Annotated in this window: 53 protein-coding genes; 29 read left to right on the forward strand and 24 right to left on the reverse strand. The window is 35.5% G+C overall.

All coding sequences use genetic code 11. The features are described from left to right. Positions 1–34: 34 nt before the first annotated feature. The 4 genes from Q0A18_RS01795 to Q0A18_RS01810 form a co-directional block, all read right to left on the reverse strand. Positions 35–1,219 carry a hypothetical protein gene (locus tag Q0A18_RS01795; protein ID WP_292008455.1) on the reverse strand — a complete coding sequence of 395 codons (1,185 nt, stop codon included), beginning with the start codon at positions 1,217–1,219 and terminating at the stop codon, positions 35–37. Between the two features lie 110 nt (positions 1,220–1,329). Continuing rightward, complete coding sequence (locus Q0A18_RS01800; RefSeq protein ID WP_292008456.1) at positions 1,330–1,599, reverse strand: hypothetical protein; 270 nt, start codon at positions 1,597–1,599, stop codon at positions 1,330–1,332. Between the two features lie 96 nt (positions 1,600–1,695). Continuing rightward, on the reverse strand, positions 1,696–2,757 hold the full coding sequence (locus Q0A18_RS01805; protein ID WP_292008457.1) for a nitronate monooxygenase: 1,062 nt from the start codon (positions 2,755–2,757) through the stop codon (positions 1,696–1,698). 47 nt (positions 2,758–2,804) lie between these two features. After that, a complete protein-coding gene (locus Q0A18_RS01810; RefSeq protein ID WP_292008458.1) occupies positions 2,805–3,680 on the reverse strand; it encodes an aldo/keto reductase in 876 nt (291 codons plus the stop codon). Positions 3,681–3,769: 89 nt separating this feature from the next. Between Q0A18_RS01810 and Q0A18_RS01815 the strand changes: the two genes are divergently transcribed. After that, positions 3,770–4,204, forward strand: coding sequence for a GNAT family N-acetyltransferase (locus tag Q0A18_RS01815; protein ID WP_292008459.1), 435 nt, complete (start codon positions 3,770–3,772; stop codon positions 4,202–4,204). Further along, positions 4,204–4,677, forward strand: a complete 474-nt coding sequence (locus Q0A18_RS01820; protein ID WP_292008460.1) for a GNAT family N-acetyltransferase — start codon at positions 4,204–4,206, stop codon at positions 4,675–4,677. Before Q0A18_RS01815 ends, Q0A18_RS01820 begins: the two co-directional genes overlap by 1 nt. On the opposite strand, the gene Q0A18_RS01825 is transcribed toward Q0A18_RS01820, so the two are convergent. Then, positions 4,654–5,550 (reverse strand): LysR family transcriptional regulator, encoded by an 897-nt coding sequence (locus tag Q0A18_RS01825; protein WP_292008461.1) that lies wholly within the window; start codon positions 5,548–5,550, stop codon positions 4,654–4,656. The two genes, Q0A18_RS01820 and Q0A18_RS01825, sit on opposite strands and share 24 nt — an antisense overlap. A 106-nt stretch (positions 5,551–5,656) precedes the next feature. Between Q0A18_RS01825 and Q0A18_RS01830 the strand changes: the two genes are divergently transcribed. From Q0A18_RS01830 to Q0A18_RS01845, 4 genes are all read left to right on the forward strand, one after another. After that, positions 5,657–6,271, forward strand: coding sequence for an NAD(P)H-dependent oxidoreductase (locus Q0A18_RS01830; RefSeq protein WP_292008462.1), 615 nt, complete (start codon positions 5,657–5,659; stop codon positions 6,269–6,271). After that, the gene (locus tag Q0A18_RS01835) at positions 6,271–7,155 is read left to right on the forward strand and encodes an NAD-dependent epimerase/dehydratase family protein (protein ID WP_292008463.1); all 885 of its coding nucleotides are present in this window, start codon (positions 6,271–6,273) and stop codon (positions 7,153–7,155) included. Before Q0A18_RS01830 ends, Q0A18_RS01835 begins: the two co-directional genes overlap by 1 nt. A 12-nt stretch (positions 7,156–7,167) precedes the next feature. Continuing rightward, entirely contained in the window at positions 7,168–7,458 is a 291-nt protein-coding gene (locus Q0A18_RS01840; RefSeq protein ID WP_292008464.1) for a putative quinol monooxygenase, read from the forward strand. A 77-nt stretch (positions 7,459–7,535) separates the two neighbouring features. Further along, positions 7,536–8,210, forward strand: coding sequence for a type 1 glutamine amidotransferase domain-containing protein (locus tag Q0A18_RS01845; protein WP_292008465.1), 675 nt, complete (start codon positions 7,536–7,538; stop codon positions 8,208–8,210). 76 nt (positions 8,211–8,286) lie between these two features. Here Q0A18_RS01845 and Q0A18_RS01850 read toward each other — a convergent pair whose 3' ends face one another. From Q0A18_RS01850 to Q0A18_RS01860, 3 genes are read right to left on the reverse strand one after another with little or no spacing between them, the layout of a single operon-like run. Then, a complete protein-coding gene (locus tag Q0A18_RS01850) occupies positions 8,287–8,727 on the reverse strand; it encodes a carboxymuconolactone decarboxylase family protein (protein ID WP_292008466.1) in 441 nt (146 codons plus the stop codon). A gap of 3 nt (positions 8,728–8,730) precedes the next feature. After that, positions 8,731–9,162, reverse strand: a complete 432-nt coding sequence (locus tag Q0A18_RS01855) for a DoxX family membrane protein (RefSeq protein ID WP_292008467.1) — start codon at positions 9,160–9,162, stop codon at positions 8,731–8,733. Positions 9,163–9,221: 59 nt separating this feature from the next. After that, positions 9,222–9,794, reverse strand: coding sequence for a Crp/Fnr family transcriptional regulator (locus Q0A18_RS01860; protein WP_292008468.1), 573 nt, complete (start codon positions 9,792–9,794; stop codon positions 9,222–9,224). A 65-nt stretch (positions 9,795–9,859) separates the two neighbouring features. Between Q0A18_RS01860 and Q0A18_RS01865 the strand changes: the two genes are divergently transcribed. Next, positions 9,860–10,225 carry a DUF1304 domain-containing protein gene (locus tag Q0A18_RS01865; protein WP_292008469.1) on the forward strand — a complete coding sequence of 122 codons (366 nt, stop codon included), beginning with the start codon at positions 9,860–9,862 and terminating at the stop codon, positions 10,223–10,225. 24 nt (positions 10,226–10,249) lie between these two features. On the opposite strand, the gene Q0A18_RS01870 is transcribed toward Q0A18_RS01865, so the two are convergent. Continuing rightward, positions 10,250–10,693 carry a thioredoxin fold domain-containing protein gene (locus tag Q0A18_RS01870; protein WP_292008470.1) on the reverse strand — a complete coding sequence of 148 codons (444 nt, stop codon included), beginning with the start codon at positions 10,691–10,693 and terminating at the stop codon, positions 10,250–10,252. A gap of 11 nt (positions 10,694–10,704) precedes the next feature. Next, on the reverse strand, positions 10,705–12,774 hold the full coding sequence (locus Q0A18_RS01875; RefSeq protein ID WP_292008471.1) for a TonB-dependent receptor: 2,070 nt from the start codon (positions 12,772–12,774) through the stop codon (positions 10,705–10,707). Positions 12,775–12,892: 118 nt separating this feature from the next. Between Q0A18_RS01875 and Q0A18_RS01880 the strand changes: the two genes are divergently transcribed. The 7 genes from Q0A18_RS01880 to Q0A18_RS01910 all read left to right on the forward strand — a co-directional run bounded on the left by Q0A18_RS01880 (position 12,893) and on the right by Q0A18_RS01910 (position 20,311). Further along, positions 12,893–14,044, forward strand: coding sequence for a homogentisate 1,2-dioxygenase (locus tag Q0A18_RS01880; RefSeq protein ID WP_292008472.1), 1,152 nt, complete (start codon positions 12,893–12,895; stop codon positions 14,042–14,044). A gap of 53 nt (positions 14,045–14,097) precedes the next feature. Beyond that, on the forward strand, positions 14,098–15,372 hold the full coding sequence (locus Q0A18_RS01885) for an acetyl-CoA hydrolase/transferase C-terminal domain-containing protein (RefSeq protein WP_292008473.1): 1,275 nt from the start codon (positions 14,098–14,100) through the stop codon (positions 15,370–15,372). 122 nt (positions 15,373–15,494) lie between these two features. Beyond that, on the forward strand, positions 15,495–16,292 hold the full coding sequence (locus Q0A18_RS01890) for a hypothetical protein (RefSeq protein ID WP_292008474.1): 798 nt from the start codon (positions 15,495–15,497) through the stop codon (positions 16,290–16,292). A gap of 242 nt (positions 16,293–16,534) precedes the next feature. Continuing rightward, positions 16,535–17,665 carry a 4-hydroxyphenylpyruvate dioxygenase gene (hppD, locus tag Q0A18_RS01895; RefSeq protein WP_292008475.1) on the forward strand — a complete coding sequence of 377 codons (1,131 nt, stop codon included), beginning with the start codon at positions 16,535–16,537 and terminating at the stop codon, positions 17,663–17,665. A gap of 63 nt (positions 17,666–17,728) precedes the next feature. Then, complete coding sequence (locus Q0A18_RS01900) at positions 17,729–18,187, forward strand: hypothetical protein (RefSeq protein ID WP_292008476.1); 459 nt, start codon at positions 17,729–17,731, stop codon at positions 18,185–18,187. 55 nt (positions 18,188–18,242) lie between these two features. Then, on the forward strand, positions 18,243–19,490 hold the full coding sequence (gene fahA / locus Q0A18_RS01905) for a fumarylacetoacetase (RefSeq protein ID WP_292008477.1): 1,248 nt from the start codon (positions 18,243–18,245) through the stop codon (positions 19,488–19,490). After that, positions 19,490–20,311, forward strand: a complete 822-nt coding sequence (locus Q0A18_RS01910) for a flavin reductase family protein (protein WP_292008478.1) — start codon at positions 19,490–19,492, stop codon at positions 20,309–20,311. Before fahA ends, Q0A18_RS01910 begins: the two co-directional genes overlap by 1 nt. A 33-nt stretch (positions 20,312–20,344) precedes the next feature. Here Q0A18_RS01910 and Q0A18_RS01915 read toward each other — a convergent pair whose 3' ends face one another. After that, positions 20,345–21,163 carry a TerC family protein gene (locus Q0A18_RS01915; protein ID WP_292008479.1) on the reverse strand — a complete coding sequence of 273 codons (819 nt, stop codon included), beginning with the start codon at positions 21,161–21,163 and terminating at the stop codon, positions 20,345–20,347. A 41-nt stretch (positions 21,164–21,204) separates the two neighbouring features. Continuing rightward, positions 21,205–22,053: a dienelactone hydrolase family protein gene (locus tag Q0A18_RS01920; protein WP_292008480.1), complete on the reverse strand. Its 849-nt coding sequence runs from the start codon at positions 22,051–22,053 to the stop codon at positions 21,205–21,207. 70 nt (positions 22,054–22,123) lie between these two features. On the opposite strand from Q0A18_RS01920, the gene Q0A18_RS01925 reads away from it, so the two are divergent. The 4 genes from Q0A18_RS01925 (at position 22,124) to Q0A18_RS01940 (ending at position 26,379) form a co-directional block, all read left to right on the forward strand. Continuing rightward, positions 22,124–22,897, forward strand: a complete 774-nt coding sequence (locus tag Q0A18_RS01925) for a HipA family kinase (protein WP_292008481.1) — start codon at positions 22,124–22,126, stop codon at positions 22,895–22,897. Continuing rightward, a complete protein-coding gene (locus tag Q0A18_RS01930) occupies positions 22,884–23,267 on the forward strand; it encodes a DUF3037 domain-containing protein (protein WP_292008482.1) in 384 nt (127 codons plus the stop codon). The genes Q0A18_RS01925 and Q0A18_RS01930 overlap by 14 nt, the downstream gene beginning before the upstream one ends. 12 nt (positions 23,268–23,279) lie before the next feature. Continuing rightward, positions 23,280–24,338: an alpha/beta hydrolase gene (locus Q0A18_RS01935; RefSeq protein ID WP_292008483.1), complete on the forward strand. Its 1,059-nt coding sequence runs from the start codon at positions 23,280–23,282 to the stop codon at positions 24,336–24,338. A 199-nt stretch (positions 24,339–24,537) separates the two neighbouring features. Continuing rightward, positions 24,538–26,379 (forward strand): carbon starvation protein A, encoded by a 1,842-nt coding sequence (locus Q0A18_RS01940; protein ID WP_292008484.1) that lies wholly within the window; start codon positions 24,538–24,540, stop codon positions 26,377–26,379. A 42-nt stretch (positions 26,380–26,421) separates the two neighbouring features. Here the strand turns inward: Q0A18_RS01940 and Q0A18_RS01945 are convergent, their stop codons facing one another. The 3 genes from Q0A18_RS01945 to Q0A18_RS01955 all read right to left on the reverse strand — a co-directional run bounded on the left by Q0A18_RS01945 (position 26,422) and on the right by Q0A18_RS01955 (position 32,534). Further along, positions 26,422–27,240, reverse strand: coding sequence for an alpha/beta hydrolase (locus Q0A18_RS01945; protein ID WP_292008485.1), 819 nt, complete (start codon positions 27,238–27,240; stop codon positions 26,422–26,424). A 120-nt stretch (positions 27,241–27,360) separates the two neighbouring features. Next, positions 27,361–30,081 carry a TonB-dependent receptor gene (locus Q0A18_RS01950; protein WP_292008486.1) on the reverse strand — a complete coding sequence of 907 codons (2,721 nt, stop codon included), beginning with the start codon at positions 30,079–30,081 and terminating at the stop codon, positions 27,361–27,363. Between the two features lie 116 nt (positions 30,082–30,197). Further along, a complete protein-coding gene (locus Q0A18_RS01955) occupies positions 30,198–32,534 on the reverse strand; it encodes a UvrD-helicase domain-containing protein (protein WP_292008487.1) in 2,337 nt (778 codons plus the stop codon). A 163-nt stretch (positions 32,535–32,697) separates the two neighbouring features. Here Q0A18_RS01955 and Q0A18_RS01960 point away from each other — a divergent pair, with 163 nt between their 5' ends. The 3 genes from Q0A18_RS01960 to secG all read left to right on the forward strand — a co-directional run bounded on the left by Q0A18_RS01960 (position 32,698) and on the right by secG (position 36,544). Next, the gene (locus Q0A18_RS01960; protein WP_292008488.1) at positions 32,698–34,011 is read left to right on the forward strand and encodes a pitrilysin family protein; all 1,314 of its coding nucleotides are present in this window, start codon (positions 32,698–32,700) and stop codon (positions 34,009–34,011) included. A gap of 43 nt (positions 34,012–34,054) precedes the next feature. Beyond that, positions 34,055–36,088 carry a pitrilysin family protein gene (locus Q0A18_RS01965; protein WP_292008489.1) on the forward strand — a complete coding sequence of 678 codons (2,034 nt, stop codon included), beginning with the start codon at positions 34,055–34,057 and terminating at the stop codon, positions 36,086–36,088. Positions 36,089–36,208: 120 nt separating this feature from the next. Next, complete coding sequence (gene secG / locus Q0A18_RS01970) at positions 36,209–36,544, forward strand: preprotein translocase subunit SecG (RefSeq protein WP_292008490.1); 336 nt, start codon at positions 36,209–36,211, stop codon at positions 36,542–36,544. A gap of 47 nt (positions 36,545–36,591) precedes the next feature. Here secG and Q0A18_RS01975 read toward each other — a convergent pair whose 3' ends face one another. The 4 genes from Q0A18_RS01975 to recR are packed head-to-tail and all read right to left on the reverse strand — an operon-like array spanning position 36,592 to position 40,207. Next, positions 36,592–37,623, reverse strand: coding sequence for a hypothetical protein (locus Q0A18_RS01975; protein ID WP_292008491.1), 1,032 nt, complete (start codon positions 37,621–37,623; stop codon positions 36,592–36,594). 2 nt (positions 37,624–37,625) lie between these two features. Continuing rightward, a complete protein-coding gene (locus Q0A18_RS01980; protein ID WP_292008492.1) occupies positions 37,626–38,756 on the reverse strand; it encodes an NAD-dependent epimerase/dehydratase family protein in 1,131 nt (376 codons plus the stop codon). A gap of 15 nt (positions 38,757–38,771) precedes the next feature. Then, entirely contained in the window at positions 38,772–39,581 is an 810-nt protein-coding gene (locus Q0A18_RS01985) for a glycosyltransferase family A protein (protein WP_292008493.1), read from the reverse strand. Between the two features lie 11 nt (positions 39,582–39,592). Then, positions 39,593–40,207 (reverse strand): recombination mediator RecR, encoded by a 615-nt coding sequence (recR, locus tag Q0A18_RS01990; RefSeq protein ID WP_292008494.1) that lies wholly within the window; start codon positions 40,205–40,207, stop codon positions 39,593–39,595. A gap of 201 nt (positions 40,208–40,408) precedes the next feature. Here recR and Q0A18_RS01995 point away from each other — a divergent pair, with 201 nt between their 5' ends. The 4 genes from Q0A18_RS01995 to Q0A18_RS02010 all read left to right on the forward strand — a co-directional run bounded on the left by Q0A18_RS01995 (position 40,409) and on the right by Q0A18_RS02010 (position 45,323). Continuing rightward, on the forward strand, positions 40,409–40,894 hold the full coding sequence (locus tag Q0A18_RS01995; RefSeq protein WP_292008495.1) for a hypothetical protein: 486 nt from the start codon (positions 40,409–40,411) through the stop codon (positions 40,892–40,894). Between the two features lie 83 nt (positions 40,895–40,977). Then, positions 40,978–42,420: an aminoacyl-histidine dipeptidase gene (locus Q0A18_RS02000; RefSeq protein ID WP_292008496.1), complete on the forward strand. Its 1,443-nt coding sequence runs from the start codon at positions 40,978–40,980 to the stop codon at positions 42,418–42,420. Between the two features lie 61 nt (positions 42,421–42,481). Then, entirely contained in the window at positions 42,482–43,066 is a 585-nt protein-coding gene (locus Q0A18_RS02005) for a TIGR00730 family Rossman fold protein (RefSeq protein WP_292008507.1), read from the forward strand. Between the two features lie 106 nt (positions 43,067–43,172). Then, a complete protein-coding gene (locus Q0A18_RS02010; RefSeq protein WP_292008497.1) occupies positions 43,173–45,323 on the forward strand; it encodes a prolyl oligopeptidase family serine peptidase in 2,151 nt (716 codons plus the stop codon). A 68-nt stretch (positions 45,324–45,391) separates the two neighbouring features. On the opposite strand, the gene Q0A18_RS02015 is transcribed toward Q0A18_RS02010, so the two are convergent. Then, on the reverse strand, positions 45,392–45,721 hold the full coding sequence (locus Q0A18_RS02015; RefSeq protein WP_292008498.1) for a 2Fe-2S iron-sulfur cluster-binding protein: 330 nt from the start codon (positions 45,719–45,721) through the stop codon (positions 45,392–45,394). A 12-nt stretch (positions 45,722–45,733) separates the two neighbouring features. After that, positions 45,734–46,789: an NAD(P)/FAD-dependent oxidoreductase gene (locus Q0A18_RS02020; RefSeq protein ID WP_292008499.1), complete on the reverse strand. Its 1,056-nt coding sequence runs from the start codon at positions 46,787–46,789 to the stop codon at positions 45,734–45,736. Between the two features lie 150 nt (positions 46,790–46,939). Between Q0A18_RS02020 and Q0A18_RS02025 the strand changes: the two genes are divergently transcribed. Continuing rightward, positions 46,940–47,710: a DUF3108 domain-containing protein gene (locus tag Q0A18_RS02025; protein WP_292008500.1), complete on the forward strand. Its 771-nt coding sequence runs from the start codon at positions 46,940–46,942 to the stop codon at positions 47,708–47,710. A 38-nt stretch (positions 47,711–47,748) separates the two neighbouring features. On the opposite strand, the gene pheS is transcribed toward Q0A18_RS02025, so the two are convergent. Both pheS and Q0A18_RS02035 read right to left on the reverse strand, forming a co-directional pair. Continuing rightward, on the reverse strand, positions 47,749–48,759 hold the full coding sequence (gene pheS / locus Q0A18_RS02030; RefSeq protein ID WP_292008501.1) for a phenylalanine--tRNA ligase subunit alpha: 1,011 nt from the start codon (positions 48,757–48,759) through the stop codon (positions 47,749–47,751). A 135-nt stretch (positions 48,760–48,894) separates the two neighbouring features. Further along, positions 48,895–49,554, reverse strand: coding sequence for a YceI family protein (locus Q0A18_RS02035; RefSeq protein ID WP_292008502.1), 660 nt, complete (start codon positions 49,552–49,554; stop codon positions 48,895–48,897). A gap of 68 nt (positions 49,555–49,622) precedes the next feature. On the opposite strand from Q0A18_RS02035, the gene Q0A18_RS02040 reads away from it, so the two are divergent. Beyond that, a complete protein-coding gene (locus tag Q0A18_RS02040; protein ID WP_292008503.1) occupies positions 49,623–50,555 on the forward strand; it encodes an ABC transporter ATP-binding protein in 933 nt (310 codons plus the stop codon). Positions 50,556–50,830: 275 nt separating this feature from the next. Here Q0A18_RS02040 and Q0A18_RS02045 read toward each other — a convergent pair whose 3' ends face one another. After that, positions 50,831–51,175, reverse strand: a complete 345-nt coding sequence (locus tag Q0A18_RS02045; protein ID WP_292008504.1) for a zinc ribbon domain-containing protein YjdM — start codon at positions 51,173–51,175, stop codon at positions 50,831–50,833. 128 nt (positions 51,176–51,303) lie between these two features. Here Q0A18_RS02045 and Q0A18_RS02050 point away from each other — a divergent pair, with 128 nt between their 5' ends. Continuing rightward, a complete protein-coding gene (locus Q0A18_RS02050) occupies positions 51,304–52,512 on the forward strand; it encodes an RsmB/NOP family class I SAM-dependent RNA methyltransferase (protein WP_292008505.1) in 1,209 nt (402 codons plus the stop codon). 156 nt (positions 52,513–52,668) lie between these two features. After that, positions 52,669–54,333 (forward strand): GLPGLI family protein, encoded by a 1,665-nt coding sequence (locus tag Q0A18_RS02055; protein WP_292008506.1) that lies wholly within the window; start codon positions 52,669–52,671, stop codon positions 54,331–54,333. Positions 54,334–54,482: the final 149 nt, after the last annotated feature.

The raw sequence follows: 54,482 nt of genomic DNA on the forward strand, positions 1-54,482 counted from the left end.
AAATAAAAAGACTTTCAAATATTTGAAAGTCTTTTTATTTAACCCTTTTTTTACGTATTACATATAATCCTGTATTTTTGATAAGAGGATCTACCTCACCGGTTTCATTATTCCTATAGCCGCCTAAATTCAGTCCATAATCCAAAAATCCAATATCAGAATTCTTTTTGAATTTTTTAGGTAGTTCATACAAAAACAGATTATTCTCACATTTCATATCATCAAAATACTTAACTGCTTTAGCTTTGAAATATATATTTTCCTGACGATAAGAAAGTTTAAAGTATCCTGTATTAATGAAAGAGGGAGCTACCCAATCCGGCAAATCCAGAATACTTCCGGTAAAAAAATAGTCCTCTTTCTTACGTGATAGCATCTCTACCTCAGTATCCGTCTGATAATCCAATTTCCGTTCTTTTAAAATCAGAGTATAATACCTATCCAAATAACGATCGTCTATTCTTTCTCCATTTGTTTGGGAAGAATAGAAACCATTTTTATAATCTTTCAACAAAGTCAGTCGTTTATCTGAAAGTTTCGCAGGATTATTTTTAAAATCAATCTGTCCGATGGTATCACTTTCCATCTCCCCGCCACTCAGACTCTTAAGAGTAAAATCTTCTTTCTTTGAAAACAGCAATATCCACTGATCTTTAATTCTGAAATAGATGGGAAAACCTCGCTGATCATCATCACCATTCCGCTCCCTATCATAAAAAACCAGCTCAGCACCATGATATTGTTTTCTAAATTCAGATACAAAATTTTCCTCTGTCATTTCATCCTGAGCATTCAAAATTTTCGAAAAAGCAATATAGATGAGCTTCTTTCCGGAAAAGTCATACACACCCTTATCCGTAAACACATAGGGGATAAAATTGGCAAAATCAAAGGCAGATGTAAACTTTTCATTTCTCAAGTCATTGGAAATGATAATATTTCCTGAGGAATCATATTTTGTTAAACCCTTAAAGTTTTTCAAATAAAATTCATTTTTAATACTATCGTAAAGAATAGGAAAACTTCCCTGTGCTTTTACTATCTCATAATTTTGAGATTCCGGACTTTGGGTCAGTTCTTTAAAATACTGATAAGATTTAGGCCTGAAAAGATCAGAAGTAGTAATATTAACTGTGGTACATCGATCCAGAAAAGCTAATGCACATACTATTCCAATGATCAGAAATAACAGTATTTTTATATTTCGGGGATTCATCATAAAACAAGCAATATAATCATTACCTAATAATGAATAAATATAATGCTATTTTGTCTTTAAACCCACTGTATCAAAAAAAGAACTCTGCCTGTCAGAGTTCTTTTTCATATTTATATATTTCTTGCTTTTCTTTCCTCTTTGATTCCTTTAAGGCTTATAAGCATAGGAATCATAAATAAAATGAAAAAAATAGGTGAAAGCGAAAAAATACCAAATCCGTTTCTTATTGTTATAAGCACTGAGATAATAAGTAATAACAGGATTAAAGTAATCTGGGCACCCAAAAGGCTCTTAAATCGTTTTTCGTCTTTTAATAAGTCTTCATCGCTTAATTCTGAATATTTCGTTCTGTTGTTCATTTTTTCAATATTTGTATTCATTATGTAACGGTTTCCAAATAGAATAGGCCTATCACCCCATCTATCATCAAACTACAACCAATAACTAATAATATATATCAAAAATAAACAATTTTATTAAATATTTTCACATTCATAAATGAATTTATTCAAAATATCCGTTACAGATAATTCACTATATTCCTGAATAGACTGTCCTACCCAGATATTCACGAAATCCGGGTTTTTCATAGATTTAGCCACTTTCCTGAGTTCATCCGTCAATTTATTCTGATAAGGATAGGGCAAAATACATTCTGTTTTATCCAGGACATCCATAAATTTATTTCGGATTCCTCTCGCATACCGCCCGGAAAAGCTCCGTGTTAAGATAATATCAGATTCTTTTACTTTCTGGAGCTCTTCTTTTTCAAAAGGCTGTAAAGCACTCTCATGAGCAGCCAACAGCATGCTTCCTACCTGAAATCCTTGTGCTCCCAAATCATTGGCAGCTTTTAAAGTATTTGCATTATAAATTCCTCCCGCATAAATCAAAGGTATCTTCACCTTATCATAAACCTGGGATAAAAGTGACAAACCTCCAATCTGCGGTATATGATCTGTTTCAAAAGTTCCTCTGTGACCTCCGGCTTCAATTCCCTGAACACAGATCATATCAATACCTGATTTTTCCAGAATCAAGGCTTCTTCCACCGAATTACAGGTTCCTATAAGAATTATATTATTCTCCTTTAGTTTTTGAATACTTTCCTCATCAAGATTCCCAAATGTAAAACTCAAAATCCTGCATCCTTCTTCAATAATTACCTTAAGCTGCTCATGGTATCCATTCACTTTAAGATCTTCAAGGGAGGACAGTTCTACCTCAATCCCTTGTTCTTTGGCCAGTTCTTCAATAAATTTTTTAGATTTAGCATATTGAACTTTCAAAGAATCGGTGATCTCAGGAATGGAATGGACAAAAATATTAACCGCAAACGGCTGATCGGTAAGTAATTTTGTTTTTCTGATTAATTCTCTGGATTGACCGGCTGAGAGATCAGCTAATGCCAGAGATCCCAGGCAACCAGCTTTAGTGGCAGCTGCAACCATCTCCGGAGTGCTTACTCCAAACATCGGAGCCTGAATAACCGGATATTGTATTTCTAGTAATTGAGTTATCGTTTGAGACCAGATCATATGTTTTTTTAGTAAAAATAAATACTTATCCCTTATGATTTTTATAATTAAATATCAGCAATAGAATTTAACATTTTCTTTTCCCATTCCGAATCTTTAGGATCAAAGAATAATCTTTTACCTGTATCCAAAGAACGGATTACATTCATTTCCTCTCCTGATAATTCAAAATCGAAAACATTAAAATTCTCTTCTATTCTTGATGGAGTAACAGATTTTGGAATCACAACGAAGCCTTCCTGTAAATGCCATCTCAAAATAACCTGTGCTACTGTTTTATGATACTTCTCTGCAATCTTTTTCAGATTTTCATTATTTAAAAGTTCAGCATTTCCATTTCCTAAAGGGCTCCAGGGCTGTGTAATAATATTATTCTTTCTGTCATATTCCTGTAATTCCTTTTGCTGAAAGACAGGATGCAATTCAATCTGGTTAACAGCAGGAATTGTTTCGGAATGAGATATTAATTCATCCAGCTTTTCCACCGGAAAATTGCAAACTCCAATTGCTTTAATCTTTCCTTCATGGTATAGTTCCTCCATTGCTTTCCAAGCTCCCGGAAAATCATTATATGGCCAGTGTATCAGGTACATATCCAAATAATCCAGCTGCAACCTGTCCAGACTTCGCTGAAATGCTCCTTTAGCCTTGTCATAAGCTATGTCCTGAACCCAAAGTTTTGAAGTAATAAACAAATCGTCTCTGTTAACACCACTATTTTGAATAGCCTTTCCTACAGCTGTTTCATTAAGGTAAATAGAAGCTGTATCTATCATTCTGTATCCGGTTTCGATGGCTTTAATTACAGTAGCCTCACAAAGCTGAAGATCCTCAATCTGCCATACTCCAAATCCTAAAGCAGGAATGTCTATTCCGTTATTTAGCTGTACGACAGGCTGTCCTGAATATGTTTTTTGTTTCATAATTCCTTATTTTTTATTCTAACAAATTTGCGATAAAAACTTAAATTGATAGCAACTCTTATTAGTTTATTTTTGCATAAATTAAAGACATGTCTTATCAAATTATTCCAGCAGAGCCAAAAGATTATCACAGAATCATGGAAATATGGACATCTGCTGTAAAAGCAACTTATGATTTTTTATCAGAAGAAGATTTTAACTATTTCAAGGAAGTAATCCCAAGAGATTATCTTCCTAATCTTGAAGTATATATCATCGTTGAAGATGGAATTGCCAACGGTTTTGCTTCTGTGGCTGAAGATACCCTGGAAATGCTTTTCATCCATAATGATGCAAGGGGAAAAGGTTACGGAAAAAAATTGTGTGAATTCATGAGGAAAAAAACGCAATTCACCAAAGTAGATGTGAATGAACAAAATCCTCAAGCAATAGGTTTTTATGAAAAAATGGGCTTCCACACCATTGGGAGATCAGCAAAAGACAGTTCAGGAAAAGATTATCCTATCATTCATATGAGTTTATAATGGCAAATTATATATTTACCCAAATCAGCAGTGAGGAAATTCCTTATCCTCTGCTTTTGTTAGCTGATGAAACCGTAGAAGCAATTGATAAATATATTTTCAGTTCTGAAATATATGTCCTGAAAGATCATCAAAAGGAAATTGCCGTTATGGCATTATATAAAAATAGCGCCCAGCAACTGGAAATCAAAAATATTGCTGTAATTCCCTCCTTTCGAAATCAGGGAATTGGAAAGATCCTTATCAACAAAGCCAAAGAAATTGCCGTTAAAGATCATTTCGCTTCTCTCATTGTAGGAACTTCCGATACTGGATATGACCAGATAAGATTCTATGAAAAGAATGGTTTTATAAAAAAAGAAATCCGCAAAGACTTTTTCATTAAGAACTATCCTGTGCCTATTTATGAAAACGGAATGCAGATGCGGGATATGATCATACTTGAATATTTACTTCATAACCTTTCTGAATAAACTTTTAATATGAGCAATTTCGTTAGGATAACTCGTATTTTTACGACATCCGAAATAAAGAGTGTTTTCTAATTTTCGTTCTCCTTTCCAGATAAGGCTGATTTCTTTATTATCTATCTCATTTTTACATAGAAAATCCGGAATCACCGCCAGTCCGGTTCCACCTTTCAGACAGCGAATAATAGAATTTAGATTGGGAACAATATAATTAGGTCTGAAATCAGGTTTATGTCCGAAATTCAAAGTCCAGAACTGAAAAAGGTGCTCCATATCTCCTGTGGTTCCGTACCATTTTTCCTGTTTCAGCCAATCTTCTATTTTTTCACTATCACCGGATTCTAATGTATTTTGAAAGCTTTTGATATTCACTTTATTTCCGCCAACAAGAATAATCTGCTCGGAAGAAAATGCTTCATGTTCTATATTCGGAGAAGAGCCTTTTTTAGGAGTAATAATCAAATCCAGAATTCCTTTGTCAAGCTGATCCAGCATTTCCGGATATTCTCCAAAACAGATAATCAGATTGAAGGGAAGACTTGAAACATATTGCTCCAAAGTCGTCTGAAAAGTTTCAAAACACATTCCTACACTAATCGTTGGTGTACTTTTCTCCGTAGATTTCTGAAAGTTTTTCTCCACTTCTTCCAGCTTAGATAAGGATTCAGAAATTGCATTAAATAAAACTTTACCCCGTTCCGTAGGATGCATTTTCCTTCCGGTCCTGTCAAATAATTTATACCCAACATAAGCTTCCAGCGAGCTTAAATGAAGGCTTACTCCGGGCTGGGAAATGAATAATGACTCAGCAGCTCCCGTTAGGGTTCCTGTTTTATAGATGGCTTTAAAGGTTCGGTACCATTCCAGATTAACCATTACATCAGTTATTATAATTATAATACAAAGATATAATTTATATTATTTTTATTATACAATATTCTCTACTAATTTTGCATAGTAAATATAAACATTCATAAAAACAATGAAAAAAGTATTAATAATAAATGCCGGACAAAACTTCGGGCATTCGGGAGGAAGATATAATAAAACAGTTACAGAAAGTACAGTGGAAGCTTTAAAAGCTTTTAGCAACATAGAAGTTCAGGTAACCCATATTGAAGAAGGATATGATAAAGATGAAGAAGTTCAGAAATTCGTTTGGGCTGATTATATTATTTATCATACACCTATCTGGTGGTTTCAGGTTCCATTCGGATTTAAAAAATATCTGGATGAAGTGTTTACTGCCGGACATAACAAAGGTTTGTATAAAAGTGACGGTAGAAGCTCTAAAAACCCTGCCATTAACTATGGTACCGGAGGAACACTTAATGGCAGAAAATATATGGTAACCACTACCTGGAATGCTCCGGCAACTGCTTTTACACTTCCGGGAGAGTTTTTTAATGAAACCAGCGTAGATAACGGACCACTATTTGGATTCCATAGAATGAATGCATTCCTTTCTTTAGAAAGATTAGACGGATTCCATTTTCATGACGTGGAAAAGAATCCCAATGTGCAAAGAGATATGAAACTGTACAAAGAACATGTACTCAACATATTTAAAAAAGAATTAACCTCTCAATCAGTATAATGAAAAAAATTTTTATCACAGGAGTTACCGGTTATATAGGAGGAAGTATTGCCGTAAAACTTTTAGCTAAAAATTATCAGGTCTACGGATTAGTCCGAAAAGATACTGATATTGAGGTACTGACATCAATGGGAATGCATTGTATAAAAGGAGATATACACAACGAGAATATCATAAGATCCGCTATTGCGGAAACCGACGCTATTATTCACACCGCAGATTCTGCTGATGACGCTTATTCTGTAGATAACATTATTAATACATTACAAGGGAGTGGAAAAACTTTTATTTTCACTTCCGGATCAGCTATTTTTGGGGGAAAAGAAAATGGCGAGAAGAAAGACTTTGTATTTACAGAGGATATTCCTTTACAACCCAGGTTAGAAATGGTTTCAAGAGTATTAATCAACCAGCATATTTTACGTTCAGCCCAACACAATATAAGAAGCATTGTCATTGTTCCCACTATGGTATATGGCACGGGATTAGGATTAAAAAAAGAAAGTATACAAATACCCTCTCTTATTAAGTTTTCTAAGGAAAAAGGCTTTGGAGTTTATTTTGGAAAAGGTGAAAATATCTGGTCGAATTTACATATTGAAGATTTAGCTGACCTATATATACTGGCCCTCGAAAAGGCAAAAGCCGGATCTATTTATTACGCCGAAAATGGGTATGCGAGTATAAAAGATCTGGCCCATAAAATAAGCGAGCATTATCATCTCCTACCCCCTCAGTCCCTAAAAGTAGAAGAAGCTGTTGACAGGTTCGGCCCTGCCGGAGGATACTTTGGATTTGCGTCGAACAGTTTTTGTAATTCTGACAAAGCGAGAAAAGAATTAGGCTGGAACCCCCAATATAATTCAATTGAAAATTTTATTTAATTTTATATTATTATGAAAATCTATTTAACTGCAATAATTAAAGCCAAAGAAGAATATAGAACTGATGTTTTGGAAGTTCTTCAGAATATGGTAAAAGAAACAAAAAAAGAGGAAGCCAATGAATTATATACTCTTCATCAAGGAATAGAAGATAAAAATCAATTCATCTTTTACGAAATCTGGAAAGATCAGAAAGGATTGGATGAACATAATCAGCAGCCCTACCTTCAGGCTTTCACTGCTATTATTGATGAAAAGCTACAGGAAAAACCTCAGATTTATACCACTCACATTCTGGACTAATGAAAAATATAGCAATTATATTGATAGCATTGTTAAGCACAAGTCTTATCCAGGCACAAAATAAAAAATCGAATCATATGAAAAATAAAATTTTATTTGTAATTACCAGCCACGACAAAAAAGGTAACACAGGAGAAAGTACCGGCTATTATCTGGGTGAAGTTTCCCATCCATGGGAAGTTCTTCATAAAGCCGGTTATGAAATTGATTTTGTAAGCCCTAAAGGCGGAACTCCTCCCGTAGACGGATTTGATCTTAAAGATCCTGTTAATAAAGAGTTTTGGGAAAACAAAGAATATAAAAATAAGATTGATAATTCCCTTCAGCCCTCACAGGTAGATCCGGCCCAGTATGCAGCTATTTTTTATGCCGGCGGTCATGGCGCCATGTGGGATTTTGCAGATAACACACAACTTGCAGGCATTGCTTCAAAAATTTATGAGAACGGAGGTATTGTGGCCGGTGTTTGCCATGGTCCTGCCGGTTTGGTGAATATTAAGTTAAACAATGGTAAATACCTCGTAGATGGCAAAAAGATCAATGCTTTTACAAATGAAGAAGAAACAGAAGTAAAACTTACCCATGTCGTTCCATTCCTTCTAGAGGACCAATTAAAAGCAAGAGGAGCAAAATTCGAAAAGTCCGGGCTTTGGCAGACTCATGTCGTAACGGATCAGAGAGTAATTACAGGGCAAAACCCTCAATCCGCAAAAGGAGTAGGAGAAGCCATTTTGGAAGAACTTAAAAAATAATTATTACCATACCTTATAATAATAAATAAGCGTATCAATGAATGATACGCTTATTTACTTTACTGAAGTCCATCCTTTATTTCATGACAGGCAAATGTGTACTTATAGCAATTCTATTCCATGCATTAATGGTAACAATAGCCATAATAATCTGTCCTATCTGATGATCATCAAAAAACTGCTGAGCTTTTTTATACGTTTCTTCCGTCAAGCCTTGCTTATGGATTAAAGTAACTTCTTCAGTCATCGCCAAGAGCACCTTCTCCTCTTCCGTGTAAAGATCGGTTTCTTTCCATGCATTTAAAAGAAAAAGTCGTTGAGGCGCTTCTCCATACTTTAAAGCATCTTTGGTATGCATATCCAGACAGAAAGCACATCCGTTGATCTGAGACGCTCTGGTTTTGATCAGTTCTTTCTGTATAGGAGTTAAAGAAGCCGACTGAAGATAAGCTTCCAGCCCCATCATTGCTTTGTAACCTGCAGGCTCAGTAGTAGCCATATTAATGCGTGTACTCATAATTTATTTTTTAATTAAGTGATCTATGGTGAATGAATATCTTTTCTGGCCAGCCAATAAAAATGCAGCTGCACTTCCTATCCAAACGGAATAATCCAGCGGAGCTTTAGCTCCTAATGCGATCGTCATCGATAAAGCAAAAATCAGTAATAAAAATCCGCTTCCATATGCAGCCATCTTAGTTTTGAATCCAATAATCAGCATCAAAGGAAACAGTATTTCCAAAAAAGTTGCCGTATAGGCCGAAAGAATTCCTAAACTTTCAGGAAGGAAAAAGATCAGCTGCCTCGTATAAGTTTCAAAATTCGCCCAGTTTCCCCAAGTTGAATTTTCTCCCCAAAACCCAAACCTATCTGCAACTGCAGAGAGCATAGATACAGCAATAGCAATTCTTAAAAATAATTGAGAAAAATCTAAATCTCTTGGGTTTGCCATGATCTTTTTATTAACAAGACAAAGTTGAGACTTATGGATCTTAAAAATCTTAAACTGGTTTAAGATCGTAATTTAGCTCTTATTTCACTTAAATATTCTGGTGTAAAACCTAAAAAGGAAGCTATAAGATATTGAGGAATTCTCTGAATAAACCATGGAAACTGTGTACTGAATTGTAAATAAAGTTCCTCTCGGTTGAATTCATATAAATAACGGATTCTTCTTTCTGCAGCAGCACAAGATTTCTGATATACCATTCTGAAATAATGTTCCATTACCGGATGTTTCTGCAACAAAAGCTCCTGAGACTTAAGATCAATACTCAAAACAACCGATTTTTCCACTGTCTGGATATTGAAATCAGACTTTGTTTGTCTTTCAAATGCAAAAGTATCAGTCATCCACCAATTTTCTATCGCAAATTCCGTTGTCTGCTCTACCCCCTTTTCATTAACAAAAAACTTTCTCAGACATCCTACAGACACAAAAAATAGAGATTTACATATTTCCCCCTCCTTCATTAGATTCTCCTTCTTTTTGAACTGAAGAATTGTAAAGAAAGATAAAATCGAAGTATATTCTTCATCATTAATCTTAATAAATTTATCCAGATGGGCTCTAAAACTTTCCATTTTACATTTTTAAGTAGTCAAACTTAATTTTATTTTTTTAGTTTTACAATAAGAAACAATACGGGATGGAAATAATTGCAAAAGTTTTAATTGCCATAGTAGCCCTAGAGCATATTTATATTCTCTGGATGGAAATGTTCGCCTGGGAAACCAAAGGTAAAGAAGTATTTAAAGCTGCTTTGCCTGCTGAAATGTTTAAACCTACAAAAGGGCTTGCTGCCAATCAGGGATTGTATAACGGTTTTCTTGCGGCCGGTCTTATCTGGTCTTTCTTCATTAAAGATCAGCAATGGCAGGATAATATTGCACTGTTCTTCTTAGGGTGTGTTACCGTAGCAGGAATCTATGGTGCAGTTTCAGCTACAAAGAAAATATTTTTTGTGCAGGCATTACCAGCTATATTAGCCATTATTGCAGTACTTTTAAAGTAATTAAGATCATATCTTAAGAATAGCTCAAAGCCCCAGTAGCTCTTTGAGCTTTGTCTTCATTTCTTCCGGTCCCCATAAGCCTTCATGATAATCAATAAGATTCAATTCTGCATCCAGAATGATCCAGAGCGGATAAACCGGTTGCTTCTTATTTCTGGATAACGCCAGTACAATCTCATGAACACCGGAACTTCCATTAGGAATATAGGAAAAATTATTTTCCTGAAACCGGATTTTTTCTTTTGTTCTCTCCGCTTCAAAACTGATCACGTAAAAGTTATCATTTATAAGTTCAACAAGCTCTTTATCCTGATTCAGATGAAATGATTCCACTTTACAGATCGTACACCAATCTGTATAAAAATGAATCAATACCGGACGTTTACCCTGCGAACTTTCAAGTCCGGAAAAAGTACCTGTTTCTATCTTCTGAGAAAAACAGAAACAAGGTACTAACATTAAAAACATTAAAAAACTTTTCACTTTATGCTGTATTTTACACCCAGAAAGCCCCGGATTCCCTGCATAGGAGCATAACCATAGGCAGTATCAAAAGTGTAATGACTGGGGTTATTGATCGGATCATCTGCATATTGATCAAAAGGATCAAATGGTCTCATCAGAGGATCTTCAGGAGTAAAATTGAAGAGATTCTTAATTCCGCAATACACCTCAAATCCGGATTCAAAACGTTTGGAAACCTGAATATTGGCCAAAGAGTAAAAAGGAGAATAGTCTGGTCTGTAATCATTAACCTGAACCGGGAGCCTCATCGGTCCATATAACTGGCCGGTAAAATCTAAAGTCAACCCTTCTGAAAACTGATAAGTTAATGCATAAGTTCCACTCCATTTGGGCGCATGTAATTGTTGTACTTTCCTATCTTCATCGTCTATTTTTTGGTAGACATCTAAATAGGTAACTCCCAGGTTAACTGTCAATGGAAAAGTAAAGCTAAAATCCATATTCATTGAAAGCCCTCTTGAAATTCCATAACCATGAAGATTATCATAAATGATCTTATCCGGATCAGTATCAAAATCACCCACAATTTTATTACTGAAATAAGTATAAAAAGCAGATGTATCAAGATTAAGGAAACGGCTACCTACAGGAATTTTCCATACATAATTCAAGTTTCCGTTCACCGAACGTTCTGGTTTCAGATCAGCTTTAATAATCACTTCCCGCGAGCCTGTTAATGCTGCATGATCCTCTGTAAATAAATTCACCACCCTAAACCCTGTTCCAAAATTGAATCTTATTGTATGATAAGGATTATGAGAAAACTTCCAAGCTGCTCTCGGGGAATGTACCGAATGATGAATCTGATCATAATCATAACGGTAGCCTAAAAGCAGAGTATTCTTAGAATCAATTTCCCACTGATCCTGAATAAAAGCCCCTAAAATAGGAGATTTCATAGTCTCATTAGTCAATCCGTCAGACGATAATGTCCCCGGTGTATTATCATCATAAAAAGTTCTTTTATAAGTTAAACCCGTAATCAGATCATGATTCCCTAATTTCCTATTCCAGTAGGTCTGCACAAAAGCTACTTTCTGTAGGGCTTCATAAGGGTTATTACCATAAAAAGAATTCTGATCATGATAGTTATATGAAAACTGTGAAATAACCTGTTCTTTTAAAGGCCATTGATATACTCCAAAGGCTTCTACCCTGTTTGTATAAATACTTTCTCCATAAATTTCACCACTTCCTCTGTAAGATTTATTCCATTGCATCTCGCCTCCGAAACGGTCCTCATACAAATACCGTAAAGCAAAACTCGCCATGCGGTTTTCTTTTCTCTGAAAATTCCATTTATTAAAAACTGAAATTCTTTTCTGTAAAGCCGCATCAGTAAAATTATCCTTGTTTTGATCTATTCTCTCATTAAAAATGAAATAGTTCAGACTCAATAATGAAGCTGCATTTTTTCCGGCATTGAACTTGGTAGACAGATCCAGATTATTTTCACTCCATGTATTTGTCATCATATCAATGCTAAACCTGGGAGCCGTCAATGTATTTTTAGTAATGATATTGATAACGCCACCCATTGCTTCAGAACCATAAAGAGAAGAAGCCGGACCTTTCACTACTTCCACCCTTTCAATAAGGCTATTAGGAATACCGCTGAGTCCATACACTGTGGACAATGAGCTTACAATAGGCATTCCATCAATAAGAATCATTGTATAAGGTCCTTCCAGTCCATTGATATGAATATCTCCCGTATTACAAACCGAACAGTTCAGCTGTGGTTTTACTCCATTTACCATAGCTATAGCTTCAAAAATATTAGGTGTCGGGTTTTTCCGGAAAAATTTCGGACTGTAAATTTCGACAGCAACTGGGCTTTTTGATTTGCCTACAGGTTTTATTGTCCCTGTAATCACAACATCTTCAATATCTTTTGTCACCTCATTTCTTTTCAAACTGTCTAAAGAGCTTTCTTTCTGATATGATTTCAGGTTTAAACTATCCATTTCCTGTGCTTGAAAAAAAGATGATAAAAGAATGATAAAAAATAATATTCGTTTCATGAAATTAAAATTGTTAGACAAATCTAACAATTATTATTAAAATCAAAAACTTTATGATAAACATTGCTATCCCAATTCTTAAAAATTTATTAAATTTGAGAAAATATAAAAGGTTAAAATGAGATACAATAACGCCGGGAATATCCCACAAAAAAGGCATACCATTTTCAAGTCTCCGGAAGATAAGTTCTATTATGAGCAACTTTTCGGGACCGAAGGTTTCCATGGTATTTCTTCCTTACTTTACCACATTCACCGCCCTACCCAGATAAAATCTATAGGAATACCTAAAGATGTAAGTCCTAAAATAGCGGTAGATAAAAATGTCACACCAAGGATGTTTAAAGGGATGAACGTAACTCCCGAAGATGATTTCCTTGACAGCCGCAAAATCCTTTTGATGAATAATGATCTAAAAATGGGATTGGCCAAACCAAGAAGATCTACTGATTATTTTTATAAAAATGCAGAATGTGATGAACTTTTATTTGTTCATGAAGGAAATGGAGTCCTTAAAACGTTTGTGGGCAATCTTGATTTTTCTGTAGGCGATTATCTCATTATCCCTCGAGGTACCATTTATCAGGTAGAACTGGAATCCGAAAACAATGTATTTTTTGTTTTAGAAAGCCATTCACCCATTTATACTCCAAAAAGATACAGAAATGAATTCGGGCAGCTTTTAGAGCATTCACCGTTCTGTGAAAGAGATATCATTGCTCCTACCTTTGTAGAAGCCAAAGATGAAAAAGGAGAATTTCTCATTAAAGTAAAAAAAGAAAACCAGATTACGGATTTCATTTATGCGACTCATCCGTTTGATGTAGTAGGATGGGACGGGTATTTCTATCCATATAAATTCAATATTAAAAACTTTGAGCCTATTACCGGAAGGATACACCAACCACCTCCGGTACACCAGAATTTTGAGGCTCATAATTTTGTAGTATGCTCTTTCTGTGCAAGAATGTACGATTACCACCCTATGGCCATTCCTGCACCTTACAATCATTCCAATATTGATTCTGATGAGGTACTGTTTTATACTGAAGGAGATTTTATGAGTCGTAACCATATTGATTTAATGGATTTTACACTTCATCCGGGAGGAATCGTACACGGACCTCACCCTGGTGCTATGGAAAGAAGTATCGGGAAAAAATTCACTGAAGAATATGCGGTCATGGTAGATCCTTTCCGTCCTTTAAAAATTACAGAAGAAGCTATGAAGGTAGAAGATCCTTCTTACAAAACTTCCTGGCTTGAATAATATACACAAACTGATAGATAAATAATTTATAAACCAAAATAGAAAACATTTAAATGTCGAATTACATTAGTGCAGAAGAAGCTATATCCGTTATAAAAAGCGGAGATCGTGTTTTTTTCCATGGGAGTGCATGTACTCCTAATTATTTAATTGATGAACTGGCAAGACAGGCATCAAGACTAGAAGGAATTGAAATGGTATCCATTACCCAGCAGGGAAATGTAGAGATTGCTAAACCTCAATATAAAGATACATTCTTTGTCAACTCCCTATTTGTTTCCTCACCCGTAAGAGATGCGGTTAACTCTGAAAGAGGAGATTTTGTTCCCGTATTTTTGAGTGAGATTCCTATCCTGTTCAGAAAAAATATCTTACCTATTGATGTAGCATTGCTTACTGTTTCTCCACCCGATAAACATGGTTTCTGTACTCTTGGAACCTCAGTAGATGTAGCAAGAGCTGCCTTAGATACAGCTAAAATAATTATTGCAATGGTAAATCCACTAATGCCGAGAACTCATGGAGACGGAGCTGTTCATATAAGCAAAATAGACAAACTGGTTTGGCGTGAAGAAGAACTACCAACAGTAGATTATGGTGCCAAAGTAGGGCCTGAAGAAATGCTTGTAGGAAAACATGTGGCGGATCTGATCGATGATAAATCCACCCTGCAAATGGGTATCGGAACAATCCCTGATGCAGTTTTAAAGTGTCTGAACAACCATAAAGATTTAGGAGTTCATACGGAAATGTTAAGTGACGGTGTGATAGACCTTATCAAAAATGAAGTTGTTAATAATAAATACAAAGGATATCACGAAAATAAGACAATCACCAGTTTCTGTTTTGGAACAAGGAGATTATATGATTTTGTAGATGATAATCCTGTAGTCGTATTCAAAGATGTAGGAGATGTTAACTTCCCTATCAACATCATGAAAAATAAAAAAATGGTGGCGATCAATTCTGCAATAGAAATTGACCTTACGGGTCAGGTTTGTGCAGATTCAATCGGAACTTTGCAGTACAGCGGAATCGGAGGACAAATGGACTTTATGAGAGGAGCCGCTTTAAGCGAAGGAGGAAAACCTATTATTGCCATTACCTCGAGAACTAAAAAAGGGGTCTCCAGAATAGTTCCATTCCTTAAAGAAGGTGCAGGAGTTGTAACGACAAGAGGTCACATCCACTATGTAGTGACAGAATATGGTACAGCTTATTTGTATGGAAAAAATTTATTACAAAGAGCTCATGCCCTTATCAGTATTGCTCACCCTGATGACAGAGAAATGTTGGAAAAGGCTGCATTCCTAAGATTTAAACATTAATAATTTTCATTAAACACACTATTTAAATTCAAAATAATAACATCTATAGTATAGATAGAGAAAACTAAAAAATTCCTTATTTTTTGGCAGTATTTTTGATTAAATCCTTATAAAATCGGAAATTGAAAACTATTTACAATTTAATAAGAGAGGAAGTTACAAATCACCCCAAGATTAAGAACTCAGTCTTAGGAAAAGTAAAAAAATGGAAAAGAAGTCATTATATAATACTTTCCGAAATCATTAAAGAAGAATTGTCTGAAGCAGAAGAGCTTCAGGGTGGTAAAAGATTTGAAATAGGAAACACTATATCGCACGTCACATTACAGCGTTTTTTCGAAAATGATTATCAGGATAAAACCCATAATGACTTACGCTTTCTCAAGACTTTGGATAAAATTTGTATTTTCTTGGGACATAAAGATCTGAATTCCTACATACAGTATGTAAAAGATAGTATTCAGGAAAACGACTTGAAAAGTGAGGATGAACTTTCCAAAGAATTAGTTAATCTCTATTGCAACGCAGCTTTTGAGTTGTATAAAAATTTTCCGGACCTAAAACTGGATCTCCTTGATGATTTGGTAATCAAAGACTCTCCTTTTCTTGAAAGAGTTTCAGTTTTTGGTCAGGAACTATGTCAGAAGGACTTCCAACTGGTCACTAAAAATAACAGATCCAATCATGAAGTCTTTGATATACAGATCATAACGGAAGATTCTGAAAAAAAAGTATTGGAATCTCAGGAATTTTGGAATCTCCTGTTTAGGGTAGGAGAAACTGATGAAGAATACTTTGTTAACCAGCTCAGCACTCAAACTTACTTTATCAGAAAAATAGATAATAAATGGAAGATATGGGATATATATAATCCTAATGCGGGAAGGCTTAATGATAAAGCAAAAAGCCGTAGTTTGTAACTACGGCTTTTTTGTTGTGTGTTTTTCGAAATATTCTCTTCCATCATTTTGGATATACAAATCTACAAAACAACATCTTAGTATCACAAACTTAAAATACACTTAAATACACTTAAGTATACTTAAATAAACTCTTCCTGCTCGTTATCGATATGAAATCCGAAGGAATCTACCTTTCACCTTTCCATATTTCTAAGATTTTTGTATTTTGCATACCAAATAAATAAAGTAAAAAGATAAATATGTCAACACTTACGTTTGCCGAAAAAATTGCTCAAGCAGAAAATTTTCTACCAATCAATGGTACAGATTACATTGAGTTTTATGTGGGAAATGCTAAACAGGCTGCCCATTTTTATAAAACTGCTTTCGGATTTCAGTCTGTAGCTTATGCAGGACCTGAAACAGGAGTAAGAGATCGCGCTTCCTATGTTGTTCAACAAGGAAAGATAAGATTGGTTTTAACTTCCGGTCTTCAGTCTGATTCGCCTATCTGCGAACATGTAAAAAAACACGGTGATGGAGTAAAAATTTTGGCACTTTGGGTGGATGACGCTTATAAAGCTTTTGAAGAAACTACAAAAAGAGGAGGAAAACCTTATTTAGAACCTGTCACTTTGAAAGATGAGCAGGGAGAAGTAAGAATGTCCGGAATTTACACTTATGGAGAAACAGTCCATATGTTTATTGAAAGAAAAAACTACAACGGAGCTTTCATGCCAGGTTATGAAAAATGGGAAAGTGATTATCAGCCTACTGATGTAGGGTTGCTTTATGTAGATCATTGTGTAGGAAACGTAGACTGGAACCGCATGGTCCCTACTGTGGAATGGTATGAGAAAGTAATGGGATTTGTAAACATTCTTTCTTTTGATGACAAACAGATCAATACGGAATATTCTGCACTAATGTCTAAGGTAATGGCCAACGGAAACGGATATGCCAAATTCCCTATCAATGAACCTGCCGAAGGTAAGAAGAAATCTCAGGTGGAAGAATATCTTGACTTCTACGAAGGTGAGGGAGTACAACATATTGCGGTCGCAACTAAAGATATCATCTACACAGTTACTGAATTAAAGAAACGAGGAGTGGAATTTCTTTCCCCTCCCCCAGAGGCATATTATGATATGGTTCCGGAAAGAGTGGGACATATTGATGAAGACATTAAGAAATTACAAAATCTTGGTATCCTTATTGATTGTGATGAAGAAGGTTATTTATTACAGATATTTACCAAACCTGTAGAGGACCGCCCTACTCTTTTCTATGAAATCATTGAAAGACATGGTGCACAAAGCTTTGGAGCCGGTAACTTCAAAGCATTATTTGAAGCATTGGAAAGAGAACAGGAGAGAAGAGGAAATCTTTAAAAATGAAATTATATGTTTTGTCAGGATAATAGTTCTGGCAAAACTTTTTTATAAACACTGCACATGAAGAAAATATTCATCGGAATTTTATTACTGGGAAGCTTAGTTGCCAAAGCTCAGAATTTTGGAACACTTAATGAAATTCTTAACAGACTTGAAGAAAAAAAAGGCATTAATCAGAATCTGGAAAATGTAGATGTAAACAATAAAAAATTCATCTTAATAAAAGACTTTGATGACCATACAGAAAGGAACTTTATCATTATCAAAGGAAAAGATGTTACCTATGTGGAAATTTTTGATGATAAACAAACCAACGAAAGCACCTCCAATGTTTTTACAGGAGATATCATCAGAAAAAAAAATATCATTTCTTTGAGAGCAGACATGCTTGAGAATAAAAAAGTTCCCTTACCTGTTACCAAAACTTTGCTTTTAACTAAGCAAAAGGATATCCTGTATCTTATCGATGTTAATACGAAAGAACGATGGATAGACGAAGAATCTTTCAATAAAAAATAACCCCCGAAATGTAAGAGGTATGTGCTCTTATTTTTTCACATTTAATTTTAATCCTATGAAATCATTTGTAGAGTACTCCTCTAAATCAGACTTTTCAATATATAATATCCCATTTGGTGTAGCAGTTTTCAATAAAGAATATATCGGCTGCTGTACTAGGATCGGAGATCAGATCATAGATCTGGCTACCTTGTATGATCTCGGTTATTTCGAAGACATTGAAGGGCTTGATGATAATATTTTTGAAGCCTATACCATCAACGAATTTATTGAATTGGGAAAACCCATTACAAATGCAGTTCGTACTAAAATTCAGGAATTATTACAGGAGGGCTCATCTCTTTCCAAAGATCAGAAAACGATCGAACAAGCCTTCTATGATCTTGATAAAGTGAAAATGATGATGCCTGTTCATATTCCGAATTATACGGATTTCTATAGCAGTATAGAGCATGCTACAAACGTGGGAAAAATGTTCCGCGATCCAAACAATGCTTTACTGCCCAACTGGAAGCATTTACCTGTAGGATATCATGGAAGAGCATCCTCAATTGTTGTATCAGGTACAGAAATCAACCGTCCGAAAGGACAGACAAAACCTGCCGAAGCTGAAAAGCCAATATTTGGTCCGTCCAAACAACTGGATTTTGAACTGGAAATGGCTTTTATTATTAATAAAAATACAGAAATGGGAGATTCTATTTCTACCAAAGAAGCTGAAGATGCTATTTTCGGAATGGTAATTTTCAACGACTGGTCTGCAAGAGATATTCAATCATGGGAATATGTACCTCTCGGACCATTTTTAGGAAAAAATTTCGGTTCATCTATTTCTCCTTGGGTAGTTACCCTTGAAGCATTGGAGCCTTTTAGAACCCTTTCTCCTAAACAAGATCCGGAAGTATTGGATTACTTACAATTTGACGGAGATAAAAACTACGATATTAATCTGGAGGTTTATCTGCAACCGGAAAACGGGGATCAAAACCTGATCAGTGAAAGCAACTATAAATATATGTATTGGAATATGTGCCAGCAACTGGCACACCATACCGTGAACGGATGCAATATAGAAGTCGGAGATATGTACGCCAGCGGAACCATCTCAGGAACTGATCCAAAATCTTTCGGTTCTATGCTTGAACTGACATGGAGAGGCCAGAATCCATTACAATTAAATAACGGAGAAGAAAGAAAATTCATTGAGGATAACGATACTGTTACCATGAAAGCATGGGCTGAAAAAGACGGTATAAGAGTAGGTTTTGGAGAAGTAAGCGGAAAAATTATACCTGCAAAATAATGAAAACACTCATTCCATCGGAAATATCTCCTGTACAACTACAGACAGTGATGCAGACAGCTATTTCACCACGTCCTATTGCATTGGCTTCTACTATCGATAAGGATGGTAATTATAATTTATCTCCATTCAGTTTCTTTAATATGTTCAGTACGGTTCCGCCTGTTATCGTTTTTTCACCGTCAAGACGCGTAAGAAACGGAACGACCAAACATACGCTGGAAAATATTCTGGAAATTCCGGAAGTAGTGATCGGAACGGTTAATTATTCCATAGTACAGCAGACCTCTCTGTCTTCTACAGAATATGACAACGGCGTCAATGAATTCATTAAATCCGGACTTACGATGAAGGATGCTGATCTTGTAAAGCCTAAACTTATCGAAGAATGTCCGGTTAACTTCGAATGTGAAGTTCTGGAAACAAAATCTTTGGGAGATCAGGGAGGAGCCGGAACTTTGGTGATCTGTGAAGTTAAGAAGATCCATATTCGGGAAGAATACCTAAATGAAGACGGTATTCTTGATCAGACCAAACTGGATATGGTAGCCCGTTTAGGAGGAAACTGGTATTCAAGAAACAATACAAATAGTTTATTTGAAGTACCCAAGCCTCTTGTCACCAAAGGAATAGGCTTTGACCTTCTTCCCGAAGCAATCAGATACAGTAAAATATTTACAGGAAATGATTTGGGAATGCTTGCCAACGTAGAAATATTACCCGGCAGCAACTTCCACTCTGACGAAAAAATTCATCAGAATGCTCAAAAGCATTTATTGGAAAATAATATAGAAGCAGCCTGGCAAATACTTATAAAATAAAAAAGGAGTGAAAATTCACTCCTTTTTATTATTTTATTCATCGATTTCAAGATTATCTTTTAAATCCGGATTCAGCTTTAAAGCTTTCTTTCTTTTGTTTCTCACATTGATATTCAAAAGCTCTACCAATAAACTGAATGCTAAACAGGAATAAATAATATTTTTACTGATATGCTGATGGATACCTTCTGCAACAAGCATTACCCCAATTACTACAAGAAAAGACAGGGCCAGCATCTGTAAACTCGGATACTGATTAATAATCCTCGAAATAGGCCCGGCAAACATCATCATAATTCCTATCGATACAATAACGGCTATAATCATTAGTACTACATTATCAACCAAACCAACAGCTGTTAAAATCGAATCCAAGGAAAACACCATATCAACCAGAATAATCTGGATAATCACTGTGGTCAAAAGACTGGACCCTGCCGATTTAGGAGCATGATGAGGTTCATCATCAATCTGCATCTTGGAATGGATTTCGAACGTACTCTTAAGGATTAGGAAAAGCCCTCCTGCCAGTAATATAATATCCTTCCAGCTTAACAGCAAGGGAAGGTCGGTTCCCGGTTCATCGATAAAACTGAGGGTAAGAACGGGGTCTTTCAGTCCGATAATCCAGTTGATCATCAGCAAAAGCATTATTCTGAATACCATTGCCAGAATCAATCCAATATTTCTGGCTTTCCTCTGTTGAGCTGCCGGAAGTTTATTGGATATAATGGATATAAAAATAATATTGTCTACCCCTAATACAATTTCAAGAAAAGTAAGTGTAAGCAAACTGATCCAGATCTGGGGATTCGCAAAATTGGGAAATTCCAATGCGGAGAAAAGGTCCATATGTGTTTATTTTAATAATCGTGTTAAAAATACGATTTTATCTATTTAGTTTGGAATCTGTTATTAATAAAATCTATGCATTTATTAACAAGAGTCTGCAAATCATCAGGGAAAGTATTTTCTTCCCAGGGTTCTTTAGCCCCAAATACATGATTGGCTCCTTCAATCAGAAATAATTCCGAGCTGGCATTTAAAAGATGTAAATGTTCGGCATTTCTCACATCCACGCTTTCATCATGGGTCCCATGAATAATGAGGATATGTGCCTTAGCCATTTCTATAGCTCTTTCCACATCGAAACGTACCGGATCTTTTTGATAGTCTTCATAAAACTGATAGAAATGAGGCATCTGCTGTTTTGTCCTTCCATTGACCACGTAATATACTCCTGATTCTTTCCAGTTTTCAAGGCGGTCTCCTTTCGGAAAGCGTTCAAGGCTGTCTACACTTGCCAGAGTAATCAATCCGTTAATTCTTTCGTCTTCAAAAGTTTTTACTATGGAAATTCCTCCTCCTCTACTGTGTCCTATCAAAATAACTTTATGGGAATCAACTTTAGGATTATTGATAAAATAGTCGATAACGGCTCCTAAATCTGATAATTCTTTAGAATAATTATTATTTCCAAAAGCCTCCAGGTCACCGAAGTGCTGGGGATCATCCAGTGTAGTTCCGTTAAACGAAAAATTAAATTTCACAAAAAAGAAACCTGCTTCTGCAAATTTTTCTGCCATTAAATTCCAGGCTCCCCAATCTTTATATCCTTTATAACCGTGAGCAAAGAGAATTAACGGCAGCTTTTCTCCTTCCTCCGGATAGAATGAATCGGCAAGAAATTCTCTGGTCTCCGGATTTGAAATAACAAGATTCTTATTTTTTATGATTTTCATATCAGTTCTTAATGAGTAATTGTTCTACAAATATATCCAAATCGAGATTAAAAATCTTATTTTTGTTCTTATGTTGGATATAAGGACAGTAACCGTCATGCGTTATATTCTGCCATTGCGTGAAGGCGGATCTTTACCTGCTTTAGCTGAAGCGGATGATGATTTTAAATATGTATTGAAATTCCGGGGTGCAGGCCATGGAGTAAAAATGCTGATTTCCGAACTTTTAGGCGGAAAAATAACTGAGGTATTAGGATTAAAAATTCCTGAGCTGGTATTTGTAAACCTTGATGTCGATTTTGGAAGAACGGAAGCTGATGAAGAAATTCAGGATCTTTTGAAATTTTCTGAAGGACTTAACCTTGGATTACACTATCTGTCCGGAGCCATAGCTTATGATCCGGGAATCAGTATAGATCCGTTACTCGCTTCCAAAATTGTATGGCTGGATGCTTTTATAACTAATATAGACCGTACTTATAAGAATACCAATCTTTTAATGTGGCACAAAGAACTTTGGGTGATTGATAACGGAGCTTCTTTTTATTTTCATCATTCATGGCAAAATTTTGATACTGCCGCAAAAACTCCCTTTAAGTATGTAAAAGATCATGTTTTACTCCCTAAAGCGACAAAGCTGGATGAGGCTGATCAATGGGCTCATGAGATTTTAAATGACGGTATTTTCAGAGAGGTTGTTAATTTAATCCCCGAAGACTGGTTACAATGGGAAGATGCCGATGAATCTCCGGAAGAAATCCGTGAGATATATTTCCAATTTATGAAAACAAGATTAGAGAATTCCACAATTTTTGTAAACGAAGCGAAAAATGCAAGAGGATAAAATATACGAATATGCAGTTATACGCCTGGTCCCTAAAGTTGAAAGAGAAGAGTTTTTCAATATAGGACTGGTTATGTTTTCAAAAAAGGAAAAATACATTCGTGTGGAATTTTACCTATGTCCTGATAAATTCAGATTAATGCACAGTAAGCTGGATTACGACGATATTATCCATAATCTTGAAAGCTTCCAGAAAGTGGCTCACGGACAAAAAGACGGTGGTCCTATTGCACAGCTTGAAATTCCGGAGCGTTTCCGCTGGTTAACCGCTGTAAGGAGTTCTGTAGTACAGACTTCAAGACCTCATCCTGGAAAATCCAAAGACCTTGATAAAACTTTTGATAAACTTTTTCAGGAATTGGTTAAATAATCTCATTTTTATATGAAGATACTCAACAATAATCAATCATCCTTTCAAAGGTTTTTATTCAACCTGTTTTTCATAAGTCTGGTATTCGGGAGCTTTCATCAAGGGTTTTCACAAAGCAAAATTCCTGAACAACCCAAAATTGAAAAAAGCATTCTCCTGACAGAAAAGACTCTGATTTCTGAAAGCATAACATATAAAACTGATGAAAACGGGAATTCTATTCTTCTGGATATCTATCATCCAAAGAATACTTTTGGTAGAAATCTTCCCATCGCTATTTATGTTCATGGAGGAGCATGGGTTCTCGGAGATAAAACTATACGAAAGGGGAGCTATATTGAAGATCTGATCTTAAAATTGGTTGAGAAAGAATATATTGTCATCAGTATTAACTACAGGCTGGTCAACGAACATACTCATTTTCCGTCTCCTATCCAGGATTGTAAAGATGCGGTTCGGTGGGTAAGAAAGAATGCAGAAAAATATCATTTTGATACTGCTAATATTGGTTTGATCGGAACTTCTGCAGGGGCTCATTTATCACTATTAACCGCTTATACCAGTGATAATGATTTTATAGGAAGCCCAGAACTGGCCTCCTATTCGGCAAAAGTAAATTATGTAGTCGATAATTACGGACCTGCAGATTTAAATAAATTAATGCGTACAAGGCTTGGAAAAGTACAGACTGCCATTGCTGGATTATTTTTAAAAGAGCTTCTTGAAAGACGATCAGATCTTTTATTAGGACTCACGGGATATGATATTGAAAAAGATAAGAAAAAAATCATAGAGATCTGTCAATCAGTTTCTCCCCTCGCATATGTTAAAAATGCTGTCCCCACTCAGATTTTACAGGGAAATAAGGACAAAATCGTTCCCTTAAAACAATCTAAAAAGTTATATAAAACTTTAAAGAAAAATAACATAGAAACCTCTCTCACTATCGTAGATCAGGGAACTCATGGCTTCAAGACTACAGATACCGATCATCTCCATGAGATCGTGAATGAAATGGTTACTTTTATAATTTCCCACACTTCCCTTACGACCTCAGCTGAAAAACTGTAAACTATACATATATTAAAAAAAATATTCCATATATAGTGAATTCCAAAAAGGTCACAGTCTTTTGTATTGAAAATTTGCTAAATTACTATACATATTCATTTTTTTTATACACAAAATAATTAACTTGCCTAACAATTGAATTATTTCAAATAAATAGGCATAAATTTTAATTATTACCATCTAAAAAAAACAAAGTGATATGGAATTTCTCAATGGAATTAATGCGCTTACATTAGTATTCACTTCGATACTGATATTTGCAATCGCCTACCGTTTTTACGGAATTTTCATGGCAAATAAAGTCCTTCGTCTTAATGATAAAAACACAACTCCCGCAGTAGAGTTTGCAGATGGTAAAGACTATGTTGCCACCAATAAGAATGTTCTGTTTGGGCATCACTTTGCTGCTATTGCCGCAGCCGGGCCTCTAGTGGGACCTGTTCTTGCGGCTCAGTTCGGGTATCTTCCCGGAGCATTATGGATCCTGATCGGTTGTGTACTTGGCGGAGGAGTCCACGATATGGTGGTTCTATTCGCTTCTGTTCGTCATAAAGGACAAAGTCTTGCAACAATTGCTTCCAAAGAGATTGGAAAAACAACCGGGACTGTTGCAGGATTTGCCATTCTATTCATTTTGATTCTTACATTGGCCGGATTATCCTTAGCCTGTATCAATGCAATGCACGAAGCTTCCTGGTCGTTATTTACCGTTATAATTACGATGCCTATTGCCATTATAATGGGATTGATCATGCGTTACAGGAAAAACAGTGTGACCTTTGCTAGTATCTTAGGCGGAATACTTCTTATAGCAGGAATTATAGGCGGACACAGCCTGATGCAGAACGAAACTATGAACAACCTTTTTTCATGGCATATTACCACCATTTCCATTGCTATTCCTTTATATGGTTTCTTAGCTTCAGTATTGCCTGTATGGTTACTGCTTGTTCCCAGGGATTACCTTTCTACCTATTTAAAAATAGGAACGATCATCATGCTGGCTATAGGAGTTATCGTGATTCATCCTACCATTCAGATGCCGGCACTTACTCAGTTTGTAAATGGCGGAGGGCCCGTTATCGGAGGACCTGTGCTTCCTTTTATTTTTATTGTTATTGCATGTGGGGCTATTTCAGGGTTTCATGCTGTAATCGCTACAGGGACTACCCCAAAAATGCTGAACAGGGAAAGAGAAATATTATTTGTAGGATATGGTGCAATGCTCGTAGAAGGGTTTGTTGCACTGATGGCACTTATTGCTGCCTGTACTTTAATGCCCGGAGATTATTTCGCCATCAATACGCCAAAGGAATCCTATGATGCTTTTCTAGTGGCTCATCCTTCTTTACACGGTGTGGACATCAACTACTTTTCTGAAAAAATAGGTATTGATCTTCATGGAAGAACGGGTGGAGCTGTTTCTTTAGCTGTCGGAATGGCACATATCTTTAATAAAATCCCTTATATGGATCAGCTGATGGCTTACTGGTACAATTTTGCCATCATGTTTGAAGCTGTATTTATCCTTACTGCAATTGATGCGGGAACAAGAGTCGGAAGGTTTTTCTTGCAGGAAATGCTGGGCTCTGTTATTCCCAAGTTCAATGATAAGAACTGGACTCCGGGAATTATGATCAGCAGCCTGCTTTTCACCTTTGCATGGGGTTATCTGGTCTTTACGGGAAATGTCAGCAGCATCTGGCCATTATTCGGAATCAGTAATCAGTTATTGGCAGCCTGCGGATTAATTGTATGTACGACGATGCTAATCCGCCTGAACCGGGGAAAATACGCCCTTTGTTCTGCTATTCCGGGAATATTTATGGCGATTATCACTTTTTGGGCCGGATATATTCAGGTGACAGACATTTACATTCCGAAAGGGCAATATTTACTGGCAACATTAGCTGTAGTCGCTATGGTTCTCATGCTTATTGTTTTTATAGGAGCCTTCAGGAAATGGTACGAGCTTCTACAGATCAAAACCTCCGAAACAGATTTTTACGGAGAGTCTGTAAAAGAATTGGTGGACAGATAATTACAATTTCTATAAAGGAAAACCAACAGTTACCTGCTGGTTTCATTTTGTACGTTTTTGAATACGTTTAATCTCATTCAAAAGTAAAGGAAATGCCGGCTGAGCCATTCCGCCATGGTCAAAGCCTTCCAATTCATATAATGTGGTATCCTTATGACCTTTAAGCTTCATCATACGGGCCATATACGCGTTTTCTTCATATCTTCCAAACAATTCTTTTTCACGGTCCCCCGTGATCAAAAGTAGAGGTGGGGCATCTGCACGGATAAAATGAAGAGGAGCCAGCTCGTCTATGCGAGCATCCAGTTCATCCACTCCTTTTTCCTTTCTCGCTGTAAAATGAGTGATCATCTGCCCGCTGAAAGGAATTACACCCGCTAACTTATTCGCATCAATTCCATATTTATTCAGGTAAGTTTTATCCAGTGCAATCATCGTAACAAGGTATCCTCCTGCCGAATGTCCTGAAACAAAGATCATATTTTCATCTCCACCGTATTTTTTAATATTTTTAAAAACCCACGCCACCGCAGCAGCAGCATCCTCAATATACAGGGGAGCACTTACTTTTGGTGAAAGCCTGTAATTTACTCCTACCACAGCAATTCCTTTATTTTTTAAAGCTTCAGGAATTTCCTTCTCCCCACCGGTTAATCCTCCACCATGAAACCAGATTACTGTAGGAAAATCCTTAACATTTTGTGGTATATAAATATCCAGCACACATCTTTCATCAATGTATTTATCCGTCTGATTTATTTTTTCTTCATAATAATGAATATTGTTCAGTGTCTTATACTCCTGTCCTGATACAATAATTGAAAATAATATAATAGATATGGATATTAAAATTTTACGCATTCTCTTATTTTTAATAAGGATAAATATATGATTTTTATTTGTCTCAAACTGAGATATTAAAAATAACTAAAAAAGAAAAACGGATCCATTTCTGAACCCGTCCTGAAAGATTTAAAAACATTAAAAATTAAAATTGAGTCGAGTAAATACATATCGCCCATTCTGTCCAAACTGGGACGTTGAACGGGAATAGATAAACTGATCATTATTTGTGGAAGCAGCAAGGTTCTTAGTAGGATAAATATCAAATAAATTATTTACCCCTAAGGTCAATCCAACATTTTTTGTAAACTGATAGGCTACTGAAATGTCCGTAATAATTTTATCACCTATTTTCTGATGTTCATTAAACTCCACCACTCCATCTCCGTTAGCATCTAATACATCAGCTCCGGTTACCGCTCCATAATAGGTATTTCTTAAATAGAAAGTAGCATTTCTCCATGAAAGGTTATTAGACAAGCTAGCTTTTACCCTTGGAACAGCTTCTTCCAAATATACTCTTGACTTTTCAGAGAAGTAGATATTTTCCAGATTAGCAGACTGTAACAATCCTGAAGAGTGGGTTTCTCCTACCTTTCTTGTCTGGTTAAGATTAATCGCAAAGTTATTATTCAGTTTAAAATCAGAAAACCTTACATTATGATCAATAACAATATCCAAACCTTTAGTTTCCGTATCAATAGCATTGGCAAAAAACTGCCCTGCATTTACTCCTGCTGTATCAAATGCTGCCTGTGCCGCGGCCGGAACTGCAGCTCTCGTAAACTGGTCGGTAAGAATAATCCTGTCATCAATTCTTGTAAAGTATCCATCAGCTGTAATAGTTAAATTAACAGCCGGAATTTTATATGTAAATCCCACACTCGCAGATTTTGAAGTTTCCTGCTTCAGTTTAGGGATTCCCAGTAAAGCTGCAATCTTTGAGTCATTGCTGAAAGTACCCACTTCCAGAAGCTGATTATTCGTAAATAAAGTAGATGTCACATTATAGTAAATCTGATGGATCGATGGTGCTCTGAACCCTGTAGATCCTGCAAATCTGAAATTAAGGTTCTTATCCAGTTTAATTCTGGATGCCAGTTTATAATTAAAGGTGGAACCAAAATCCGAATAATTCTCATACCTGGCTGCTGCATCTACTAATAACCAATCCGTAAAATTCAATTCCACATCTGCATATCCTGCTACTGATTGTCTGTTTTTATTCACTGCATTTTCAGGTCTGAATCCACTGAAAACCTGCGAGCCGCCGGCCAGTGCATTTCCGAAAAAGTCAGTAGGCCGAAGGCTGTTTCCTATCCATACATTACCATTCACATCATAAGTAGCATACGAAGCTTCTTCCCCTGCCGTTATTTTAAAGTTTTCATAACGGTGTTCTGCTCCGAAGGCCACGTTGATACCACTCCATACATCATATTTTTTAGAGAAATCAAGGTTGATTGTATTTTGGGTAAATCTTAATCCTCCTGCCCTGAATTCATTGGGTGAAGCAAATCTAAGAGAAGTATTTCCCGTATTCTGGATCGTATAATCAAATGAGTTCTGTCCAAAAGTATTACTGAAATCTATATTCCATCCGTCCCATTTTCCTTTAATACCCGTGGACAAAGAAAGATCCTGAATGTCCGTAGCGATCTGAGGAAGGTATCCGTTTGCATATAAACCTGTAAAGGTTCTGCTTTGATTCGGTCTTCTGTAAAAACCTCCGGAAGTACCATGTCTGAAACTATAGCCCCCAAACGTATACACCTTCCAGTCATCACTTACGGGTATTTCTATATTGGCAAAAAGCTGATGGTTATTCAGTTTAGATTGTCCTACCTGCATATTAAAATCTTTTCTTGTAAGACCTCTGTATGCTAATTCCTGATCGGTTACATTTTGGCCCAGAATTCCCTGTAGAGCACTGATTGAATTTGCACCCTGAATCTGATTCTGGAAAGCCTGGGAGAAATAATCCACTCCCTGTGCATACTGGTGAATATAATTGACAATCTGCTGGGAATTTGGAGTATTATTGATATTACTGAAAAGTGAAGAAAGATTAACACCATCATTTAAAGCTCTCTGCTCAATAGCATTATATGCATTATAAATAGCTCCGCTTTCAGTTCCCGCTCTGTAAGTAGGATTTCTGAATTGTGAAGTCCATGTAATATTATAGAAACCTCCTCTTTTACCTATTTTATTTCCGTAGTTCAAGTCAATTTGTACATTTTGTCCGTCAAAATCTCCTGTATGGTCATTTGCTGCTGGTGTTAAATTTCCACCATAGCTGATCTGTCCTGCCAATTTACCGGTGTCTCTTCTGAGTTCCAGATTGATAACACCAGCGATCGCATCAGAACCATATTGTGCTGCAGCTCCGTCTCTAAGCACTTCTATTCTGCTGAGTGCAAAAGAAGGAATGGCATTTAAATCCGTTCCTACCGTTCCTCTTCCTGGTGTTCCGTTAACATTTACCAGGGCTGAGGTATGTCTCCTTTTTCCGTTTACCAATACCAATACCTGATCTGGCCCTAATCCTCTCAACTGAGCAGGATCCAAGTGATCCGTTCCGTCGGCATTCGTCTGAACTGTTGATGTAAACGACGGTGCTACCGCATTCAATATCTGTGATATATTTGTCTGTGGTAAAACAACAGAGGATTCTTTTATATTAAAGACATCCACAGGCACCGGACTTTCTGCTTTTGATCTTGCCCCGCCTCTCGATCCTAAGATTACAACCTCCTCTACATTTCCTGTTTTCAAAGAGTCTTTTTCCTGCGCAAATGCATAGCTCCCCAAGAAGAATAAAACAGAAGCTGATAAAATAGTCTTTCTATTTTTCATATCTATAGTTAATTACTTTTAATGTTTTGAGGAGCAAAAATAGTTTATATTTATTAGTCCACAAAATTAATAGACTATTAAATCATAAAAAATGTTAATAGTTAAATTCCATCTTTTTAAATTTTAGTCAGTTTGGCAAATTTTAAGATGAGATTTTTTTCTCCCTCATGCTGAAATTTCACTTTAGCTTTAATGTTCTGAGGGTCTGTTCCATCTAAGAAAGTAACCTCCCCTATTCCGAAACGGTCATGACGGACTCTGTCTCCCACTTCAATATCTTGGGATGAATTACCGCTGGGGTTAATGATCTTAGCTGAACCTACAGGCTTCAGTTTTCGGGGCTCAGCAATAGGTTTAGACTTTTCATTTCTCTCGATTGTTTTTTTAGCATCAAGTTTTTTGAAAGATCTTGGCTCTTCAGGATATTCATCAAAAATATTAGATTTAATTCCTGAGTTATTCACAAAACGGCTTTCTATGGCAGGATTAATAAAGTCAATATATTGTTCATCTACTTCACTAAGGAATCTTGAAGGTTCTGCATCCGTAATTTTTCCCCATTGGAACCTTGAAACTGCATAAGAAAAAAACACCTGCTTTTCAGCTCTTGTTAAAGCAACGTAAAACAGACGTCTTTCTTCCTCAAGGTCTTCTCTTGTGGCAGAGCTCATAAAGCTCGGGAAAAGATTTTCTTCCAGTCCTACCAGATGTACCACTGGAAACTCCAGTCCTTTGGAAAGGTGAATGGTCATTAAAGAAACCATATCATCATCATTAGTTTTATCCTGCGTATCTGCGGAAAGAGCAATATTTTCAAGGAAATTGGAAAGGCTCGGATCACCATCTTCTACCTGGATCTGTTCTTCAATAAACCCCTGCATAGAGTTCATCAATTCCTGAACGTTTTCTACCCTTGAGATTCCTTCAGGAGTCTGATCATCTTTTAAGAATTTGATTAATCCACTTCTTTTTGCTACTTCCATCGCTACATTATAAGCAGTTTCAGTTTTCATTAAAACCTGAAACGCCTTGATCATCGACCAGAAATCATTAAGCTTATTAAGTACACCATTATTAAATCCTAAATGGGGAGCATACATCGGAAGATTATCCAATACTTTGGAAACCGATAAGTTCTGGGAATCTGCGAACACAATAAGCTTATTCTGCGTAGTTTCCCCGATTCCCCGTGTAGGATAATTAATGATTCTCATTAACGCTTCAGAATCATTTTCATTGACTAAAAGACGAAGATATCCCAACAAATCTTTCACTTCTTTTCTCTGGTAGAAAGATAATCCTCCATACACCTTATAGGGAATATTCTTTCTTCTCAAAGCGTCTTCAAAAGCTCTGGTCTGGGAATTAGTTCTGTAGAGAATCGCAAAATCACTGTATTTTCTTTGTTCACGGTTTCGGGTTTCCCAGATATTTCCCGCTACAAAATTGGCTTCATCCGCATCTGAAAGAGAACGGTATACTTTTATTTTTTCTCCTTCTTCATTATCACTAAACACATTTTTCTTAAACTGCTGCAGGTTTTTGGAAATAACCACATTGGCAGCATTTACAATATTCTGTGTTGAGCGGTAATTCTGCTCCAAAGATACAGTTACCGCATCGGGATAATCCTTTTTAAAGTTGAGAATATTATAAATATTAGCCCCACGGAAAGAATAAATAGATTGGGCATCATCTCCCACTACACAGATATTTTCAAATTTTGAAGCTAATGCTTTTACAATTAGATACTGAGAATGGTTAGTATCCTGATACTCATCTACGAGAATATATCTGAATCTGTCCTGATATTTAGCCAATACTTCCGGAAAACGGGTAAGCAATTCATTGGTTTTCAATAATAAATCATCAAAATCCATAGCTCCGTTTCGGAAACAGGCTTCTACATATTTCTGATAAATCTGTCCGATAAATTTCATATTAGCCTTTTCGTCAGCCTCCATTAATTCAGGATTATTGAAATAAGCTTTTACTGTAATCAGATTGTTTTTGTAGGTAGAAATTCTTGCTTGAACTTTTTTAGGCTTATACAGATCTGCATCGATACTCATATCTTTCAGCACCTTTTTGATCACATTTAAAGCATCCTGCTGATCATAAATAGTAAAATTGGACGGATATCCCAGATAATGTGCTTCACTTCTTAAAATTCTTGCAAAAACAGAGTGAAAGGTTCCCATCCATAAGCTACGGGCATTACTGTCCCCCACTACTTTGGCAATACGCTCCTTCATTTCACGAGCAGCCTTATTGGTAAAGGTAAGTGCCAGAATATTGAAAGGATCTACTCCATTTGTAATCAAATGAGCAATACGCATGGTAAGCACACGTGTTTTTCCGGAACCGGCTCCTGCCAGAACCATTAAGGGTCCCTGTAAAGTGGTTACGGCTTCAAATTGTGATTCATTTAATCCTTTCAGATAATCCTCCATGCTACAAAAATTTTTGAATTACAAAATTAAAGTATTCTATGGAGAATTCAAATTTTTGAAATCTTTGTCTTAGACTTAGAAAGATCGAATCGCTTAAAAAATTCAATAAACATGTAACAATTCGCCTATTTTCCCATACTTATTAAAAAACAATTTCAACTATATGAAAAAGAGACTTTTTTCCGTTGTTACAGCTGCTTTCTTTGGAATGGTAGTGAGTGCACAACAAATCAAATTCGAAGAGTACGATTTACCCAATGGCTTACATGTAATCCTTCATCAGGATAATTCTGCACCGGTAGTAACTACAGGTGTCATGTACCACGTAGGAGCAAAAGATGAAGTAAAAGGGAGAACCGGTTTCGCCCATTTTTTTGAGCACCTTTTATTTGAAGGAACTCCGAATATAAAAAGAGGAGAATGGTTCAAAATCGTTTCTTCCAACGGAGGGCAGAATAATGCCAATACTACTAATGACAGAACGTATTATTATGAGACTTTCCCATCCAATAATGAACAGTTAGGACTTTGGATGGAGTCTGAAAGAATGCGTCATGCTGTAATCAATCAGGTAGGAGTAGATACTCAGAGAGAAGTTGTAAAAGAAGAAAAAAGATTAAGAATGGATAACCAGCCTTATGGTAATCTTTTCACAACTATACAGAAAAACTTATTCACCAATCACCCATACAACTGGCCTACGATCGGTTCTATGGAAGATTTGAATGCTGCTAAATTGGATGAGTTTCAGGCTTTCTATAAAAAATATTACGTTCCGAACAATGCTACTTTAGTCGTTGCCGGAGATATCAAGCCAGAGCAGACTAAAAAGTGGATTGAGACCTATTACGGAGCTATCCCTAAAGGAACCGTAACTTCCAAGAACTTTCCTAAGGATGAGCCGATTATTAAAGAAAAGGAAGTAACAGCTTATGATCCAAACATCCAGCTTCCTGCTTATGTTTTTGCTTACAGAACTCCTGCCAACAAGGAAAGAGATGCTTATGTACTGGATATGCTTTCTTCTTATTTAAGTAACGGAAAGTCTTCAGTTTTGTATAAAAAACTGGTAGATCAGGAGAAAAAAGCACTTCAGGTAGCTGCTTTCAACCAAGGTCTTGAAGACTATGGAATTTTTGCATTCTTCGCAATCCCGATGGGACAAACTTCCAAGCAAACATTACAGACTGATATTGATGCCGAAATTAAAAAACTACAGACCAGTTTAATCTCTCAGGAGGATTATCAGAAGCTTCAGAATCAGTATGAAAACCAATTTGTAAATCAGAACTCAAGCATTCAGGGAATTGCTGCTTCATTGGCAACCAACCATGTTTTAATGGGAGATACTAATTTAATCAACAAAGAAATCGACATTTACAGATCTATTACAAAAGAAGATCTTCAGAATGCTGCTAAAAAGTATCTTAACCCTAACCAAAGAGTAGTCATTAATTATCTGCCTGAAAAAAAATAGTTCCTAAAGGCTGAAAATGATTATTAATTTTAAATATTTACAAATGAAAAATCAATTAACATATATAGCAGTAGCATTTTTATTTACAGGTATGCTTTCTGCACAAAAAATAGATATTAATGCAATGCCAAAACCGGGACCTACTCCTGCCATCAACATTGCAAAACCAAAAACTTTCCAGCTAAGCAACGGACTTACCGTAATGGTTGTAGAAAATAACAAATTACCCAGGGTAAACGTTAACCTTAGTATGGATAGACCTCCTATTTACGAAGGAAATATTACCGGAGTAAGCGGAGTAATGGCCGATCAGCTGGGAAATGGAACAACCAGTTTAAGCAAAGATGATTTCAATAAAAAGATAGATTTCCTAGGAGCTAATTTAAGTTTCTCGTCTACAGGTGCCTTTGCGAATTCTCTTTCTAAATATTTCCCTGAAGTATTGAATTTAATGGCAGATGCAATCATCAATCCTAAATTCTCTGCTGAAGAGGTTCAAAATTCCAAAGACAGAACTGTTGAAGGATTAAAAGCTGATGAAAAAAATGCAGCATCAATTGCTGATAAAGTTTCTACTGCTCTTATCTATGGAAAAAATACTTCAAGAGGTGAATTTGAAACTATTGAAAGTGTTAGTAAAATCCAATTAGCTGACGTACAGAATATGTACAAGAAATATTACGCTCCGGATCATGCTTATCTAGTAATTGTAGGAGATGTAAAATACGATCAGGTAAAACCAATGGTTGAAAAAGCTTTCAATAGCTGGAGAAAAGCGAATACTACTTTTGCCGCTTTAGAGCCGGCTTCTAACGTAGCTAAAACAGAAATCAATATAGTGGATGTTCCTTCCGCAGTACAATCTGTAGTATCTGTAAGTAATCTTAACGACTTTAAGATGAAAAATCCTGATTATTTTGCAGCTACTATGGCTAATTATATCTTAGGTGGTGGCGGTGAGGCAAGACTTTTCATGAATCTTCGCGAGAAGAACGGTTTCACATACGGAGCCTATTCTGACCTTTCTGCAAGTAAATATTCTCCGGCATTTGCTGCAGAAGCAAGTGTAAGAAATGAAGTAACGGATAAGGCAGTTGTTGAGTTCATGAATGAGCTCAATGCTATTTCCACTGTAAAACCGGAAGAACTGGAAAATGCAAAAGCTAAATTAAAAGGAGCTTTCATTATGTCTCTTGAAAAACCTGAAACGATTGCAAGATTTGCTTTAAATCAAAAAGTTCAGGATTTACCAAGCGATTTTTACACCAACTATCTGAAATCAATCGATAAAGTAACTACTGCCGATATTACAAACGCTGTAAAAGCCAATATCTTTCCTAACCAAAGCAGAATATTTATCGCTGGTAAGGCTTCTGATATTTCTGAAGGTTTAGAGAAATTAGGATATCCTGTAAAATATTATGACAACAATGCCAATCCTGTTTCAAAACCGGTTGCTCAGAAAGTTGATGCTAGCGTCACTATTGCATCCGTAGCTGATAAATACCTCAATGCAATCGGAGGAACGGCAGCTGTTCAAAAAGTAACATCTATCACTACTGAAGCTACCACTAAAGTACAGGGAATGGATATGACTATGAATATGATTCAGGCAAAAGGCGGAAAGATGGCTATGAACATGAAGATGATGGGTAACACCATTCAGAAAATCGTTTTCGACGGAAAGGATGGATATATGGAGGCACAAGGTCAGAAAATGCCTTTAAATGACAAGCAAAAAGCTGAAATGTCCAAAGAAACTGAACTTTTCCCTGAACTTGGTTTTGCAAAATCTTCTGAATATAAACTTTCAGGAATCGAAAAATACAACAATGAAGATTCTTATGTCGTAAAAGGTTCAAAAGACACTTATTATTACAGCGTAAAAACAGGATTGAAAACCGGTGAAGTAAAAGCAGGTGAAGGAGGAACAATTCCAACAAGCTATGCCGATTACAAGGAAGTATCCGGAGTAAAATTCCCTTTTACCATTATCCAGAACATGGGAGGAATGGAAATTACCTTAAATGTAAAATCCTACCAGATCAATCAGGCTAAAGATGCTGATTTCAAATAAAAAATCATTAATTCCATATCAAAACCGGCAACTTAAGTTGCCGGTTTTATTTTTCCTGACTCTTATTTTGTCATTAGATAAAAAAAGATTAAATTTGCCCATTCAAAAGAAATCAGATTAATGGACACTATATTTACACTATTGATGGTTCTTATTATGATTGCCAGTGTATTACTGGTAATTGTTATCATGGCTCAGAATCCTAAAGGAGGAGGCCTTTCCAGTACTTTCGGAGGAACATCTTCCGCTCAGTTCGGGGTACAGAGAACCAACGACTTTATGGAAAAAGCAACATGGACATTAGGAGGAACGATTATTGTACTTATCCTTATTAGTGTTGTTGTTACAGGAAAGCCATCACAAGTAGCTCCAACATCTCAGCCAGTAAAAAAAGAAGTTCCGGCTTCTCAATCTACAACTACTCCGGCTCAGACACCTGCAGTTCCGGCAAAATAAGAAAAAGGAAAATCAATTATATAAGCAACTCACCAGGGTTGCTTTTTTTATGCTTTATTACGGAAAGAATCCCAGTAATGGTCCTGATCTTTAAAGAACAGGCATTCTATGAACGAATCTAAGGACATCATGCGTAGAGTATCCTCATCCATTTCTTCAAAAGGAATTTTAAAGAAAACTGTATCGAGCTCCACCACTTCACGGTCAATAATAAAAATATTATTAGGATTGTAAAACGGATAATTTTTAATATCGGAATTGGTTGTAATCAGTTTTCTTCCTGAAGCAAGTACTTCAAACGTCCTGATCGTCAATCCATTTTGAAATGGTTTATTAATATCCAGAACCGATATTGAATTTTCATAATAATTAATGATCTGCTTATGAGTAAGCTTTTCAAAGCTCAGTTTTCCGGTATCAAACTGTTTTAAATGATGATCCAGTATTTTTTTGAGATTAAAAGCTATTTTCCCCATCGCATAATAATAAAAAAAACATTGTAAGCCCAGCTTACCAGCATGTTTCTTCACCTGCTCTCCAATAAGATAACGGTCAGTATGTGCACTTCCTATAAATACAATATCATAATTATTATTATCTTTAGCCTTTGCCGGATTCCGATATTCATCAAGGTAAAAAAGAGGTCTGAATTTCAAACCATACCGGACTGCATCCTGATATTCAAAGGTAAATTTTTTATCAAAAAAAGAAAGATGATTCAGTAATTTCGGATACTCTGCCAGCGCATCAAAACTATAGTAAATCATAAGTATTCCCGGATTATTTTCTTTCACTTTTTCCAGGAAATATGCAGGAGTTGCTTCTCCCTTTATCAATAAGAAATAATCGTACTTCTTGGATAGTGTCTCATTCAGTATCCTTTTATAATATTTCTGAATTCTATGTTGATAAAGTTTTTTATTAAACCTGATGATTCCTTTGGAAAAATTGGAATTGGATGGTCTCTCATCATAAAAGTCAACTTCAGCTCCCCAATAGGAAAGCCTTTCGGCAATCACTTTTTCATATTGAAAAAAGCTAACGGACAAGAAAAGGATTTTTTTATTTTTCAGGTTCATGATTATTTCAAAAGACCTTTTACCTTCATTTCTTCCAGAGATTCATTAAGTTTAATATCTTTAATATCCTGTTGTAAAACCCATTGCGTAAATTTAGACATCCCTTCTTCAAAAGATATTTTTGGATGAAAGTTTAAAATTGATTTTATTTTACTGATGTCTGCAAAATTATGCCTGATATCCCCTAAACGAAATTGGCCCGAAATATTAACCTTACAATCTTTGCTATATAATTTTCGTAAACTCTGAGCTACATCTGTAACCGTTGTCTGAACTCCGGTTCCCACATTTAATACTTCTCCATCTGCATTCTTATTTTCTATACTTTTAATAACAGCATCTAAGGCATCATTAATATGTATAAAATCTCTTGATTCTTTACCGTCTTCGAATACATTTATTTCCTTCCCATTAAGAATCTGTGATGAAAAGATTGATAAAATCCCGGTATAAGGATTAAGCAAAGACTGTCCTTCGCCATATACATTCTGGAACCTCAGCCCTACCGCTGCAATACCTATAGAAGAACAAGTAGCCATTACCATCTGTTCCTGTGTATATTTAGTAATTCCATACACTGAGGTAGGATGTATTTTAGATTCCTCATCTGTTGCAAGAGCTGTAAGAATCTTTCCATCCAAATACGTTATTTCAAAATCCCCATTCTTCATATCTATTATTTTTCTAGATTTAGGATACATTATTCCTAATTCTGGATGCAGATACTTTCCTTCACCATGTACCGCTCTTGAAGAAGCAATGATTACTTTTTTTATACGATGAGATTCATTTACCAGAATATCCAGCATGAGAGCCGTTCCTGAAACATTTACTTCCGCATATCTCTCTATCTGATACATAGATTGTCCTGTTCCTGTTTCAGCTGCCAAATGTACAATGACCTCCTGATCCTCAATCGCATGTCTCCAGTCTTCTCTACAGGTAACATCACCTTCAATAAAGTTGAACTTATCAAGAATACTTCTATACAAAGGAGAATCGATAATAGGATCCTCTCCATGAATCTGAGAAGAAAGATTATCTAATATAGTTATCTCATGGCCTTTTTTCTTAAGTGCCAAGGACAGCTTGCTTCCAATAAACCCCGCACCCCCAGTAATGAGTATTCTCATGATATATCAAAAAAATTAGTTTATTTTATTAGTATTATAATATATTTGCCTACACTGCAAAAATAAATATTTCACTTTATAAAAAACTCTTAAAGCTAAATATTGCAAAGCGGTAATATTCCTAAGACCATACATCTCTTTAAGGTTCTTTCTATATCCTTTTTCCATGGAAGAAAGATCAGCAGATAAACCGGAAGCTCCAAAGGTTCTTTTTCCTCCTCCCGCAATAACAAGGCTTTCATCCAGAATATACATTTTATTCTTTAAAGCAATTTTAAGCCAGTAATTTACGTCTTCTGTGTACCTCTGATTGTCATCAAAATAACCCGTATTTTTTAATATTTTTCTTTTAAAGATAACCGTTGACGGCTGAGCTTCATTTCTTATCAATAATTTATTAAAGGTAATTTCCGCAAGCCCGTCTTTTACTTTATAAGGAAATAAAATTTCACTGTTATTTCTTCTGCACGCTAAAAAATCAATTACCCATCCTCTCCTTTCTAAAAATTCTATTTGATGTTTCGTCTTTTCAGGCAGCCACTCATCATCGGAATCCAATAAAGCAATGTAATCTCCTATTGCTTCTTTAAGCCCTGTATTTCTTGCTTTTGAAACACCTCCGTTATTCTGATCTATGAGCCTGATATTCATATCCGGATGGGATTCAATGTAATCTAAAACCACTAATCTGCTGGCATCTGTAGACCCATCATTGATTATAATAACTTCAAATCTCTCAGCAGGATAAGTTTGAGTTCGCACAGAATCCAATGCTTTTTGTATAGTTTTTTCAGCATTATAGAGAGGAATGATTACAGAAACCATCTATATTAGTATTATGAATTTCCTTCACTGTAAGGAAAACGGTTAATAATGGATCTTCCCAAAGAAATTTCATCGGCATATTCCAGCTCATCACCTACAGAAATACCTCTTGCAATACTCGAAAAATCGATCTCAAAAGTTTTAAACTTCTTGTAAATATAATAAGCCGTAGTATCTCCTTCCATCGTAGCACTCAAAGCAAAAATAAGTTCTTTTACTTTTCCCTCATTCAGTTTTTTCTCAATGCTGGCAATATTCAATTGGTTAGGGCCTACTCCTTCCATAGGCGAAATCTTTCCGCCAAGAACGAGATATTTACCTCTATACTTACCTGTATTTTCAATTGCCATTACATCCCGTACATCTTCCACAATACAGAGTAACTCATCATTTCTTTTGGCATTGCTGCAAATTTCACAAATATCAAAGTCAGAGAAATTATGACATTCTTTACAATACTTTATTTCATTAACCAAATTAATTATTGAATTCCCAAGGCTTACAGCCCTCGAATTGGGTTGCCTCAGCAAATGAAGAGCTAAACGTAATGCCGTCTTTTTTCCAATCCCGGGAAGTCCTGAAATTTCCTCTACTGCTTTTGCCAAAACTTTACTAGGATAATCCATACCTACAAAAATAAGATAAAAAGCTGATTATGTTTTTATCATGTCCAAAAATTCATTAAAATTCATACAAAAGATTTATCTTTGGTAAAAACAACCAGAGAGCACTTAATTCCCTTAATTATTCTTTAGATTAAAGTATAAAAAAACATATTTCGCCTAAAAAAGTCAGAAAATAAACCGTACTATATAAACTTAAACACAATGAAATATTTTATCATTTTATTCTCAGCCCTAACATTGGTTGCCTGTAAAAAAGAAAATCCAGCCAACACCAATCCCATTGTTGGAGATTGCCTTAGTATTGCTCAGGATTCTATACATACCACTGCCGGAACAATCAATATAGGGACTATTGCTTTTCCAAAAGAGACTAAAGAATGCTCCTGCTATTTCGCTAAAAACAAAGCTGATTTTGAAGCAGAAAAATATATCTATGCCGATGATGCAGGAAAAACGGCTTATATGCAACTAGACGGACAAAAACTGGTCATGAATCTTTTATCATCCAGTGATATGGAAGCAGATGAAGAACTGAGCAAGGAAATAGAAAATGATGATTATAAGATTTCTGTGAAAGCTAAAAAAATAAAAGGCGAAGAAGCCTTGTTATTTCAGGGAAGCATGACTATTGAAAAATCTACAGGAGAGACTGTTACACTTCCTATTTATGGAGAATGCGGTTGCTAACATACAGCCAAAAATTAATAAACAATGCTTTTGAATATTCAGAAGCATTTTTTTATTCGTAATTTTGATAAAAATAAAAATTTATGGTATTGTCTAATATAGAACCGCAAATTGTCTGGAAAAATTTCTCCAAACTTAATGCTGTTCCAAGACCTTCTAAGAAAGAAGAAAAAGTAATCGCATTTATCAAAGAATTTGGAGAGAACCTTGGTTTAGAGACTACTGTGGATGAAGTAGGAAATGTTATTATTAAAAAACCTGCAACTCCGGGGATGGAAAACCGCAAATCTGTTGTACTTCAGTCTCACCTTGACATGGTTTGTCAGAAAAATAATGATATCAATTTTGATTTCGAAACGGAAGGAATCAAAATGGAAATCGACGGAGATTGGGTAAAAGCAAAAGGAACCACTCTCGGAGCTGACAATGGACTAGGCGTAGCCACTATTATGTCTATTCTTGAAAGTTCAGACATTCCTCACCCTGCCCTTGAAGCACTGTTTACAATCGATGAAGAAACAGGAATGACCGGTGCCTTAGGTTTAAAACCGGGACAGTTAACAGGTGAGATATTATTAAACCTTGATACCGAAGAGGATGATGAAATTGATATAGGCTGTGCAGGAGGTGTAGATGTAACAATCAGCCAGACATACACTACCGAAGAGGTAAAAGGGCAGATCGTAAGAATTGAAGTAAAAGGATTACAGGGTGGACACTCCGGAATGGATATCCACAAAGGATTAGGCAACTCAAATATAATTCTGGGAAGAATTCTCTACAAAACCATAGAAAAACAAAATCCTCAACTGATCTCTATTGACGGTGGTGGTTTAAGAAATGCTATTCCAAGAGAAGCCGTGGCCATCTTATCTGTAAGAAATGCCAATGAATTTATTGAAGAAGCCACTACTCTTAAAAAAGAAATTTTAGAAGAATTCGCCACTATTGAACCTTCTATTCAAATCAATATAGAAAATTCTACAAATGCAGAAAAAGCAATTTCAGAAGAAGATTCAAAAAAAATAATTCTGGTATTAAAATCTTTACATAACGGAGTTTACAGAATGAGTCCCGATGTAAAAGATCTTGTAGAATCATCCAATAATGTAGCGAGAGTTGAGTTAAAAGGAGGTGACCTAAGAATTCTTAACCTTTCCAGATCATCTGTAGATTCTTCTAAAGATTCAGTAGCTGAACAATTGAAATCAGTTTCTGAGCTTGCCGGAATGAATGTAGAATTCAGTGGATCTTATCCGGGATGGAAACCAAAACCAGGATCAGAGATCGTTCAGCTGATGGAAAAGATTTATGAAAATAAATTCAATGAAAAGCCTGAAGTGGTAGCATGCCATGCAGGGCTGGAATGCGGAATTATCGGGGCCAATTACCCTGAAATGGAAATGGTAAGTTTTGGACCGACAATCAAAGGAGCACACTCACCTGACGAAAGAGCAAATATTCCTTCTGCCCAGAAGTTCTGGAGCTTCCTTAAAGATATTCTGGCTCAGATTCCCCAGAAATAAATATAAAAATTTACAAACCTCTAAAGCTTACTACTCTAGAGGTTTTTTTAAAAATAATCGAATTAGGAAAAGTATTGTTGTATTCTGTGGTTCCAGCATGGGCTACGATCCCTTTTTTGAAAAACAGGCATTATTACTTGGAGAAACTCTGGCAAAACATAAGATTCAATTAATATACGGAGGAGCAAATGTCGGTTTAATGGGAGCTGTTGCGAATGGAGTATTAAATAACCAGGGAAAAGTTATTGGTGTTCTTCCCCGCTTTTTACAATCTAAAGAAATTGCCCATACCAGCTTATCCGAATTGATATTGGTAGAAACCATGCATGAAAGAAAAACCAAAATGAATGATCTGTGTGACGGAATAATTGCTCTTCCAGGTGGTTATGGAACATTAGAAGAACTTTTTGAAATGATTACGTGGGCACAACTTGGGCTTCATAAAAAACCAATAGCCGTTTTGAATATTAACGGATTTTATGATGATCTCATTACTATGATCAAAACTATGGTTGATAAAGGCTTTTTAAAGCAAATCAATCAGGAAATGCTTCTCATCAGTGATGATATTGAGGAACTTTTAGAAAAAATGAAAAACTATACTGCTCCGGTTGTAGGAAAATGGATTTCTGAAGAAAAGTTATAAACCATATCAACAATCTAAAAAAAATCCATTAAAATAAAATATTTAATTTAAAAAAAGAGTAAATATTCCTATATTTCATTTTCAAAAAACATTATAATATTATAATATGAAATATCATTTTTTATTTTTAGGATTATTATTCGTACAATCAATACAGGCTCAGTATAAATATCCGGAAACTCCACAAAAACCCGTAACAGATAATTATTTCGGCACTAAAATAACAGATAATTACCGATGGCTGGAAGATCTCAAAGATCCTTCAGTACAGAATTGGTTCAAAGCCCAGGCTGATTTCAGCCACAGCATTATAGATAAAATTCCTAATCGAGAGGAGCTTTATAAGCAAATGAAGGATATCCAAGCTATGAATGGTGATTCTTTTGGAGTAATCATGCAAAGGCAAAACACCTATTTCTATACCAAGACAAAAAAGAACGAAAACCTTTCTAAACTCTATTCAGTAGATCTCTCTACAGAGAAGGAAATTCTGATATTTGATCCTGAAACTCTTGGAAAAAATACGCAAATCACTAATTTCTCTGTAGATTCAAAAGCTAAAAAAATAGCTTTATTATTATCCAGATCAGGAGGCGAAATCTGTGAACTCAGAATTCTGGATCTTTCCACTAAAAAATTACTCAATGAGGTCTTAGGGCCTATCTGGAGTGAATTCAGTTTTGAATTTACACCGGATGATAAAGCAATCATTTATACTAAAATGAGTACGGGAGACCCAAACAGTAATATGCTTTTAAAAGATATGAAAGCAATGATGCATGAAGTTGGAACAGATCCTAAAACGGATAAAATATTAGCTTCCAGAGAAGATTATCCCGAACTGAATGCTCTAAGTGAACAATTTACAAGTATTTATTTCACCGATGATTATCAGTATATTGTTTTAAGATTAAGTTCTGTAAAATCAGAAAGTCCCATATTTATTGCTCCTTATTCAGAAATTAAAAACAAGAGAATAAAGTGGAAGCAGATTATTAAACCGTCTGATGATATTACGGATCTCCTTATTTCCGGTGATAAGCTTTTTTTGCTTACCCATAAAGATGCACCTAACTATAAAATCGCACTCACCAGCTTATCCAAACCCGATTTTAACAATGCAAAAATAGTAGTCCCTGAAAGCAAAGACCATGTTATTATTTCCATACACAGTTCTAAAAATTATCTGTACTATTCCTTAGGAAATGGAATTATAAAAGATAAATATCAGATCAACCTTAATACTTTAGACCATAAAAAAATTAAGCTTCCCTCAGGTATAAATGCATCAATGCCATTAAATCCTCATGAAAGTGATGATATTTACTGTAACAATATTAACTGGCTTACCCCAAAAACCACTTATGATTACAATCCTGAAAAAGGTATTGTAGTAAAAAGTAAATACTTCAATTCCGACTCCAGCTATCCTGATTATGAAAAACTGTATGTAATAAAGGAAACTGAAATAAAAAGTCACGACGGCACCATGGTCCCTCTTTCTATTCTCTATCCCAGGAACATCAAAATGGACGGAAGCAATCCTACTTATATCACAGGTTATGGCGGCTATGGAATTTCTTATGAACCCAGATTTTCAAGCCGGTTTGCTACCTTACTGGAACAAGGCGTAGTAGTTGCTATTGCTCATGTAAGGGGAGGCGGAGAAAAGGGAGAAAGCTGGCATAAAGCCGGTATGAAAGCCTATAAACCCAACACCTGGAAAGACTTTATTGCCTGCTCTGAATACCTTATTAACCAAAAATACACATCCTCTTCCAAATTAATCGGAAACGGAGCCAGTATGGGCGGTGTATTAATCGGAAGAGCTATTACCGAAAGGCCTGATCTATATGCTGCTGCTATTATTGAAGTAGGAATGACCAATGCTTTACGCTCAGAAACAACCGCTAACGGGCCTAACCAGATTCCTGAAATCGGTAGTATTGAAAATAAAGAAGACGCTAAAAACTTAATGGAAATGGATGCTCAAACTAAAGTAAAAAAAGGAGTGAAATATCCTGCCGTTTTAGTAAGAACAGGAATGAATGATTCAAGAATTGTTCCCTGGGAACCGGCAAAGTTTGCTGCGATATTACAAAACAATTCAGCATCCGGAAAGCCTATTTTATTATATGTTAACTATGAAAACGGGCATTTTACAAGCGATCTGGACGTAGTTTTTAAAGAATATGCCGACATTTATTCATTTGCTTTATGGCAGGTAGGCCATCCTAAATTTCAGATAAAAAAATAACAGATAAAACAAACCCCCTGAAACAATTGTTTCAGGGGGTTTAATATAATTTAAATACAAAATTTATTTTAGGGATAGGGAGCAATTTCTACTTCAAGCCCTTCCATTTCATCAACAATATGTAACTGACATCCTAATCTGCTGTTATCTTTCACATGGAAGGCCTCAGCCAACATAGCATCTTCCTCATCTCCCATTTCAGGAAGTCCCGGATCATTAATTACATATACCTGACATGAAGCACACATTGCCATACCTCCACAAACTCCGATTGTTCCCTCTTCTGCCAATTCATAGGAACGGATAACTTCCATTAAATTCATGGACATATCTGTGGGAGCAATAACCTCATGGGTTACTCCTTCTCTATCGGTAATTTTAATATTGATATCTGACATAATTCCGCAAAATTAGTCAATTTTTTTCACAACAGCTTTCTCTGCTTCTTTACGGCTTCCGTCAAATCCGTCTACTCCACTTACCGTTGTATATTTTAATACATATTTTTTACCCGGGTTAAGACGGTTGTAAACACTTTGACACATTAAAGTAGCTTCATGGAAGCCACAAAGAATAAGCTTCAGTTTACCAGGATACGTATTGATATCTCCAATAGCATATACTCCCTCAATATTAGTCTGATAATCCAATGCATTATTCACTACAATCGCATTTTTCTCAATATTCAATCCCCAGTTTCCTATTTCTCCTAATTTCGGAGTTAATCCAAATAGAGGGATAAAATAATCAGTATCGATATCATAAGCTTCTTCACCATCCACCTGTACAGTAATGGCAGAAACATGTCCTTCACCTTTAATTCCTGTTACTTCGGCTGGAGTTATTAATTTAATTTTACCTTGATTTTTAAGATCCTGAACTTTTTCCACTGAATCTAAGGCTCCTCTGAATTCATTTCTTCTGTGAATCAAAGTGACTTCACTTGCTACATTAGAAAGGAAAATACTCCAATCTAACGCTGAATCTCCTCCTCCCGCAATCACTACTTTTTTATTTCTGAAATGTTCAGGCTCTTTAATGAAATATTCAACTCCCTTTTCTTCGTAGTCTGCAATATTCTCAATAGTAGGTTTTCTAGGCTCAAAAGTTCCTAGTCCTCCTGCTATAGCAACTGCTTTTGCTCTGTGGACAGTTCCTTTATTCGTTACTACTTCAAACCATTCATCATCGATTTTCGTTAATGAAACTGCCGTTTCTCCCAATGTAAACCCGGGTTGAAACTGTTTAATCTGCTCCATTAAGTTATCAATAAGATCTCCCGCATTCACAGAAGGATATCCAGGAATATCGAAAATAGGTTTTTTAGGGTATAACTCAGCCAATTGTCCACCAGGTTGTGGAAGAGCATCTATAATATGGCACTTCATTTTAAGCAACCCAGCTTCAAATACTGCAAAAAGTCCTGTTGGTCCGGCTCCTATAATCAATATGTCGGTAGTTATCATAGTATAAATAAATTTTATTATATGTATTCCCGCAAATTTACTAATTTTAGCCCGAAGTGATTGGATTGATTCTAAATAAAAAACTGAGATTTATCAAAGAGCTGAGAAAATAGGTTTTCAATTTGGCAACCTTTTTGTAAAAATGATATTATGAAGAAAATGTTAACTATTATAGCATTATTATTATTCTGTTTGGGGTCGGCCCAAATAGACAATATTGCAGATGGAGAATCTCTTACTTTAAGAATTCATTATGGTATACTGAATGCCGGAACGGCTAATCTTACTACTAAAAAAACTACTTATAGAGGAGTACCACATTTATATGCAAAAGGCGTCGGACAAACTACCGGTGCTGTAAAAGCATTCTTCAAAGTGGAAGATTTATATGAAAGTTTCATTAATACAGAAACCGGTTTGCCCAGTTTCTATGTAAGAAACGTTCGCGAAGGTGGCTATCGTCAACATTTTGAAACCACATTCAATCATGATAATCACACTTTGATTTTAACCGACAAAAAAAATCCTGCCAATGGTTCCAGAGAGATTAAGTCTGTAAAAGGTGTTCAGGATATGCTTTCCTGCTTTTATTATTTGAGAAGTAAAAGCCCTGGCGAATTGAAAGTCGGAACCGTCATTAATATGAATGTATGGATTGATGATGAAATGTTTCCTTTTCAACTAAAAGTAGTAGGAACAGAAAATCTTAAAACAAAATTCGGAACGATTAATTGTCTCAAAATAATACCTTCTGTAAAAAGTGGAAGAGTTTTTAAAGAAAAAGAAGGAGTTACGATGTGGGTATCCAATGATGCCAATCATATTCCTATCTTATTAAAAGCCGAACTTGCTGTAGGTTCTTTAAAAGCAAGTATCGATAGTTATAAAAACGTGAAATATCCTTTGAACTTCACAAAATAACAAATAAAAAAGCTTTCGAAATCCGAAAGCTTTTTTATTTATAAAGTTTTGAACTGTTCTAAAGTTCTGATATCGTTCTCAAAAAACATTCTTATATCACTCATTTGATAAAGAAGCATTACAATTCTTTCAATACCCATTCCAAAAGCATATCCTGAATATTTATCAGCATCAATGTTTACGTTCTTCAAAACGGCAGGATCTACCATTCCGCATCCCATAATTTCAAGCCAACCGGTTCCCTTGGTAATTCTATAATCGGTTTCAGAATTTAATCCCCAATATACATCTATTTCAGCACTTGGCTCTGTAAACGGAAAATAAGAGGGTCTCATTCTGATTTTAGATTTTCCGAACAGCTCAGTGGTAAAAAACTGAATGGTTTGCTTTAAATCTGCAAAACTTACGTTTTCATCAATATATAATCCTTCTATCTGATGGAAAATACAGTGAGAACGTGAAGAAACCGCTTCATTTCTGAATACCCTTCCCGGAGACAAAATTCTTATCGGAGGCTGATTTTGCTCCATATAACGGATCTGTACGGAAGAGGTATGAGTTCTTAAAAGAATGTCAGGGTTTTGTTCAATAAAGAAAGTATCCTGCATATCTCTCGCCGGGTGATATTCCGGAAGATTAAGCGCCGTAAAATTATGCCAGTCATCCTCAATCTCCGGTCCGTCCGATACGGCAAAACCTATAGATTTAAAGATTTCTATAATTCTGTTTTTAACCAGATTGATAGGATGTCTTGATCCTAAATCTAAGGGGAAAGCAGGTTTAGTAAGGTCTTCTTTCTCCACCACAATGGAAGAGCCGGAAGCATTTTTCAAATCTTCCAGTTTCCCGGCAACAGCCTGTTTTAAAGAATTGATTTTCTGACCAAATTCTTTTTTCTGATCGTTAGGAACTTCTTTAAATTTTTCAAAAAAATCGTTCAGAACTCCTTTTTTCCCATTATACTTAATTCGGAAGTTTTCTATTTCCTCCTTATTAGTTGTATTGAAGCTGTTTACTTCAACGAGTAGTTCTTCTATTTTTTCTATCATTACTTTACCCTTTCAATAATATATATTTGCAAAAATAAGATTTTTCAATTGAATAGCTTTCCTTATTTTTCATAAAAAAAATCTGCCTCTTTAGAGAGGCAGACTTCAATCACTTATTTCACTTAAATAAAAAAATTATTTCTTTTCTAAAGCTTTAACGAGAATTTGAAGAGTTACCTCATCTTTAATTACTCCATTCGCGGCGGGAGCCTGGAATTTTACTCCAAATTCATCCCGGTTAATATCTTTTGGTTCCGTTGCAATCGTTACATCCCCTTCTTTCACGGCTACATTGGCTTTAAACTGAACTGGTTTTGTAATTCCTTTAATGGTCAAATTTCCATCTAAGAGTGTATTATAATCTCCTTCTGCCATAGGAGAGATTTTCGTAATTTCGTAAGAAGCCGTCGGAAATTTTTCTACCTCAAAAAAATCACCGCTTTTAAGATGTACGTTCAGTTTTCCTAACTGATCTGCATCATCCTTTAAATCTACGGAAGTTAATGAGTTCATATCAGCAACAAATTTTCCACTTTCCAATTTTCCGTCTTTTACCGTTACATCACCACTTTCAAATTTAATATTTCCAAAATGACTTGTACTCTCAGACTTTAAAACCTTATATCCTTTCCATTCTACCTTACTGTTCAAAGTATCTAATGTATATTGATTTCCGTCTTTAGTGGTAGTAACTTCACCGCTTTCGCTAGTCAAGGGCTTCTCCTTTTTACAGGAGACCATTACCAAAGCTGTAAAAAAAGCAGTAATGGTTAATGAAAATATTTTTTTTCTCATTTTTTTAATATATTTATTCATGCTAATATAATAAAATTAATTCTTTCATAAAACCTTACTTTTGTAATATGCTATTAGAAGTAAATAATTTATATTTTTCACATACACCTGAAAAACCTCTTTTTCAGAACTTCAATTTAAAAATAGAAGAAGGGAAAATTGTAGCATTGGCAGGAGAAAGTGGCTGCGGAAAATCTACTTTGCTCAATCTTGTTTATGGGCTTCTAGATTGGCAGGAAGGGGAAATTATCTTTAATGGCACAAAACTGCTGGGTCCCAAAGGCAACCTCGTTCCCGGAGAAAGTGAGATGAAGTTTGTAGCTCAAAATTTTGATCTGATGCCCCATTCCACTGTAGCTGATAACGTAGGAAAATTTATATCCAACATTAATTTAGCCCAAAAGAAAGAGAAAGTTCTTGAACTTCTGGACGTAGTAGGCTTACAGGATTATGCTGACATTCACCCCAAATATCTTAGCGGCGGACAGCAGCAAAGAGTTGCCATTGCCAGAGCGCTTTCCGTTCTTCCCAAATTGCTTATTCTGGATGAACCCTTCAGTAATCTGGATTTTTCAAGAAAGATAGAGCTGAGAGAAAAACTTTTCAGATATGTAAAACAAAATAATATCTCCCTTATCATTTCTACTCATGAGCTTCAGGATATACTGCCATGGCTGGATCAGATTATTATATTACAGGACGGAAGACTCATACAGAATGATAACCCTGAAGAAACCTATAAAAATCCTTACAACTCTTATGTGGCAAAACTTTTTGGAGAAGTTAATATTTTCAGTGATGACGAAAAACAGGAATTTCAGATAACAAAATTTTCCTATTATCCCCGTGAAATTATAATCAGTGAAAACGGTCTGGAGGCAGAAGTTATAGAAAGCAGATTTGCAGGAGCTCACTTCTGGAATAAGATTAAATGCAGAAACAAAGACCTTATTATATACAGCAATAACCGACTGGAAAACCCTATAAAAATAATGCTCTAATTAATTCCAACTCACACATAATCTTAAACTTATTAGTATTTTGTGGATAAAAATGAGGGATATTCTCTGGTGAATTAATTCTTTTTCTTTACATTTGTTATTCAACAGCATAAGGAAATCTTTGGTTAATTCTCTTTCTGCCTTTAGGACAGCCATTAGCAATCTTTGCAATCAAGTTCTTTGAAAGATTACACTGTCCAATTTTTTCCTTTTTTTATGACAAAAAAATGCGCCCGTTAAGACGCATTTTCATTTTTTAATATCGTAAACTTATTTTAAGCTTTCTTCACAAATTCTGACTTTAATGCCATGGACCCGAAACCGTCGATCTTACAGTCAATATTATGATCACTATCAAAATTCAATCTGATATTTTTCACTTTTGTTCCGGCTTTCACTGGTTTTGGAGCCCCTTTTACCGGTAAATCTTTAATCACTACTACAGAGTCTCCATTTTGCAATTCGTTTCCGTTGGAATCCAGTATTTTACCTTCACCAGAAGCTTCAGCACCTCCTTCTTCAGGGTTCCATTCATAAAAACACTGGGAACATACCATTACATTATCACTCGGATAAGTAAATTCAGAACCACATTTTGGACAAAGTATTGTATCACTCATATTTTTATTTTTCACAAAAATAAGGCTAACTCCTTTGGAAACAAAACAAATTACCTACTTTATACTTTTTAGTTTCACTTAATTAATTAAAACCTTATTTTTGCAGATTCAAACAGCATACAGCAATTATGGAACTTATTCACAGAAACTTACTTATCGGAATTCATGATGCCCTTCAGGAAACATTTTTTGAGAAAAACAAATATGCGGATAAGGTCATTGAAAGGCTTTTAAAAGCCAACAAAAAATGGGGAAGCCTGGACAGAGCAGTTGTTTCTGAGATTTTCTACAATATTATACGCTGGAAAAAACGTCTGGAATATTATATGGGTGAAGGTGTAAAGCCTAATAATATTTACAAGCTTATCCTTGCCTATTTATTATGGAGCGAGACAAAATATAAAAAGTTTGAAGAATTTGACGGCATCAAAGTCGCTGATATTCTCACCAAACTCAAAAAAAATACAGTCCCTACAAAAGCTATCGAATTTTCTATTCCGGAATGGCTGGCCGAAACGCTGGAAAAAGAACTAGGTCCTCAATGGGAAAAAGAAATGAAAGCATTAAATGAACAGGCCCCTACAGTCCTAAGAGCCAATTCATTGAAAACCTCGGTCAAGGAACTTGTTTCAGATCTATCTGATGAAAATATCATTTCCTATCCGATAAAAAACTACCCTGATGCAGTTCAGCTGGAAGAAAAGAAAAATGTATTCCTTACTACTGCATTTAAAGATGGTTTATTTGAAGTTCAGGATGCTTCTTCTCAAAAGATCGGATATTTCCTTGATGTGCAGGAAGGGCAAAGAGTTGTTGATGCCTGTGCAGGTGCAGGAGGAAAAACCCTTCACTTAGCCGCTTTAATGAAAAATAAAGGTCAGATCATTGCTCTTGATATTTTCGAATGGAAATTAGCCGAATTAAAAAGACGAGCTAAAAGGGCGGGTGCCCATAATATTGAAACCCGTTTCATTGCTGATAATAAAGTGATTAAACGTTTATACGAAAAAGCAGACAGACTTTTGATCGATGCTCCATGTTCAGGTTTAGGAGTTTTAAAAAGAAATCCGGACAGTAAGTGGAAAATCGATCAGGATTTCATCGACAGAATTAAAAAAGAACAGCAGCAGATTCTTCAGGATTATTCCAAAATACTTAAAAAAGGAGGAAAAATGGTATACGCAACATGCTCTATACTCCCTTCAGAAAATAATGAACAGGTAGAAGAATTTTTGAAAAACAATCCTGGTTACAAATTGATAAAAGATGAAAAAGTAATGCCAAGCGAAGGCTATGACGGCTTCTATATGGCATTAATCGAAAGAGTTTCTCTATAAATATATTTTATAAGATTTGTAAAGGCTGTTCTGCATAAAGTACAGCCTTTTTATTTTAATGTAACTTAATTTAATTACACCACACTTAAATATATTATTATTTTTTTTATATTATTACAATAACATTTAATTCATTCATCCAAAACCACCATTTCTATGAATACGAAAGCACTTATCATTTTTTTTTCATTTTTTTATTGTTTCGCTTTTTCCCAGACTTACGAAATCCAATATATAAATACTTATAATGGAAAAATACAGACAGAGCAGTCCCCTATTCTGGTATGGGTGAATGAGAAGGAAAACTACATTCTTGCCAACAGCATTAAGGAACAAAAAAGTGATTACCCATTTGAGATCACTAACATAGAAAAGCCATCTAATACAATTATTTCCTATGCCTTTTTAAATTCTGATGAAATTATATCTACTTCAGATGCGGAATCCATTGGAAAACAATCTTTTGAACTCACGGATGAAACAAAAAAAATATTAGGCTACCACTGTAAGAAAGCCGTGACGAAAATCAATTCTAACACCATTGAAATCTGGTATACTAATGATCTCAGGATTAAAGGCGGACCTTCAAGCTTAGGCCAGAGTTTAGGTTTGGTACTAGAAATTGAAAGAAATAAAAATTCAACCATCACTGCAACCTCCATAAAAAAGATAAAAAAAACAGGAATTAATAGCCTTTTAAAAGGTACCGTTACCACAACCGACCTTTTAGGATACAAAGATCTATTGTGGAAAAGCAGGTTCACTACATTAAAGGTTTTTAATAATGAAATCATTAATTTTTCCGATGAGTCAAAATCTGACAAAAATATCAAACGCTATGCTAACGGAACTATTATTTTAAAGAAAATCAAATTTCCAAAGATTTCAAAGGGTGAAAATATTTTTGTTGAATTAAATCAGCAATCCAATGGGGACGCTTATGACAGAACAGGAACCATATTTTTCATTCCTCAGGAAAAATCGGCCTCTTTCTTTGACGGATTGGAAAAGGGAGCTAAAACCCTGCCTCTGTATGAAAACGGAAATGGAAAACAGTATTATGGTGTGGTTTCTACATCTGATTACGATCCGAGTATTGAAATGATGAGATTTTTCACAGCTTTCGGCATTGATAAATTTAACCATATTCAATTGAAGGGAAAAGACTGGCAAACAGTTAGTCCCTACCGTCAGGATATTACAGAACTAAAACCTTCATTATCTGAAAAAGAATTATGGATAGGCGCTTTTATAGGGAATTATGACAAAGGAGGACATAAAGTAAGCCTGGAAATCACCATCCATAAAAGTGATCAGGCTATCTATATCCACAATAAGGTTATTCCCTTATTCAATACGGTGAATATTATGGAAATGGCGGGACAAGACTATCCAACCATGTTTAATAATGATAAGGGAATTTTTGTTGAATTCAGTTTAAAGAAAGATTTAAAAAACGCTCAGTTAAGATATATCACTACCGGACATGGCGGCTGGGAAAACGGAGATGAATTCGTTCCTAAAAAAAATACCATACTCTTGGATAACGAGATCATATTTTCTTTCATTCCTTGGAGGGCAGATTGCGGATCTTATCGTTTATATAATCCCGCATCAGGAAATTTTCAGGACGGACTTTCTTCTTCAGACTTAAGCCGATCCAATTGGTGTCCTGGTACCCTTACCAATCCAAATTTCATCTCCTTAGGCGATTTAAAAGCCGGCAAACACTCTATTCAGGTAAAAATACCACAAGGTCCCACAGAAGGAAACAGTTTCAGCGCGTGGAATATTTCAGGAGTTTTATTAGGTTCTGAGTAAAAAAAACCTTCTCGTAAATTGAATTACAAGAAGGTAAAAACACAAATGATGAAAAAAAATTATTTCGAGCCACAAAGTAATATTAAAAAATTAGATAATAAATTACCATAAGTCAATAATTTTTATTTTTTTATTTCGTATATAGCCAC

The organism is Chryseobacterium sp. (assembly GCF_022712095.1).
GTDB lineage: Bacteria > Bacteroidota > Bacteroidia > Flavobacteriales > Weeksellaceae > Chryseobacterium.

Excerpts from the sequence above, each read along its gene's own strand:
- Q0A18_RS01920 (WP_292008480.1), bottom strand. The coding sequence starts at position 22,053 with ATGAAAATCATAAAAAATAAGAATCTTGTTATTTCAAATCCGGAGACC.
- hppD (WP_292008475.1), top strand. The coding sequence starts at position 16,535 with ATGTCAACACTTACGTTTGCCGAAAAAATTGCTCAAGCAGAAAATTTT.
- fahA (WP_292008477.1), top strand. The coding sequence starts at position 18,243 with ATGAAATCATTTGTAGAGTACTCCTCTAAATCAGACTTTTCAATATAT.
- Q0A18_RS01950 (WP_292008486.1), bottom strand. The coding sequence starts at position 30,081 with ATGAAAAATAGAAAGACTATTTTATCAGCTTCTGTTTTATTCTTCTTG.
- Q0A18_RS01940 (WP_292008484.1), top strand. The coding sequence starts at position 24,538 with ATGGAATTTCTCAATGGAATTAATGCGCTTACATTAGTATTCACTTCG.
- Q0A18_RS01885 (WP_292008473.1), top strand. The coding sequence starts at position 14,098 with ATGTCGAATTACATTAGTGCAGAAGAAGCTATATCCGTTATAAAAAGC.
- Q0A18_RS01960 (WP_292008488.1), top strand. The coding sequence starts at position 32,698 with ATGAAAAAGAGACTTTTTTCCGTTGTTACAGCTGCTTTCTTTGGAATG.
- Q0A18_RS01845 (WP_292008465.1), top strand. The coding sequence starts at position 7,536 with ATGAAAAATAAAATTTTATTTGTAATTACCAGCCACGACAAAAAAGGT.
- Q0A18_RS01995 (WP_292008495.1), top strand. The coding sequence starts at position 40,409 with ATGAAATATTTTATCATTTTATTCTCAGCCCTAACATTGGTTGCCTGT.
- Q0A18_RS02025 (WP_292008500.1), top strand. The coding sequence starts at position 46,940 with ATGAAGAAAATGTTAACTATTATAGCATTATTATTATTCTGTTTGGGG.
- Q0A18_RS01850 (WP_292008466.1), bottom strand. The coding sequence starts at position 8,727 with ATGAGTACACGCATTAATATGGCTACTACTGAGCCTGCAGGTTACAAA.
- Q0A18_RS01945 (WP_292008485.1), bottom strand. The coding sequence starts at position 27,240 with ATGCGTAAAATTTTAATATCCATATCTATTATATTATTTTCAATTATT.
- Q0A18_RS02035 (WP_292008502.1), bottom strand. The coding sequence starts at position 49,554 with ATGAGAAAAAAAATATTTTCATTAACCATTACTGCTTTTTTTACAGCT.
- Q0A18_RS01880 (WP_292008472.1), top strand. The coding sequence starts at position 12,893 with ATGAGATACAATAACGCCGGGAATATCCCACAAAAAAGGCATACCATT.
- pheS (WP_292008501.1), bottom strand. The coding sequence starts at position 48,759 with ATGATAGAAAAAATAGAAGAACTACTCGTTGAAGTAAACAGCTTCAAT.
- Q0A18_RS01955 (WP_292008487.1), bottom strand. The coding sequence starts at position 32,534 with ATGGAGGATTATCTGAAAGGATTAAATGAATCACAATTTGAAGCCGTA.
- Q0A18_RS01810 (WP_292008458.1), bottom strand. The coding sequence starts at position 3,680 with ATGAAACAAAAAACATATTCAGGACAGCCTGTCGTACAGCTAAATAAC.
- secG (WP_292008490.1), top strand. The coding sequence starts at position 36,209 with ATGGACACTATATTTACACTATTGATGGTTCTTATTATGATTGCCAGT.
- Q0A18_RS01870 (WP_292008470.1), bottom strand. The coding sequence starts at position 10,693 with ATGTTTTTAATGTTAGTACCTTGTTTCTGTTTTTCTCAGAAGATAGAA.
- Q0A18_RS01865 (WP_292008469.1), top strand. The coding sequence starts at position 9,860 with ATGGAAATAATTGCAAAAGTTTTAATTGCCATAGTAGCCCTAGAGCAT.
- Q0A18_RS02015 (WP_292008498.1), bottom strand. The coding sequence starts at position 45,721 with ATGTCAGATATCAATATTAAAATTACCGATAGAGAAGGAGTAACCCAT.
- Q0A18_RS01820 (WP_292008460.1), top strand. The coding sequence starts at position 4,204 with ATGGCAAATTATATATTTACCCAAATCAGCAGTGAGGAAATTCCTTAT.
- Q0A18_RS01925 (WP_292008481.1), top strand. The coding sequence starts at position 22,124 with ATGTTGGATATAAGGACAGTAACCGTCATGCGTTATATTCTGCCATTG.
- Q0A18_RS02050 (WP_292008505.1), top strand. The coding sequence starts at position 51,304 with ATGGAACTTATTCACAGAAACTTACTTATCGGAATTCATGATGCCCTT.
- Q0A18_RS01910 (WP_292008478.1), top strand. The coding sequence starts at position 19,490 with ATGAAAACACTCATTCCATCGGAAATATCTCCTGTACAACTACAGACA.
- Q0A18_RS01800 (WP_292008456.1), bottom strand. The coding sequence starts at position 1,599 with ATGAATACAAATATTGAAAAAATGAACAACAGAACGAAATATTCAGAA.
- Q0A18_RS01795 (WP_292008455.1), bottom strand. The coding sequence starts at position 1,219 with ATGATGAATCCCCGAAATATAAAAATACTGTTATTTCTGATCATTGGA.
- Q0A18_RS01915 (WP_292008479.1), bottom strand. The coding sequence starts at position 21,163 with ATGGACCTTTTCTCCGCATTGGAATTTCCCAATTTTGCGAATCCCCAG.
- Q0A18_RS01985 (WP_292008493.1), bottom strand. The coding sequence starts at position 39,581 with ATGGTTTCTGTAATCATTCCTCTCTATAATGCTGAAAAAACTATACAA.
- Q0A18_RS02000 (WP_292008496.1), top strand. The coding sequence starts at position 40,978 with ATGGTATTGTCTAATATAGAACCGCAAATTGTCTGGAAAAATTTCTCC.
- Q0A18_RS01840 (WP_292008464.1), top strand. The coding sequence starts at position 7,168 with ATGAAAATCTATTTAACTGCAATAATTAAAGCCAAAGAAGAATATAGA.
- Q0A18_RS02055 (WP_292008506.1), top strand. The coding sequence starts at position 52,669 with ATGAATACGAAAGCACTTATCATTTTTTTTTCATTTTTTTATTGTTTC.
- Q0A18_RS01980 (WP_292008492.1), bottom strand. The coding sequence starts at position 38,756 with ATGAGAATACTCATTACTGGGGGTGCGGGGTTTATTGGAAGCAAGCTG.
- Q0A18_RS01935 (WP_292008483.1), top strand. The coding sequence starts at position 23,280 with ATGAAGATACTCAACAATAATCAATCATCCTTTCAAAGGTTTTTATTC.
- Q0A18_RS02040 (WP_292008503.1), top strand. The coding sequence starts at position 49,623 with ATGCTATTAGAAGTAAATAATTTATATTTTTCACATACACCTGAAAAA.
- recR (WP_292008494.1), bottom strand. The coding sequence starts at position 40,207 with ATGGATTATCCTAGTAAAGTTTTGGCAAAAGCAGTAGAGGAAATTTCA.
- Q0A18_RS01930 (WP_292008482.1), top strand. The coding sequence starts at position 22,884 with ATGCAAGAGGATAAAATATACGAATATGCAGTTATACGCCTGGTCCCT.
- Q0A18_RS01855 (WP_292008467.1), bottom strand. The coding sequence starts at position 9,162 with ATGGCAAACCCAAGAGATTTAGATTTTTCTCAATTATTTTTAAGAATT.
- Q0A18_RS02045 (WP_292008504.1), bottom strand. The coding sequence starts at position 51,175 with ATGAGTGATACAATACTTTGTCCAAAATGTGGTTCTGAATTTACTTAT.
- Q0A18_RS01975 (WP_292008491.1), bottom strand. The coding sequence starts at position 37,623 with ATGAACCTGAAAAATAAAAAAATCCTTTTCTTGTCCGTTAGCTTTTTT.
- Q0A18_RS01830 (WP_292008462.1), top strand. The coding sequence starts at position 5,657 with ATGAAAAAAGTATTAATAATAAATGCCGGACAAAACTTCGGGCATTCG.
- Q0A18_RS02020 (WP_292008499.1), bottom strand. The coding sequence starts at position 46,789 with ATGATAACTACCGACATATTGATTATAGGAGCCGGACCAACAGGACTT.
- Q0A18_RS01875 (WP_292008471.1), bottom strand. The coding sequence starts at position 12,774 with ATGAAACGAATATTATTTTTTATCATTCTTTTATCATCTTTTTTTCAA.
- Q0A18_RS02010 (WP_292008497.1), top strand. The coding sequence starts at position 43,173 with ATGAAATATCATTTTTTATTTTTAGGATTATTATTCGTACAATCAATA.
- Q0A18_RS01835 (WP_292008463.1), top strand. The coding sequence starts at position 6,271 with ATGAAAAAAATTTTTATCACAGGAGTTACCGGTTATATAGGAGGAAGT.
- Q0A18_RS01805 (WP_292008457.1), bottom strand. The coding sequence starts at position 2,757 with ATGATCTGGTCTCAAACGATAACTCAATTACTAGAAATACAATATCCG.
- Q0A18_RS01860 (WP_292008468.1), bottom strand. The coding sequence starts at position 9,794 with ATGGAAAGTTTTAGAGCCCATCTGGATAAATTTATTAAGATTAATGAT.
- Q0A18_RS01965 (WP_292008489.1), top strand. The coding sequence starts at position 34,055 with ATGAAAAATCAATTAACATATATAGCAGTAGCATTTTTATTTACAGGT.
- Q0A18_RS01825 (WP_292008461.1), bottom strand. The coding sequence starts at position 5,550 with ATGGTTAATCTGGAATGGTACCGAACCTTTAAAGCCATCTATAAAACA.
- Q0A18_RS01815 (WP_292008459.1), top strand. The coding sequence starts at position 3,770 with ATGTCTTATCAAATTATTCCAGCAGAGCCAAAAGATTATCACAGAATC.
- Q0A18_RS01900 (WP_292008476.1), top strand. The coding sequence starts at position 17,729 with ATGAAGAAAATATTCATCGGAATTTTATTACTGGGAAGCTTAGTTGCC.